This window comes from Stenotrophomonas sp. TWI809 (assembly GCF_039673205.1).
Taxonomy (GTDB): Bacteria; Pseudomonadota; Gammaproteobacteria; order Xanthomonadales; family Xanthomonadaceae; genus Stenotrophomonas.
Map to the genome: position 1 here is coordinate 1 of NZ_JBDJLE010000018.1, position 57,671 is coordinate 57,671.

The following is a 57,671-nucleotide window of genomic DNA, read 5'->3' on the forward strand; positions in this document are numbered from 1 at the left end:
GAATTCCATGGCACGTTTCTTCATTGATCGCCCCATCTTCGCGTGGGTGATTGCGATCATCATCATGCTCGCCGGTGGCCTGGCGGTGCTCAAGCTGCCGGTGTCGATGTACCCGGAAGTGGCACCGCCCACGCTGACGATCACGGCGATCTACCCGGGCGCGTCAGCCACGGTCATCGAGGAAACGGTCACCAAGGTTATCGAGCAGCACCTGACCGGCCTGGAGGGGATGTTGTACTTTTCGTCCCAGAGCTACTCCTACGGGGGCTACGCCACCATCAGCATCGTATTCGAGCCCGGCACGGACCTCGAGGCGATCCAGCCACACGTTCAGAATCGCGTACAGCGAGCGATGCCATCGCTGCCCGAGCAGGTGCAGAGACGCGGTGTCAACGTCTCCAAGTCCGGGGGGGACGTGCTGCAGATTCTGGGCTTCGTGTCCGAAGATGGCAGCATGGAGGCAGTCGATGTGGCCGATTACGTAGGCTCCTCCGTGGTGGATGTGATCAGCCGGGTGGAGGGCGTTGGCTTTGTGCACGAGTATGGCAGCAAGTATGCGATGCGGATCTGGCTGGATCCCGATCGCCTCCACGCCTATCGTTTGACGATCGACGAGATAGCGCAATCCATTCGCGCGCACAACGCGCAGATTGCGCTGGGCGAGATGGGCGGCGCGCCCGGCGTGGAGGCGCAGGCGATGACGGCATTCGTTGATGCGGGATCGCGTTTGTCCAGTGCTGCGCAATTCCGGGCGGTCATCCTGAGGGGGAATCCCGATGGAAGCCAGTTGCGGCTCGGTGATGTGGCCCGTGTTGAGCTCGGCGCGGAAAGTTACGATTTCGGCAACCGACTCAATGCTCGGCCTGCTGCAGCCATCGGAATCTACCTGGCTCCGGGGGCCAACGCACTGCGCACACGCAAGGCGGTAGACAAGGCGCTGGAAAGCATGGCCCCGGACATGCCAGCCGGGCTGAGCGTCGTGGTGCCTTATGACTCCGTGCCCTTCGTCAACGCCTCCATCCGCAGCGTCATCTCCACGTTGCTGGAGGCGATCGTGCTGGTGTTCCTGGTGATCTACCTGTTCCTTCAGAACTTCCGCGCGACCCTGATCCCGACGATCGCGGTGCCGGTGGTGCTGCTGGGCACGTTCGGCATCCTGGCCGCGCTGGGCTTCTCGGTGAACATGCTGACCATGTTCGCGATGGTGCTGGCGATCGGCCTGCTGGTCGATGACGCGATCGTGGTGGTGGAGAATGTCGAGCGGATCATGTCCGAGGAAGGCCTCTCGCCGCTGGAAGCCACGCGCAAATCGATGAGCCAGATCACCGGCGCGCTGGTCGGTATCGGGCTGGTGCTGTCGGCGGTGTTCGTGCCGATGGCCTTCATGAGTGGCGCCACCGGCGTCATCTACCGCCAGTTCTCGGTCACGATCGTCTCGGCCATGGCGCTGTCGGTGCTGGTCGCGATCGTGATCACCCCAGCGCTCTGCGCAACGCTGCTCAAGCCGATCAGGAAAGGTGGGCATTGTTCACCACCGGCAGGCGCGCTGGCCCGCGCATTCGGCAGGTTCAACAGGGGCTTTGAACGCACCAGCGCCACCTATCAGCGCGGGGTCGCCGGTCTATTGGCCCGCCCGTGGCGGAGCATGGCGTTGTTCGCACTGTTGTCCGGCGGGATGATCGTGCTTTTCATGCGGCTTCCCTCTTCGTTTCTGCCGACCGAAGACCAGGGAAGGCTGGTGGTACTTGTGCAGGGCCCGGCCGGTTCGACACTTACCCATACCGTGGCAGCGTTGAAAGCGGTGGAAAAGCACTTCCTGGAGGATGATCCGGTGGCCGAGGCCCTTCTCACCGTGGTCGGCTACAGCTACTCGGGGATGGGGCAGAACAACGGGCAGGCTTTCATACGCTTGAAGGACTGGTCCATGAGAGGGGGCGATGATGAGGCGGACAAGGTGGCGGAGCGGGCAAGGTCTGCGCTTGCCTCATACCCGGGGGCAACCTTCCATGTCCTGACGCCTGCCGCCATCCCTGCGTTGGGAACGGCCGCGGGATTCAGCTTCTTCCTGAGGGATGGCATTGGCCAGGGCCATGCCGCGCTGTTGGAGGCGCAGGACAGGCTGCTGGCACTGGCGCAGGCAAGTCCGACTCTTGCTGGCATGCGCGCCAATGGGTTGAGCGACATGCCTTCGCTGCAGGTGAACGTGGATGCCGAACGGGTTGCGGCGCTGGGGTTGTCGATCGATGAGGTCAACAGCACCCTGGCCACCGCTTGGGGGAGCCGTTATGTAGACGACTTCAACGACCGCGGTCGGCTCAAGCGCGTATACCTCCAAGCCGATGCGTCGTTCAGGACGAGCCCGGATGACTTCGCACTCTGGTCAGTGAGGAATGCTGCGGGGGAGATGGTGCCCTTCAGCTCGTTTGCTTCGATCGAATGGAGGCATTCCTCACCGAGACTGGAGCGCATCAACGGGATGCCCGCCAGAGAGATTCTGGGGGCAGCGGCCCCAGGGACAGGCTCCGGACGCGCGATCGCCGAGATCGAACGTCTTGCCCAGCAGCTACCACCGGGCTTCGGCATCGAATGGACCGGTACGGCACTGCAGGAAAACGGTGCGACGTTGCAGACTCCGCTGCTGTATACGCTGTCGCTGCTGATCGTGTTCCTGTGCCTGGCCGCCCTGTACGAAAGCTGGACCGTGCCGACCTCGGTGTTGCTGGTGGCGCCGCTGGGCATCCTCGGCGCGGTGCTGGCCAACACCTTCCGTGGCATGGAGCGCGACATCTACTTCCAGGTGGCGATGCTGACCACGGTGGGCCTGACTAGCAAGAACGCGATCCTGATCGTGGAGTTCGCCAAGGAAAACCTGGAGAAGGGCGCCGGCCTGATCGAAGCGACGATGCATGCCGTGCGCGACCGTCTGCGCCCGATCATCATGACCTCGCTGGCCTTCGGCCTGGGCGTGCTGCCGCTGGCGCTCGCCTCGGGTGCCGGTTCCGGCGCTCAGCGGGCGATTGGGACTGGCGTACTCGGCGGCATGATCGTGGGCACGCTGCTGGGTGTGTTCTTCGTCCCGCTGTTCTTCGTCATCGTGCAGCGGGGATTCAACCGAACGCCTTGATGCCATCTGCAGTCGATGCCGATGGAGGTGTCATCCATTGCGCTGCACCCGCGTTCGGTACGCCGCCACATTGTCACCGCGGATACGCCGTTCCTGCGTGCCCGTCACCGTATCGACCTTGCGGTCTGAACCGGTGACGGGCTTGGCCTCGATCGCGGTATCACGCTCGAACGCATGCGATTTGTCGGTATTGCGGTAGTACCGGTACAACGCCCAGTACAACGCCGTCGCGCCGGCGGGGCCGGCGGCAAGCAGCCAGAGTCCACTGTCATCGCTCATGAGGCAGCTACCAGGAAGAAGAGAACGAGGGCTTCAATGATCGTGCCGGTGGTGAGCGCGGCCAGCAGCAGCTTCCACTGCTGCACCGGCACGCTGCCCATGGTTTCACCGGTGCGGCCATTCACCGCGATGTAGTGCAGCATGCCGCCATTGCGGCCCGGCTGGTGGTACGAGTACAGCCAGACGGGCAGGTACATCGATACCCAGCGCGTCCCGTGCACATCCACGCGCTCGCGTTCCCAGCGCACGCCACGATCGTAGCGGCGTACCGAGCCCTCCACCTGGGCGCGGGCGATCGACAGCAGCTGGTCTTCCAGCCGTGGGCGCAGCTTTTCCACGTCGAGGTTGCGCTTTTCCGAGGTGAAGCCGGCCAGATAGGAGGCGTTCCACTTCAGGGCGTTCTTGGTATCGAACGGCAGGATCGCGTTGATGATGTTGTTGGTGTTGGTCTGCGTATCGAGGTTGCCACGCTCGGCCGAGGATTCCAGGGTGAGATCGTCCACGGTGAAATCCACCTGGCGATCCACCTGGTACACGTCGGCGTCGTAATACGTCTTCTTGTTCTTCTCGGTGCCGCGGGTGTACTGCCGCGTCTGGATCTCGCCCTTGCCGGAGACGCTGGCGCTGACATTGCTGTCCACCACCATGTAGGGCAGGTAGACGCCGGAGACATTCTCGGGCGTGAACTGATCCTTGAACGCCTTGAGCGCGAACAGGCGGCGCTTGTCCACGAACTGGCGGATCCGCGCGACCGCATCGTCCTTGCTGATATGGAACGGCAGTACCGCATCGGGCACCGCGCCGTTGGAGATCTGCTCGTTGACCCCGAACACATGCCGGCACCAGTGGCAGCGGGCGGTCATCGTGCTTTCGGTATTGATCGTGACTTCGGCGCCGCAACCGGTGCACTTGAAGCTCATCAGGCTGGCGGTATCGGCGGCGATGTCACGCGCGCCCGAGGCGATGACGGTGCCGCGCAGCTGGTCGATGCCTTCACCAAAGCCGAAGGCCTCCTCAACGCGCTCGCCGTGCCATTCGTGACGGCAGAACTGGCAGACCAGCACATCGGTGCCCAGCTTGAGCCGGATATCGCTGGAGCCGCACTTCGGGCAGCGGTTGAGGCCGTCCTTGAGTTCGGCCGCGGCGGTGTCCAGCGCGACCGGATCCGGGGCCTGCACCTCATCGCGGATGGGCTGGGGCAGGGTGGCCGGATCCACCGGGAAACTGCCCGGCAACGGCGGGACCTCCCGGGGCGAGCCCGGGCCGGAGACCGGCGCCGCCGGAGAGGGCGGCAACGGTGGCGGAGCCGCCGGGATCGGCGGTGGCATCTTGGGGTCGGACATGGTGTCGATGCGCTCGGTGTCTTACAGCCCCAGCGCCTTGGCCTTGAGCTTGTCGTAGTCGTCCTGGGTGATCAGGCCGAGGTCGAGCATCTCCTTGGCCTTCTTCAGCTTGGCGACCGGATCATCCGCCGCCGGAGCAACCGGCTGCTGCATGCCGCCGACCCCGAGCATGCCCGAGGCCATGCCCACGCCGACCAGGCCGGCAGCACCGCCGTTCTCGCCCGCCGACTGGATGCCCTGGGCAACACTGGCCTGCAGGTTGGAATTGCCACGCGAGCCGGCCAGCGCATCGGCGCGCTGCACGGTCTTGAGCAGCTCGCGGGTGTTGGCGTCGTACTCGATCGAGACAATGGCGGTCTTGACGATGGCCAGGCCACGGTCGGACTTCCACTGGTAGCCCTGCTCGACGGCAGCGGACAGGCTCTGTGCAAAGCCGAGCGAATCCTGCTGCAGCTTGGTGATGCGGTTGCCCTTGCCCGGGTCGTTCGTATACAGGCTGAAGGCTGGCGCGAGCGAGCCCACCACTTCATTGAACAGCTGGCTGGCGGCCGCGTTGTCCAGATCGGTGAAGTCGAACACCTGGCCCGGCTGCAGGTAGCTGGCGGGTACGAAATTCTTCACGAACAGGATCGGATCGACGATCTTCAGGGTGTACGAGCCGCGCGTGACCGCGCCGACCTGCGTGCCGAGGAAACCATCGTCCCAGTAGATTTCGGACTGCGTGCCGAAGCGGTTGTCCGGCAGTTCCTTCAGCGAGACGAAGAACGCCGCCTGCTGCGACCCCGGCTGGCCACCAAACTTGAAGCGTTCCCAGCTCTGCTTGATCAGCGGGCTGACGAAACCGTCGCCGGCGAAGATCGACTGCGAGTTCAGGTCATCCGAGCGCCATTCATAGCCACCCGGTTCGGCGACAAAGCCGGTGATGGCGCCGTCCTGGAACAGCAGCAGGCCGTACCCTTCGGGCACGACGATCTTCGAGCCGTTGGTGATGATGTTGGAGGAGGCGCTGGTGTTGGAGCCACGACCGGCATTGGTGCCGCGCGGCACCGCCGCAAACAGCGCTGCCGTGGAGGGCAGGCCCGTCGGCACGGTGTAGAAATCCTTCCACTGGTCGGCCAGAACGCCACCGACTGCCCCTGCCACTGCCTGACGAAGACCCATGACCCACTCCCTGCGATTCGTGGACGGGCACCGTGCCCGCCATGCTCGGCTGACTATATCAGCAGCCGGTGTATCGACAGTGGCGCCTCTGGCCCGGCCGCGGTGCCGGGTCCGGTAGCGGCTGCATCCAAACCGCGCGGCCGTCCGTACACACGTCCATGAAGCCCATGTCCCCGATCTGCCGGAACTCGCCTACGATGGACACTGACCCGTCCACCGCCAGGATGACGCCCTTCGAGGCAGCCCGGATGATTGCCGTTCCCGCTCAACCCGGCCCGGAGCTGAAAACCTGGGCGGCCGACATGGCCGGCGTCGCCACGTCGCGCGATCGGGAGTGCTTCATGCGCATCTACGATCATTTCATGCCGCGCCTGTGCCGCTACCTGAGTGGGCTGGGGGCGCCCGATGGCGTGGCCGAGGATCTGGCCCAGGAAGTGCTGCTGAAACTGTGGAACCGGGCCGAGCTCTATGATCCGGCGCGCAGCAGCCTGGGCACGTGGCTCTACCGGGTGGCGCGCAATCTGCATATCGACCGGGTACGTCGCGAACATATCTGGGTGCATGCCCATGAGGTGGTCGAGCAGGCGGCGGAGGAAGAGGATGGCGGTGGCTCTCTGGCCGAACGGCATACCGAGCACGTCAGGCTCAAGCAGCGGCTGGACGAACTCTCCGCAACGCAGGCCCGATTGATCCGGATGTCCTACTTCGAAGCAAAAACCCACGCCGAGATCGCCAACGAGCTGCATATGCCACTGGGCACTGTGAAATCCCATATCCGACGCGCGTTTCTTCAGCTGCAGTCCTTGATGGGAGAGCGGCAGTGAACCCTCGTCACCATCTGGACCCGACCACCGTCCTGGGCTTTGCCACCGGCACCTTGGCGCCGGAAATGTCCGTGGTCGCCGCCGCGCACCTGGAAGCCTGCGCCCACTGCCGGCAGCACCTGCGCTCGGCCGAACGGGTGGGCGGACTGCTGCTGGAGCAGCAGTTGTCGCCGCCTTCGGCAGAGGATCGCCAGGCCGCACTGCGGCAGACCATGCTGGAGCGCCTGGATACTGCCGCGCCTGCGGGTGGCGTGCAGGACCAAACGGTGGCCCGCAGCGCCGCTGGTTACGATCCGGATCAACTGCCGGCCGCGCTGGCACCGCATTTCGGGACGTCCTACCGCTCGCTGAAATGGCGGTGGATGGCCCCGGGTGTCCACTGCATCCGTGCACCGGCGCACCCCTCGTTGATCATGCTCAAGATCGCCCCCGGCAAATGCCTGCCCATGCACAGCCATGGCAACAGCGAGCTGACCCAGATTCTCCGCGGCGCCTATGACGATTCCCTGGGGCATTTCGCCCCCGGCGATGTGGCCGATCTGGACAGCGACGTCGAGCATCAGCCCGTGACCACCCCCGGTGTGGCGTGCATCTGTGTGTCAGCGCTGGATGCGCCGCTGGTCTTCAGCGGGTGGTTCGCGCGCAAGCTGCAGCAGGTGTTCAAACTCTGACGGGGCGCGGTGTGATCGCGGCCTGTTCGAACACCTGCATCACCGCGGCCGGCGCCATGGGCCGGGCAAGCAGGTAGCCCTGAACTTCGTCGATCCCCATGTTTGCCAGCACGTCCATCTGCGCCTCCTGCTCAACTCCTTCGGCCACGGTCAGATAGCCCAGCTCGTGCGCAAGATGATGGATGGCCGAAACTTTGGCGCGGGCGCGCGAGCTGCTGGCGATGCCATCGACCAGTGACTTGTCCAGCTTGACGGTGTGGATGGGAAGGTCGGACAGGTAGCTGAAATTGCTGTAGCCACTGCCGAAGTCATCGATCGCCACCGTGATGCCGGCCTGTGCCATCGCCGCGATGTGGCCGATGGCCGGCGACCCCGGACGCAGCCATTCGCCTTCGGTGATCTCCAGTTCGATCATCGAAAACGGCAGCGCCCTGTGCTCAAGCTTGCTGCGGATGTCCTGCCAGGCCGAGGCATTGGACAGATAGCTGCTGGACAGGTTGATCGAGACCGGAATGTCCTGCCCTTGGGCGCGCCACGCCCGGACCTGATCCAGCGCCGTGCCCAGTACCCAGTTGGTCACCTCATCCATCAGTGCGGTCCGCTCGAAAACCGGAATGAACTCGCCCGGGCTGATCGGCCCCAGGGTGGGGTGGTTCCACCGGATCAACGCTTCGGCCGAGACCGGGCGCCGACCGTCAAGGGTGAAGCGCGGCTGGTAGTCCAGATGGAAGTCGCCGTTCTGCAGGCCGCGTTCGGCATCCGAGGCCAGACGGTAGGCGCGGTGCATCTTCTCGTCGCGCTGTGCGGAATACCAGCAGAATGGCTGCCGCGCATCGAACGCGCCCTGCATGCTCACCAGCAGCCGCCGCAGCAGGTCATGGCTGTCCTGCTCATCCGTATCGACCGCACAGATACCCGCATGGAAGCGGGGGGACATCGGGACGGCGGCGGCCATCAACGGACGCAACATGCGCGTCCTCAGCTCCAGGACCAGGCTCTCGACGTGGCCTGCCGTCGGCATCTCGACCACGAAGGCAAACCGGGTCACTCCGACGTGGTACACGGTCGCCACGTCCTCCAGCGCGGTGCGCAGCCGGACGCCGGCACGCCGGATCAGTGCTTCCAACGGGCGCAGGCCCAACACCTGGCCGACCTGGCTGGCACGCGGAATATCCAGCACGTCCACCGCGACGGCGTAAGCCGTTCCTTCCGCGCAGCGCGAAAGAACGCCTGGCAGATCCGTATGAAACTGGTGCCGGCTGGGCAGGCCACTGACCGGGTCGAGGTTGCCGGAGAGGTTGCGTAGTTCCAGTTGCGCGATCACCAGCTCGCCCAGAGTGGCCAACTGCTCCTGATCCCGCTCGTCAAAGGTGCGCGGGCGGGTGTCCATGACGCACAGCGCACCGATGGCCACGCCATTTTTGGCCACCAGCGGCGCGCCCGCATAGAAACGCAGGTGGGGACTGTGCGTCACCAGCGGGTTGTCGCGGAAACGCGGATCCTGCTCGAGGTCCGGGACGACCAGGACGCCGCCGGAGGTGACGGCGTGGGCGCAGATCGACGAGCGGATGTCGGTCTGCGCCATGGGCAGACCGATCCGGGAAATGAAGCGCTGCTTTACATCCCCCAGGACCGAGACGAAGGCCACCGGCGCGTTGAACGTGTAGCCGGCAAGCGCGGTGATCCGGTCCAGCGCGGGCAACGACGCCACGCCGTCGACCTGCATGGCGCAAAGCACCGCGCGTCTTTCATCCAGGGGGGAGGGTGGGGGGCTCATTTCGTATCGACTGGGGGCCGGGCGCAAGCGGCCCGCTGTCCACTCTATACGCACCGAACGCGGTTCCGGATGCAGTTACCAGTCCGTGGGCGCGTAGTCCTTCAGGAACTGGCCCCAGACGTGTTCGCCGGTGTTGAACCCGTGGATGATCGGATCGACGATGCGCGCGGCGCCGTCGACGATATCCAGCGGCGGGTGGAAGCGTTCTTCCTTCACCTTCTTGGCCGCGATGTCCGCCGGATCCTCGTCGGTCACCCAACCGGTGTCGACGCTGTTCATGTGGATGCCGTCGTTCTGGTAATCGGCCGCCGAGGTGCGCGTCATCATGTTCAGCGCGGCCTTGGCCATGTTGGTATGCGGGTGGCGGGTGGTCTTGAAGTTGCGGTAGAACTGCCCCTCCATCGCCGAGACGTTCACGATGTGCTTGTCACGCTCGGGCGTGCGCAGCATCAGCGGCTTCAGGCGCGCATTGATGATGAACGGCGCGATGGCGTTGACCAGCTGGGTTTCCAGCAGCTCGACCGACGGCACTTCGGCCATCAGCATGCGCCAGGAGTTGCGACCGCGCAGATCCACCTGCTGCAGGTCCTGATCCAGCCGGCCATCCGGGAACAGGTGCTGCTGGGCGACCAGCTCGTCCTCCAGCAGCGGCACCTGCGACAGCTCGGCGGCACGGGTCAGGCCATTGGCGGCGTTGAAATCGCGCCCCTGGACCACCGGCAGCGCGGCCGAGGCGGTGGTGCCGAGCAGTTCGGCACTGCGCAGCCCCTCGTAATCGCCGATCAGCTTGCGCAGCGTCTCGGGTACCTCATGCAGCGCGGCGGTTTCGCCGGCCATCATGTGCGCATAGAACTGCGGCGGTCGGCGCACGGTCTGGCAGGCGTTGTTGATGATGAAATCCAGGCGCGAACGGGTGGCCAGCAGCTCGTTGCAGAAGGCCTCCACGCTCGGGGTATGGCGCAGGTCCAGGCCGTACACCTGCAGGCGGTGGCCCCACACGCCGAAGTCCGGCTCTTCGGCGTAACGCGCGGCCGAATCCCGCGGGAAGCGCGTGGTCACGATCAGTTCGGCACCGGCCCGCAGCAGCTTCAGGCCTGCCTGGTAGCCGATCTTGACCCGGCCGCCGGTCAGCAACGCGACGCGACCGGTCAGGTCCGCCGTCTCGGTGCGCTTGACGAAGTTCAGCTCGGCGCAGGCCGGGCACATCTGGTCATAGAAGTGGTGCAGCTGGGTAAACTTCTGCTTGCACACGTAGCAGTGGCGCAGTTCCGGGGAATGCACCGGTTCCGGCGTGGCTGCCGCATTCTCGCCGTTGGAGGCGTCATGCAGACCGGCCGCGTGCGGCGGGAAGTAGTTCGGGGTGCTGAATACCGGCTTGCGGCGCAGGGCGCGGATACCGGTCTGCGCCAGCAGCGCCTCGGATTTGGCCACCTTTTCCTGATGCCGCGCCTTGGCCTGCTGCTTCAGCTTGGCCCGGCGGGCCTTGGGCTCGGGGTGATACACCTTGGCCACCACCTGGTGCAGGCGGACGCGATCAGCCTCGGGCAGCGTATCGAGCACGCTGCGGTCGGCTTCGATGGCCTCCAGCAGGTCCAGCGCGGTGCGCAGGCGGTCGGTCAGGGGCAGGTCGTCGTCGGCAAGGGGCAGGGCGGTGGTATTCAATTCAGATCCGGGAAAAGCGGCAGGATGACGGGCATGGGGCGCCGCGCGACGGCCCCTGAGGGGGCATCCGCCAGCAGCCCGGGGCATACGGTGGGAGGCTATTGTCCCTGATCCTGGGATTTGGTGCTGATCAGGCGGCACCCATGCAGCCTGATGTGCAGATGGCCGTGGGGGTCATTGCAGCTGGTTGCCTCCGGCCTGGGGGCTTCAGCGCACCTGGAGCGAAGCCTGCAGCGCCGTCGCCAGCGCCGCGTCACCATTCACCAGCTCGGTCCACTTCAACGTGAGGCCGTTCCGTTTGCCCTTGGACACCAGCTTCATCCCGTCTGGATCGATGGTCAGCGTATAGGTCTCGTCGCCGATCTGGACTTCCCGGCGCAGTGGTTTATCGAGTGGCGTCATGACGTGCTACGGCTTCGGCGGCGCTGCGTGTTTCGGCTCCGCGGAGCTCTCGGTGCCATGGCCGGAGTCCTGCTCCTCGGAGGCCGCCGTGCCACTGCCACCCCCGGGCACGTTACGCGCGGCCTCACCACCCGCAGGCGCCGTCGCGGCGGCAGGCTGCTCGATCGCATCGGCATGCTGGCCTTGCTCGTTACGCTCATCCTGGCTGCAGGCCGACAGCGCGAGGGTCGCGAGGGCACTCAACAACACGATTCGCATGGCGATTCTCCTGCAGTGATGACGAATCCGGTTTGTAGCGCCGACGCCGTTGGCGATGCGTGATCACCCCGTTGATCACTCTTTGACGACAACCGCATGGAGTACCCTTGCCGCCGTAGATGCTTAGCCGTTCCGTGGTCTACGGGCGGGGAGCCGGCGTGTTACGGAGCAGAGTTCACATCATGAGTATTCCCGAGGGATTGGACGGGCATCGTCGGGGGCAGGGCCTCACACGACGAGGCTTCCTTCTTGCGGTCGGTTCGGTGTCGCTGCTCGCGGCCTGCCGTGACAAAGCGCCTGCGGTGGCAGCGCCGGCTGCCACATTGCCTGCGGCAAAGACCGACACCGCCTTCCTCGACCTCTCTCATGCCCTGACCGGCAAGACCGATCTGGACCCGGCCACGGCCGACCGGATCGAACAGGCGTTTGCCACCCTTCAGCCAGCGCTGCATGCGCAGTTCCCCGCCTTGGTCACCCTGGCAGGACAGGTCAGTGGCGCGCAGGCGCTGATCGCGGCCGCTGGCGATGCCAAGCCCGCGGCCTTGGCCATCATCACCGCGTGGTACACGGGCACCGTTGGCAAAGGCGTGCATGCCGTGACCGTGTCCTACCGCGATGCGCTGATGCAGCGCTGCGTGGATGACGGTCTTTCACCGCCGACCTACGCCCAAGGTGGCCCCGCCTGGTGGACCGCTGAGCCGCCGGCCCCGATTCGCGCCCACGCCTGAGCCTGCGCGGTCCTTTTTTCCCTGTTATCGATCTGGAACCCCTCCCATGAAAGCTCCGGTTTTCCGTGATGGCGACGCCGATGCCGACGTCGTGATCGTCGGTTCGGGCGTTGTCGGTGCATTGATCGCCCACCAATTGGTGCGCGCCGGCAAATCGGTCCTGGTCCTTGAGGCCGGCCCCCGTCTGAACCGTTCCGACGTGGTCGAGAACTGGCGCAACGTCAGCTTCGAACGGCGCATCGGCAGCGATTTCCAAGGGCCGTTCCCGCAATCGAAATTCGCCACGGCGCCACTGTACTTCCCCGCCAACGACTACGTCGGCCTGACCGGCCCCGATGCCAGCAGCTTCCATCAGGGCTTCATCAAGGCGGTCGGTGGCACCACCTGGCATTGGGCTGCCTCCTGCTGGCGCCATCTGCCGGTCGATTTCAAGATGCAGTCCGCCTACGGGGTCGGCCGCGATTGGCCGATCAGCTACGAGGACATCGAGCCGTACTACTGCCGCGCTGAAGAGGCCATGGGCGTCTCCGGGCCGAACGACCCCGCGCAGCAGAGCCCCTCGGAGCGCTCCAGGCCGTACCTGGCCGACATGATTCCGTGGGGCAACGGCGACAAGGTGTTTGCCGAGGTAGTCAATCCGCACGGCTACAACCTGGTGCCGATTCCGCAGGGGCGCATGATCAAGCCCTGGAATGATCGCCCCGCGTGCTGTGGCAACAACAACTGCCAGCCGATCTGCCCGATCGGGGCCATGTACAACGGCGTCCACACCGTGCAGGCCGCCGAAGCGCTGGGCGCCAAGGTGCTGGCCGAAGCGGTGGCGTACAAAATCGACACCGATGCGCAGAACCGGGTCACCGCCATCCACTGGTATGACAGCGACAAGGTCAGCCACAAGGCTACCGGCCGCAGTTTCGTGATCGCCTGCAACGCGCTGGAAACGCCACGCCTGCTGCTGCTCGCTGCCAACGAACAGAACCCGAACGGCATCGCCAATTCGTCCGACCAGGTCGGGCGCAACATGCTGGACCACTCCGGCTTCCACTGCTCCTTCATTGCGGACCGCCCGATCTGGCTGGGGCGTGGCCCGGCGCAGTCCAGCTGCATGGTCGGGCCACGCGATGGCGCGTTCCGGTCGGAGTATTCGGCGACCAAGATCATCCTCAACAACATCAGCCGGGTGGCGATCGCCACCGACCAGGCGTTGAAGATGGGGCTGGCCGGTGAGGCGCTGGACGCGGAAATCCGACGGCGCGCGATCTACGGCGTGGACCTGTCGATCAGCCTGGAGCCGCTGCCCGACCCGACCAACCGCCTGACGCTGTCCACGACCCGCGTCGATGGCCACGGCCTGGCGTGCCCGGACATCCATTACTCGCTGGGCGACTACGCGCGCAAGGGCTACGACAAATCCTGCGAGCAGCTGCGGCACATCGGCAAGCTGTTCAACGCCGAAGAATTCGTGATCACCACGGCGCTCAATGCCAACAACCACATCATGGGCTCGACCATCATGGGCGCGGACCCGCGCGATTCCGTGGTGGATGGCGATTGCCGCGCGCATGATCACCCGAACCTCTGGCTCCCAGGTGGCAGCGCGATGGTCTCGGCCAGCGTCGTCAACAGCACCTTGACCATGGCCGCGCTGGCCCTGCGCGCGGCCGATGCCATCGAGCGTGCGGCATGAAGACCTTCCTGCTCATCGCATTGGGCCTGCTGGCCGGCGTCAGCCACACCGCGCGCGCCGACGACGCCGTCGAACGTGGGCGCTACCTGTCCGTGGCGGCGGACTGCGTGGCGTGCCACACCAGCCCGAAGCAGGGCAAGCCCTACGCCGGCGGCTACGCGATCGCCTCGCCGCTGGGTGAGATCTGGGCGAGCAACATCACCCCGTCCGCGTCCCACGGCATTGGCAACTACACGGAGGCCGATTTCGCCAAGGCGGTCCGCGAGGGCGTGCGCAAGGATGGTGCCCGTCTGTATCCGGCGATGCCGTACACCTCGTACGCCAAGCTGACCGACGAGGACATCCACGCGCTGTACGTCTACTTCATGCAGGCGGTCGCCCCGGTCGATGAGGAGGCACGTACCACCGAACTGCCATTCCCCTTCAGCGTGCGCTCGTCCATGGCGGTGTGGAATCTGCTGTTCCTCGACAAGACCCCCTTCAAACCTGATCCGGCGCAGAGTGCCCAGTGGAATCGGGGTGCCTACCTGGTGGAAGGGTTGGCGCACTGCTCCAGCTGCCACAGTCCACGCGGCCTGATGATGCAGGAAGTGGGCGGCAAGGCCTTTGCCGGTGGTTCGCTGGGCGATTGGTACGCGCCCAACATCACCTCGCATCCGATCAGCGGGATCGGCGGGTGGACCGATGACGAACTGGCCCAGTACCTGAAGACCGGCCGAGCTGAAGGCAAGGGGCAGGCCGGTGGCGGCATGGCCGAGGCGGTGACGAACAGCCTTTCCAAACTGCGCGACGAAGACATCAGCGCGATCGTGACCTATCTGCGGACGGTGCCGGCGGTGGCCGACAAGGACGCCACCCGCGCGGCCTTTGCCTGGGGCGATGCCGCCACGGCGCCGGGCGAGCCCGCGATTCGCGGCACGGACGCGCCCATCGCCTCGGGTGCGGTGCTGTATTCCGGCCTCTGCGCCAGCTGCCATGGCTCGCGTGGCGAGGGCAGCAACGACGGCTACTACCCGTCGCTGGTGCACAACAGCACCGTGGGCATGGTCCGGCCACAGAATCTGGTCGCCACCATCATCGGCGGCATCGACCGCGAAGTGGATGGCGAACATGTACTGATGCCGCATTTCTCCGAGGGCTCGTACGTGCAGGCGCTGAGTGACGCGGACATCGCGGCCGTCGCCACGTACGTGCGGACCACCTTCGGCCCGGGTGACCAGGTCACCGAAGCGCAGGTCGCGTTGATCCGCGACGGCGGTGAGAAGCCGCTGCTGGCCAAGATCGCGCGCCTGTGGCTACCGTTGCTCATCCTGGGGCTTGCGGCTTTCGTGGTGGTGATCCTGCTGGTGCGACGCGCGTGGACCAGGCGCAAGCAGCGGAGGGCTTCGGCATGAAGCGCCCCTCCTTCGTTGTAAGCCTCGGGCTGATGGCCTCCGCGGCCGTCTTGCCGGCATGGGCAGCTGAACCAGAGGTCCCCAAACCCAAGGCCGTGGACACCATTGCCCAGACACCGCTCAGTGCGGACTGGGCGGCCCGCATCTGGCTGCAGGACCGTGGCGTGACCCCGAGCGCCCGCATCGTGATCGCCACGGGCGTCAACAGCGATGGCTACAAGGGTACCGGCTGGTCCACGGCCGAGCACGTTGATTTCGGTGCCATGATCGATACCGGCAAGGCCTTCGGTTTCGACGGCACGATGCGGGTGGTGTTCTCCGACCGCTTCGGCAATGCGGTCAATGACCGCTCGACCGGTTCCTACGTGCAGAACCAGGCGTTCTATGGCCAAGGGCAGAACCTGCGCTTCAACGAGCTCTCCTACGAGCGCTGGCTGCTGGACAAGCGGTTGAGCCTGAAGGGCGGCTTCTACTCGATGGGCAACGACTTCGGCGGCTTGCCGTACACCTGCAATTTCAACAACAACGGCCAGTGTGGTCATCCGCTGGGCCCGATCTACAGCTCCGGTTGGCTGGACAATCCGACCGGCCAGTGGGGCCTGCGGGTGAAGTGGGCTGATCCCTCGGGCTGGTACGCACAGACCGGCATTTACGATGTCGTGCCGATGCGCAAGCAGGAGGGCAGTGGCTTCCGCGTGTCCGACCGTGGCAAGACCGGCCTGTTCCTGCCCGTGGAAGTGGGCTACAGCCACGGCAACACCGGCGAGCATTACGGTGGCACCTACAAGGTCGGCTATTACCTTGACACGTCCAACGCGGACGACATCGGCAATCCGGCCGCACCGCGCGCGTCGCATCGCAGCGGTTCGTACATCCAGCTGGCGCAGCGAGTGCTGAAGCCCGAAGGCGACACCGTGCGGGGTCTGTCGGTATTCGGCGTGGCCACGCGTGCGGATGCCAGGACCGGCCTCATGCGGTACTCGTGGGAAGCCGGCCTGAGCTGGCGCGGTGTGGTGGCATCCCGCGAGGATGATGTGCTGAGCCTGGCGTGGACCCGGCTGGACATCTCCGACCGCCTTGCCCAGTACCAGCGCATCACCGGCAAGGACGTGCAGAGCAACGAGCAGTTCGTGGAGCTCAATTACGGTGTGCAGGTCACTCCGTGGCTGATCCTGCGGCCTGCGGTGCAGTATGTAGCCCGTCCCGGGGCGTATGAGAGCCGCCCGGACAGCTGGGTGTTCACGCTGCAGGCGCAGGCCACCCTGTGATCACGGCACGGTCGTCCAGTGCACGCACGCTCCACAGCGGGCTCACTAAAGTGGGTGCCACTTCATCGAGGCTGGCACGCGTGAACCTGCAGACGACCGTTTCCCTTCCGTTCCCCCGTCGCGCGATGCCCGACAGCTGCCACTTCGACCTGCTGGATGTGAGCGCGCTGCAGGACCCCTGCAGCGGCCGCATCGTCCACCTGTATTCGATGGTGGCGCGCTGCCTGTCATGTGAGGTGATCTTCAAGGCGCAGGAAGGCGCTGGCTTTGTCAGTACCTCGGCCGCGCGGGTACTGCGTTGCCCGACCGGCTGCGGCCAGCAGTCACTGAAAGCCGCCACGCTGCGCCAGTGGACCCCGAACGCCGCCTGACCCGGGTTGGGGCGTCATGGCAGCGCCACGACGCCATCGCATCGCTACAGCAGCAGCAACGCCGCGATGAGCGCTGGCGGCATCACCAGTAGTCCCAGCTTGAAGAACTGCAGGGCGCTGACGTTCTCGCCCTCCCGACGGAGCGCGACCAGCCACAGCATCGTCGCCAGCGATCCCGTCACCGACAGGTTCGGACCCAGATCGACACCGATGAGCAGCGCCGCGCGGCTCTGCGCCGGCAGCTCCGCCATCTGCCCCAGCGAGCCGGCCACCAGCCCGATGGGCAGGTTGTTGGCCAGATTGCTCGCCACCGCTGCCGCGATCCCTGCCACCCAGCTGGCTTCCGAAGGCGAGGTCCGTGCCAGCGCATCCAATGCGTGCGCCGCCGTGCGGATCACCCCGGTCTGGGCAACGGCTTCGACCAGCACGAACAGGCCAGCCACCAGGGGCAGCACCCCCCAGGCGACGTGACGCAGTATCGGCAGCGGGCTGCGACGCTGGCGCAGGCGAACCGCCGCCAAGGTGAGCGCACCTGCGCAGAAGGTCGTCACGCCGAGCGGGCCGTTCATCGCCGAGGTCACCAGCAGCACGATGCCGGTGAGCCCGACACCGATGGCACACAGGCGACCGCCCTCGGACAGGGCGCGGTGCTCGATCCGCTCCGCCAGCGGGTGCGCGATCTCACGGCGCTGAGCCAGGCGCAGCACCAGATACGTCATGGTGATCGCCGCCAGCGACGGCAGGCTGAACTGCCGCAGCCACTCCGGCAGCGAGGGCATGTGGCTGCCGAACACGACCAGGTTGGCGGGGTTGGAGATCGGCAGCACGAAGCTGGCTGCGTTGGCAATGAACGCGCAGACGAACAGGTAGGGCAGGGGATTGGCACGGGCCGCTTTGCAGGCCGCGTAAACCGCCGGTGTCAGCACCACGGCGGTGGCGTCGTTGGACAGGAAAATGGTCACCAGCGTGCCAACCAGGAAGACCAGATCAAACAGGCGCCGCCCGGATCCCTTGGCGTGCTGGACGGCATACATGGCCAGCCAGTCGAACAGGCCTTCGTGACGCGCCAGCTCGGCCAGCACCATCATGCCGATCAGGAACAGGTAGACGTCGCCGCCTTCGGCCACCGCCCCGATGGCAGTGGGGATGGGCACCAGACCTGTCGCCACCAGCACCACGGCAGCGCCCAGTGCCCAGACATACTCGGGGATCCGCCAAGGACGAAAGATGACACCGCTGGTGGCAACGGCGGTCACCATCCAGATGATCAGGGAGGTTGTGGGGACGTGCATGCATGGCTCAGGAATAACGCAGTGGCTGGCGTCAGGTCGCGTCCGTCGGTGCTGCCACCGTGGAAGCGCGGCCTGTGTGAGGTCGGGTCTCCGGCATGGCCATTGCCAGCACGAAGGCCAGGGCTGCAATCGCCGCCAGGGTCAGGAACGCGACATCATACCCAGCGAACTGCACGATCACCCCGGCCAAGCCCGGACTGAGCGCAGCACCCAGCCCGAAGACCGTCGAGACTGCACCGAGCGTGACGTTGAATCGGCCGGTTCCCTGGGTCAGATCACTGACCATGACGGGGAGCAGCGCCCCGAAGATACCCGCACCGATGCCATCCAGCAGTTGCACGCCCAGCAGCCATGCCGGCGCATCGGACAGTGGGTAAAGCACGCCACGGATCGGCAGGATCAGAAAGCCGGCCAACAGCAGTGGCTTGCGTCCCCACACATCGGCCCGTGTTCCGACCAGCATCGCGGCCGGCACCATGACCAGTTGTGCCGCGACGATGCACGCCGCCGTCAAGGTGGTGGCCAACGCAGGGTTGGTATGGGAGAGTTTCTGACCGACCAGGGGCAGCATCGCCGCGTTGGCCAGGTGGAACAGCGCACAGCACGCTGCCAGCATGAGCAGGGTACGGTCGCGCAGGAGCATGCCAAAGGAGGATGGCCCCGGCTGTCGCTCCGGTGCGGCCGGCGATCCGCGCGCCTGCGCATGGTCAATGGCTTTGGCCGGCACCATCAGCACCGCGGCCACGCTGGCCAGGGTGAGTGCGGCCATCAGGTAGAACACCACGACCGGGCCTCCGATGTACGCCAGCCCCCCGGCCAGGACCGCCGCAACGGCGTTCCCTGCGTGATTGAACGTCTCATTGCGACCCATGCGCCGCGCGAACGCCCGTGGCCCGACGATGCCCAGCGAGATGGCCGCGATCGCCGGGGCAAAGACGGTACCCGCGACGGCGCTGACAGCCTGGGTCGCGGCCACGAGCGTGAACGAGGTGATCCACGGCAGCACGACGCAACTGCCGGTGACCAGAAGGGCAGCGATGACGACCGTGGCCCGCTTGGCGTTGACCCGATCCATCAGCGCGCCTGCCGGCGTCTGCGCCAGCAGGGCAGCGAGTCCCGCCACCGTCATCACCAGGCCGATGCTGGCTGGGTCCCATTTGTGCACGGCCAACAGGTAGATCGCAAGATACGGCCCCAATCCATCGCGGACATCGGCCAGGAAAAAGTTCACGGCGTCGAGCGCGCGATCAGCCGCGCGCACGGGCAAGGGGGCAGGGGGAGGTGGGTTCACGTGCGTTGGCTCGATGCTCGCTGGGTCAGCCCCGATGCCGGTGGGGCGCGCATGTTATGCGCGTCCGCCTGTGATGGTCGTGTGGCGCCACACGCAGAAGAGCCCCGGAATCTCCAGGGCTCTGGGTACCATGTGCTTCAGACCGACCGGGTTTTACAGCCCCCACTTCTCCGGGTCGGCGTGCTTCTCTTTGTAGATCACACCCGAGAAGTCCACATGGAGCTCGGTCCACTCGCCACCCTTACGGCGTGCGAGTACTTCGAAGTGCTTGGGCTTGCGCGCGGGTTCGCCGGTTGGCGTCCAGCCATCCTTCTTCACTGCGGCCACGGCGACACGAGGGTCCGCCGGCCCCTCCGGGTGACGATGCTTGGGGCCGTGATGCGGCTTCTTGTGCTCCACCTCTACAAAGCTGCCGCCCTTCCTGGCGATACGGGCCACTTTGATTTCCGACGGACGCTGTTCCCCTTCCAGCCTGACGGCAACGCCTTCCTTGAGCGCAAACGCCTCTGCCCCTTTGGGGCCGAGGTCTGCCAGATACGCCTGATCGTTGCAGATCAGGGTGAAGCGGTGCGCGAACACGTGTTCGATGACGCCGGCGAGGGCGACCTTTTCATGGTGCGGCATGCATTTCTCCTGAGAGCGCCCAACCGCGGGCGCTCTGGATCAATGCGTCTGTCCGCCACAGATTCAAGCGGCGCGTCCGCGGCGTTCAGGTGGCCGCAAGCCGGCCCACCGACCCTGTCGGCGTGAACACTGCGCCAACGCGTTAAAATGGCACACCGCCGACGCCGTTCCAGGGCCCATCGCAATGCCATACACCACCCGCGACGCGATCCAGCGGCTGCGCGAGCAGATCCCGACCTTCCGCTGCATCGTGGGGTGTACGGACTGTTGTGGCCCGGTCACCGCCTCAAGTGAGGAAGTGGCGCGGCTGCCGGTCAAGAGCGATGCCGAGCACGCTGCCGCGCTGGCGGACCTGAGCTGTCCCTATCTCGGCAAGCAGGGCTGTGAGGTGTACGAAGAACGCCCCTTGATCTGCCGCATGTTCGGGACGACCCCCAGCCTGCGCTGCCCCAACGGCCAGCGGCCGGTCTACATGCTGGATGAATCGGTGGAGAAGGAGATCCATCAGTTTCTTCGCAGCACCCGGCAGGTGCTCATCTAGCAGCGCTGGGCCACCAGCGAGGCTCAAGGTCAGTTCGGCCTGCGTGCGCCCAGCCGCCATATCGCCAGACCACCGTAAAGCGCCAGCAGCGCGAGCAGGGTCCAGAGCTCGTGGCTGACTTCGCCCAGGCTGGCATCCATCTGATTCAACCGCACCATCAGGTTGATGCCGGGCGTGGTCGGCAGCAGGTGGGCCAGGGCCACCAGCACGGGCGGGGAGGTGACCGCCGGCCAGGACAGGTTGGCCAGGAAGAACAGCGGGATGGAGCAGGCGACGACCACCTGGAAGGCACGTTCTCGGGTCGCGAAAAAGCTGCCGATGAACAGCCCGAACGCCACCGTGGCGGCGATGAACAACGTGCCGCCCAGCAACTGCCCGAGTGGATTGCCACCACGCGGGTAGTCCTGCACCCACGCGGTGAAACCGGCGTAATACAGCAGCCCGAGCAGGCCGATGGCACCGAAGCCAATCGCCATGCCGGCCAGTGTCGGCATGTCAAAGCGCAGGCGCCGGCCCAACGCCAACCGTCGCGCGCCGAGCAGTACGCCGATGCCCATGAGCAGCGTCTGATGCACGATCAGCTCGGCCACGCCGGGCACGATGGCGCTGCCGTACCCTTCCTGCGTATTGAACAGCGGGCGCTGCACCAACGTGATCGGCGGTGCCTGCGGCGCCCCCATGAACGCCGCTTGGGACACGGCCGCCTCGCGCGCGAAGGCGGTCAGGGCCTCGGCCACGCCGCCGAGCACCCAACTGGCGCGGCCGAGGTAGGCACCGTTGCCCATCAACACCAGATAGCCGTGGCTGCCGCGCAGAATGTCGCGTTCAAGGTTGGCCGGGATCAGCAGAATGCCTTCGGCCTTGCCGGTTTCCAGCACATGGCGTGCCTGGTCGATGCTGGCCGGCTGATCGACGATGCGGACCGTGTGCAGCGCGTCCACCCGCCGCAGCAATTCTCGACTGGTGGCACTCTGGTCGTGGTCAACCACCACGATGGGCAGGTTGCTGGCTACCTGATGGCGGTAGGCCGCCGGGTAGAAGAACGAGTACAGCACCACCGCGCCGACCATCAACACGACGGCATAGCGGTCGGTGAGCACCGTGCGCAGGGTCAGGCGCAGGCTGTCGACGAAGCGGCTCATGCACCGGCCTCGCGCGGTGCGCCCGGCAATGCTGGATCGGCGCTGCGCGCGGCAGCAATCAGCCGCCAGCCACCGATGCCACCGGCCACCACCCCCATCAGCAGCAGCGTGCCCAGCGGCCACAGCGAGACACTCCAAGGCGCGCCGACGAACTGCTGCTGGGTCTGCAGTTTCACGTAGGCGGTCAGTGGCAGCAGGAGATTCCAGACCCGGGTGAACAGCGGCGCATCGACCACCGGGAAGGTGGCGCCGGAAAATGCCAGCGCGGTGCCGATGCTCAAGCCGATCGCGGAAAGCGATGTGCCCATGTCCCGGGTGAGCCCGACAAACAGCAGGGCTACCGCCGCACAGGCCAGGTAGAACACCGGTTGCCCCAGCATCAGCAACAGCGCACTGCCGGCGATGCCATCGCCACGGAGCAGGGCAAGGTAGAGCACCCCAAGTGCACCGTACATCGAGAACAGCAGCACGTATGGCACGACCTTGCCGGCGATCGCCGACCACGGGGTGTCGCCCAGCCAATCGCGCAGGTGCCCATCACGGACCTCACGGCCCAGGCTGGCTGCCACGGCCAGTGCCAGCCCCAGCGACAGGATCGCCGGGAACAGCAGTGGCAGCAGGAACAGCTCATAGCTGCGTGCCGGGTTGTGCAGGATGTCTGACTGCACGGCGATCGGCGGGGCGCGCAGCGTGGCCGGGCCGACCTGCTTGCCGATGCGCTCGCCCAGCAGCCGCGCATTCCAGGCGCTGACGGCTTCGACGATATCGCGCACGGCGGATTGGCCGGTGGTGAGGTAGGTGGCGTTGTAGTACGCGAACACCGTGCCCTGTTCACCACGCAGCGCCTGCCGGGTGGCATCGCGCGGCACCAGCACCACCGCGAACACCTCCAGCCGGCGCAGCTGCGATTGCGCTTCGGCCAGGGTGGACGGCTGGCTGGCAATGGTCACGCCGGGGCTGGCATCCAGCATGCGGGCCAGTTGTCTGCTTTCCGCGCTGCGGTCGAGGTCGACCATGGCGATGGGGATATCGCGCATCACCGAGGCGGCAAACAGCCATGCCATCAACCCCAGCATCACGGCCGGCAGCAGCGTGACCAGCAGCAGATCGGCACGATCGCGGCGCAGGTGCTCAAGCTCGCGCTGGAACGAGGCTCTGGCACTCGCCCACACCGACCGGCTCATCCCTGCGGCCACCCGAACAGCACACTCATGCCGGGGCGGAAGCCTTCCACCGGGGCGACCGGGCGCAGCCGGATCTCGAAGCTGCGCACGTCATAGCCGGACGACTGCCGGGTGGCACGCCACGTGGCGTAGTCACCGGCAGGATTGATGAAATACACCTCGAACTCGGCATCACGATCCAGCGCGGGTACGTTGCCGCGCAGGCGGGTACCCACCTTCAGGCCCCGCATCTGCGATTCGCGCAGGTTCACCGACACCCACATGCGGTCGATGTCGACCAGGGTGAAGACCGGGTAGCCGGCCGGGACCAGCTCGCCGATATCCGACATGCGCTTGTTGATCTCACCGGCCATGGGCGCGCGGCCGTTGATCTCGTCGCGGGCCGCATCCACCTCGGCCACGGCGCCCTGCGCCTGGCGAACCTGGCCCTGCGCGGCGCGCTTGTCCTGGTCGCGCGCGCCGGCCAGCGCCTGGTCGTACTGCGCCCGCGCGGCATTGGACAGCTCGCGCGAACTGCGCGCCTGGGCCAAGGCCTCGTCACGTTTCTGCCGCGTCATCACGCCTTCGTTGTACAGGTTCTGCACGCGCTGATAGGTGGCATCGGCAAGGGTGGCACCCGCCTCGGCGCGTTTCCAGTTGGCCTGCGCAGCACGGATGTCCTCGCTGCGTGCCCCTTGGTCGGCCTTGTCGGCCACCGCACGCGCCGCTTCCAGCGCGCCCTGGGCCTGCTGCTCCTTGGCTGCCACTTCGGGGCTGTCCAGCACGAACAGCACCTGGCCGGCGGTGACCCGGTCGCCCTCGCGCACCTTCAGCTCGGCCAGCCGCGCGGTGATCTTCGCCGCCACGTTGACGGTGTCGGCATCGGCCATGCCCTGCAGCTGTTCGGCCGGCGTGCGCCAGGCCAGCCACAGCCCGACCACGACGACGATCGCCAGTACCAGCGCGATGAGGATGCCGGCCTTGCGTTTCTTCGGCGGCGGCGCGTCGGCCGGCGCCTGCAATGTGTCATTCATGCGCGATCACCTCGTCGCCCCGGCGGCGGAATTCTTCATATCGGTCCATCTGTCCACTGATCTCCAGCAGCTGTGCCAGCGCCACGTCGTACTGATACGCGGCCTGCGCGCGTTCCACCTGTGCGCCGCCCAGCCCCAGGCGCGCATCGATCACATCCAGCGAGGTGGCCTGGCCCTCGCGGAAGGCCAGCTCCTGCAGCCGCAGGTTCTCGCGGTTCTGTTCGATGCTGCTGTCCAGCAGCAGGAACTGTTGGCGGGCGGTATCCAGTTCGTACCAGGCCTTGCGCACGCCCAGCGTCACCTGGTTCTCGGCTTCGCGCAGGCCGGCTTCGGCCTGATCCTGCTGCGCGCGGGCGGCGCTGATCTGGGCAGGACGCGAGGTGGGCGACAGGAAGGTGTACTTCAGGCCGATGCCGAACGCCCAGTCCGGGTCGGTCAACATTTCGTCGCGGCGGCGGAAATCGTACTGGCCGAACAGGAACACGGTGGGCTTGAGCTTGGCCTGCTGCACGCGCACGCCTTGCTCGGCCTGGGCCACCAGGGCCCGCAGGCGGGCAATCTGCGGTTGCCGGGCCTGTGCATCGCGTTCGAAGGTAGGCAGCGCACCGATCGGCGCGCGATGCACAAACAAGGGCGACAGCGGGCGGACGTCGCCACCGCTGCGCAGCAGGGTGGCCAATGCGGCCTTCAGCGTCTGCAGATCATTCAGCGATTTCTGGTACTCGCGCTCGGCCTTGTCGCGGGCCACATTGGCCTGCAGGCGCTGCGCGCGGGTGGCAAAGCCTTCGCGTTCCAGCTTCAGGGCATCATCGAGGTGACGCTGCAGCCCATCGCGCACCTTGCGGCGCACGTCCACCGCCTGCTCGGCGAGGCGCTGGCCGAAATAGGCCTGGACCAGTTGCACGCTCAGTGACTGGCGCTGCGATTCGCGCTCGGCGCTGGCCTGATCGGTCGCGCCGGCAGCGGCCTGTTGGGCGGCCGGGATCAAGCCACCGGTGTACAACGGCAGTACCGCAGTGACCACCGGGCGGGTGCGCCAGTCGCGCTCGGTGAACTGCAACGGCGAGTCGATGCCGAAGGCCTCAGCGACCGGCGCCAAGGACCCCAGCGGCAGGGTGAGCGTCTTCTGGAACTGCAACCGGCGCACTTCACCGGTGATTTCGGGCAGGCGCAGCAGGCGCGTGGCGTCCTGCAGGTCCTGCTTGTTGCGCACCGACGCATCCGCCGCGGCCAGGGCATCGGACACCTGTTCCAGCCGCTGCTGGGACTGCTGCCAATCCAAGGCGGGGACCGTAGCGCTGTCCGGTACGGGCTGGGCGATGGCAGCGCCACTCATGCAAAGCAGGGAGAGACAGGTAAGTCCTTTTAATGCGCGCGTTGGCGGCCAATGCCGGCTCACGAGGGGGCAGCTCCATGGGGTGTGACGGCAAGAGGGTAGTGTGCGCCGCGTGAAGTGCGGGTCTTCACGTCCGTCGCCAGCCACGGGTGGCGAGGTGGTCCAGCAGCCCCACGACCAACAGCGACAGGCCCACCAGCGGGAACACCACGCCGCCGATGCACAGCAGCACGAAGACACCCGCCACGCTTCGCCCTTGCTTCGGCAGTGGCGGCACGCCGATCCCGCCGATGGGCCGCCGCTTCCACCACATCACCGCACCGCTGAGGCAGAGCAGGAGGATCGCTGCGCACGCGATGATCAGCACCACACGGTTGACCGTGCCGTACTCGTTGCCGAGATGGACATTGATGCCCCATTCCAGTCCTCGCCCAAGCGCACCGTAATCGGCGTAGCCCATGTCCAGCAGAACCCGGCCGCTGTACTGGTCCAGATGCACCACCCGCTGGCGCGACAGATCCTCCGGATAGACCGAGGCGGTGTAGACCCCCATGGGCCCACGCGGCAGCGCGATGCTGTAACCCGGTGCCAGCCCCAGTGCGCTGAACCGGCGCATGGCCGCGTCGATGCCGAGCGCACCGGGCTGCGGCGACAGATCCCCGAGTGGACCGCCGCCATGTGCGGCATGCCCGTCATCGACAGCGGCGTGCTGGGCATGCGGCACCGCTGAGACCGGTAGCTGTGCCTGCGCCATCGACCAGGCTGGCGTGGTGGTGTCGGCAAGCCGATGCGCGGACATCGGCACGCTCACCCGCACCCCGGTCGGGTAACCATAGTCGTGACCGTTCGCCCAGGCATTGACCTGATGGCCCCAGACCACCGACCAGGGCATGCCGGTCACGGCCAGGAACACGAGCACACCGCCGACCCAGACGCCGGTCACCGCATGCAGATCGCGCCAGAACAGCCGCTGTCGCGGCTGCCCGCGAACCGTGGTGATCCCACCGTTCTGCCCGCGCGGCCACCACAGGTACACGCCGGTCGCCACCAGCAGGATGGTCCAGCCAGCGGCGATCTCGATCAGGGCACTGGCGTAATCGCCGAGCAGATCGAGGCTGTGGAGCTGCCGCACCACGCCCGAGAACGTGCCTTTGTCGGGCAGGTGCCCCAGCACCTGCGCGGTGCCCGGGTCGACGTAGTAGACCTGCCGTCGACCGTCGGCCTCCTGGACGCCGATCTCGATGGTGCCGTCGGCGTAGTCCGGCGTGGTGTAACGGAAGATCTCCCCGTGACTGACGGCATTGACGGCCGCCAGCTGGGCGCTGGCAGGCGAGGGTGGCAGCGCTGCGGTCTCCACGACCTTCAGATCGTGATGGATCCAGCGATCGATCGGCTTCTGGTAGACGTACACGGCCCCGGTCAACGCCAGCCAGGCGATGAAGGGCAGCACGAACAGGCCGGCATAGAAGTGCCACCGCCACACCGCGCGGTAGAAACGCCAGCGATCCGATGCACGCGGGGTAGCGGGGGTTGGCATGTCAGAGCTCCCGGGTCCAGCTCAGGTACAGCGCCCGGCCATCACCGGGTGAGTAGCCCGAGGAACCGCTGTCGTACCAGGCATACACGTAGAAACGATCTGTCGCGTTCTTCAACTGCAGGGCCAGGCTGTTGCGCGCGTCCAGGCGGTACGTGGCGCTCAGGTTCAACAGTGCATAGCCGCCGTAGCGTCCCAGCGTGTTGGTTCGCTCCACGAAGTAGTCGCCCTGGCCATTGCCCCAGGCGCTGAAGGCCCAGTCGGCCGTCGGGGCGTAGTCCACCCCCGCGCTGGCCAGCCAGTTCGGCACGTTCTCGATCTGCCGCCCGCGGGTCTGCGGCGCACTGGGGTCGGGCACCTCGATCACCGCCTTCTGCCGCGAGTACGCGGCCCAGGCGCGCCACTGGGCGCTGGCCTGCCATGTCAGCTGGGCGTCCCAACCGCGGCGCAGCGTCTGGCCCACGTTGCCGACCTCATTGGCCCCGACCACGCCATTGACGCCCAGGACGGTGGCGACCTCATCGCTGGCCCGCTGCTCCCAGTACGCGATCCGGGTCTGCAGCCCCTGCACGGGCGCCCATTTCATACCGGCCTCCCAGCCCTCGTTGAGGGAGGGAGCAAGATCGTTCACCTGCGTGCGATACGCGCCATTGCCGCTGCCGATCTGGAACGTTCGCCCCCAGTTGGCGTACACGACCGTGGTCGGGCTGAGATCGTAGGACACACTCAGCTTGGGTTGTTTGATCAGGCCGTAGTCGTAGACCGGTGCGCGCAGGCCGGTCGCCCCATTGTGGAAGTCGCCATACACGCGATCGACCCGGTAGGCGGGTACGATCTTCAGCGCGTCCATCGGCCGGATTACCGCCTGCACGTAGGCACCCCGGGTATCGAGGGTGTAGTCCCAATCGCGCAGGGTCGCCTGGCGCTCGCGCGCGACGGTCCTGTAGCGGCGGGCCGTGTTGTCCTGCCACTGCCCATCCACGCCGGCATCGAGGACGAACTCGGCCAGCCGCGAGTCCGGGCGCCAGGTGGTGTTCAAGATCACGCCGCGATGGGTCTCATCATTGAAACGTTCCTGTTGAGCGCCTCCCGCGGTGAACGTCACCCAGCGCTGGTTGCGATAGTCGTTCTGGTAGGCCTTGGCGTTCCAGCTCCAGTCGCTGCCCAGTGCGCCATCGATGTGCATGGCGGTCTGGACCGTCTCGCGCTCACTGCGGTCATCGCGTGCGTAGGCCGGCGATTGCGTCGGATTGGCCTGCACCTCCGGATAGCTGAGGTAGCCGGCTTCCAGTGCGGCGTTCTTGTAGTAGCGGCTGGTCAGCCCTGCGCGCCACCGGCCGTCAGGGTCGGTGTAGAACCACTTGCCGACGAAGCTGCGCTGGGTGCCATCGGCATGGTCGCGCTCGCCGTCGGACGTGCGCCAGCCGACGAAATAGTTCTGTGACCAGGGGCCGCGCTCGAACCCTTTGGCCAACTGCACATCCTGCGTGCCAAAGCTGCCAGCGGTGATGCTCAGCTGGCCGTCAGTGCCGCCCTGGCGGGTCAACACATTCACGTCACCGGCAATCGCATGCAGCCCGTAGCGGGCATCGTTGGTGCCGCGCACGATCTCGAGCGCGGCGATGTCCAGCGGAAACGCCGCATCCAGGTAGGGCATGCCGCCCGAATTGTCATTGCTCGGAATGCCGTCGATCAGCAGCTTGACCGCGTTGATGCGGCCCTCGCCATTGAAACCCCGGAACGAAAAACGGCCGGCGTCGGTGCCCATCTTGAACTGGGTGACCTGCACGCCCGGGGCATTCATCAGCAGCTCCCAGCTATGGTCGACCTTCTGCGGTTGAAGGACATCGCCGCCGATGAGATCCACCGAGGTGAAGACCGAACGGGCCGACAGCTCGCGCTCGGCGGCCGAACGCGCCTGCACGGTGCCCAGGGTCAGCACGGTACCGTTCTGGGCGGCGACGGTGGCGGGAAGGAGAAGGGCAGCGGCAAGCACGGCCGTGATGGCCTTGGCCAACGGTCGATACGAAAAAGAAGTTGTCATGGTCCACAGCATCGGTCGCCACGGTCAGATCGACCGGGGCAGGAACAAGGTCCGGCAGAGACGCCGGATGGCGCGGGGCATCGGTTCCAATCCGGCATCGCCTGGCCCCACCGGACACGATGGATCAGCAGACAGGGCAGGGGGCAGCAGCGCTGCACCTGGTCAGGACCGGATCAGCAGGCCGGCAGCGGCGGGCCGCGAGCTCCCAGCGTTCCCCGTGCGGGGGCGCGGCGACAGTCGACCAGACCCGACAGCGATCGAAACACGGCCGGCCATTGCGTCAGCAGCAGGAGCAGCGCCACGAGCAGGCTGATGAGACGGGCCGCAATCAGGCAGTACTCGCAGTCCACGCCCATCTCATGGCTGGCATGCGGATCGGCAGGCGCTTCGGCAGCGGGGCTGGCCTTTCCCTGATCCCTATCGTGATGCGCGTGATGGCCCGCATGCGCGTCGGCATCCGTCATGGCGTGATGCGCCGCATGCGGATCGGGTGCCGGCGAGGCCTCCATGACGGGCGCGTTCACCGGCGCCAATGCCCGGCTGACCATGGGCGCCACGATCACCAGCGCAATCGCCAGCAAGGCCCATGCATGAAGCCAGCGGTGGAGGAGGGACGCACGCACCGGCCCGATGGTAAGGCATGTCTGTCGGGATTCCCGGCGAAAATGCCCGGTTCGTGCTCGATTGCGACGGTTTGTCGCAGTCTGGCGCTGGGTAGCGTGGCCTCCGGAGTGGCCCATGGGCTGGCCCCGCGCCCCGCACTGCACATTGACAATTCTCCAAATAGGACGCTTATATCCTATATGGGCCTACACCTGTCCCCGGTCGTTTGCGTTGGCCGGGCAGGCAGGTCAGAGGATTCTCAACCGCCTGCGGCGCAACGCAGGCTTCAGCACGCCATTCAAGAGAGCACGACATGACAGCAGTGAAGGGTTGGCGGCGGTTTCGTCGGTGGGTGAAGTGGATCGCGCTGGGTCTGCTGGCGGTCGTGATCCTGATCACCCTCATCGGGGTGGTCTACGAGGCCTTGGCACGCCGGAGCGCGGCGACCGATCATCCACTGCGCGGCCAGATGGTCGATGTCGGCGGACGCCAGATGCATATCGAGTGTCGCGGCAGTGGCACCCCGACCGTGATCTTCGAGTCCGGTCTCGGCACGGGCGGCACGATGGACTGGACCCGGGTGCACGACCGGATCGCCCGCTTCACCCGCGCCTGTGCCTACGACCGCGCCGGCATCATGCGCAGCGATGCGAAGGACACCCCGCAGCGTGCGTCGGCCGTGGCCGATGACCTGCACGCCCTGTTGAAAGGCGCGGGCATCACCGATCCGCTGGTGCTGGTCGGCCATTCCATCGGCGGGCCGTACATCCGGACCTATGTGGGGCGCTACGGCGATCAGGTCGCCGGGCTGGTGATGGTCGACCCCTCGCACCCGGATCAGATCGCCCGGCTCGGCAGCGTGGTGAGCATCGATGTCCACCCGAAGAAGGTGTCGCTGTTGATGCATACCGCCACGGCACTGTCACGGACCGGCCTGGTGCGCTTCCTGTTCTCGCGCGCCGATCATGGTCCACGCCCGAAGGATGAGGCCGCGGAGATCACCGCCTTCTCCAGTGCCTCGGTCACAGGCGCGACCGCAGAACTCGACGGCTTCGACAGCACCATGGACGATGCCCGCGCGGTTACGTCGTTTGGCGACCGCCCGGTGATCGTGCTGACCGCGTTGAAGCCGTTCAAGCCCGACGAGCTGAAGAAGATGGGCCTGACGGCGGAGGAGGGCGCCCGGTTCAAGCAGGAATGGCGCACCTTGCATGCCGAGCAGGCCGCCCTGTCCAGCCGCGGGCAGCAACAGATCGTGAGCGATTCCGGCCACTACATCCAGATCGATCAGCCTGATCGCGTGGTGGATGCGGTTCGCGAGGTCGTGGATGACGTGCGTGCGCAGGCGCGCACCAACAAGGAGATGCAATGATGAAGCGCACCCTGCTCTGGGCGGGCGTATCGATGCTGTTCGCCGCCAACGCGGCCGCGGCCGACTATGACCTGGTGATCCGCGGTGGACGCGTGCTCGACGGTGCCGGCAATCCGTGGGTCCGTGCCGATGTGGCGGTCAAGGAGGGGCGGGTGGTCCAGGTCGGCCAGGTCCCCGGCAAGGGCACCCGCGAGATCGACGCAACGGGGCGCTATGTGTCGCCGGGCTTCATCGACATGATGGATCAGTCCGGCGCGGCGCTGCTCAAGGACGGCGCGGCCGAGAACAAGTTGCGGATGGGCGTGACCACGCTGATCGGCGGCGAGGGCGGACCGCCGGTGCCTGCGGCGGGGATGCCGGGCTACTTCAAGCAGCTCGAAACGCAGGGTATCGCGGTCAACTTCGGCACGTACTACTCCTCCACCCAGGCCCGCGTGCACGTCATGGGCGATGCCGCTGGTGCGCCGACCAGGAAGCAGCTCGATGCCATGGGCGAGCAGGTGAAGATTGCGATGGAGGCCGGTGCGTTCGGTATCTCCAGCGCCTTGATCTATGCACCCAGCAGCTTCCAGAGCACCTCCGATCTGGTCTCGCTGGCCAAGGTGGCCGCGCAATGCGACGGCTTCTACGCCACGCATATGCGTGACGAGAGCGAGGGCGTGGTCAAGGCCATTGAAGAGGCCATCGAGATCGGCGAGAAGGGCGGCGTCAAGGTGGAGATCTTCCACTTGAAGGCTGCCTATGCGCCGGAGTGGGGCAAGCTGATGCCCCAGGCACTGGCGACGATCAATGCAGCGCGGGACCGCGGCGTCGATGTTGCCGCCGATCTCTATCCCTACACCGCCGGCGGCACCGGGCTGGAGATCATCGCGCCGAGCTGGGTCTGGGCCGACGGGCTTGAGAAAGGTATCGAGCGCGTGCGCGATCCGAAGGTGCGCGAGCGCATGAAAAAGGAGGTCGCCGCCGGTTCGATGCCGGGCTGGTCCAACCTGGTGCATGCGTCGGGAGGCTTCCAGAACGTGCGCCTGGCCAACAGCTTCAGTGAGAAGTACCGGCGCTTCCATGGCAAGACGCTGGCCGAGATCGGTGCCGAACTGAATCTGGACCCGGCGGATGCGGCCTGGGACATCGCGCTTGAAGGGTTGCCCAATCGGGCGGTCGCGCTGTATTTCATGATCAGCGAAGAGGATGTGCAGCTCGCGCTGCGCCAGCCCTGGGTGAGTATTGGCAGTGACGCGGCCGCCGCGGTGAACTACGGCAGCGACGGCGCCATCGGCCTGCCACACCCGCGCGCGTATGGCACCTTCCCGCGGATCCTCGCCGAGTATGTGAAGCGGCGTCATGTGCTGACGCTGGAAGACGCGGTCCGCAAGATGACCAGCTGGCCCGCACAGCGGATGGGGTTGAGCGATCGCGGGCTGATCCGCGAGGGGATGCGCGCCGATATCGTGCTGTTCGATCTGGACACGCTGGACGATGTGGCGAGCTGGGACGCGCCCGCCGGCGCGCCGACCGGCATCGAAACCGTGATCGTCAACGGTGTGGTGAGTTTCGAGGGTGGCAAACACACCGGCGCCCGGGCGGGCTCGGCGCTGCGCCACCCATGCCGCACGCGCTGATCCACGTGCGCGCTCCAACAAACACAGGACACACCTCATGATCCGACACGCCTCCGGCTGGAGTCTTCTCTCTCTGGCGCTCGCCGCCTCCGCGCCAGCACTGGCCGCCGCACCACCGATCACCAGCGCGGAGGATCTGGGCACCGCGGTCTCGGCACAGATCGCCTGCGCCGGCATCTTCGTGGCCAACCGCGCCGAGGCCGACGTGCTGCGCGACGACATCCACGCACTGGCGCCATTCACCAGGACGGTGGCGCTGGCGGTCGATCGCAAGGCAGGGACGGTCACCGCCTCCGCGCCTGGGACGGCCAGCCGGACCGCGTTGCATCGCCCGGCGGTCGGCTGCACGCTGACCACGGGCGACGTGCCGCTCGCGGCGCTCAAGGCCCAGGCGGCCCAGCTCACGCCACTATCGCCACTGGCGGCGCGCCCCTGGCCACAGGGTGACCGGCCTGTGCCGGCGCTGCAGGCCGCCGCAGAAGCGAAGCTCGACCGTGCCGCACTGGACGCGGCCGTGAGTGCGGCCTTCGATGAGCAGAACGTGGGCGGTTACCCGGACACCCGTGCGATCGTGGTGGTGCAGGGTGGGGCGATCGTTGCCGAGCGTTACGCGCCTGGCTTCAACCAGAACACCCGCATGTTGGGCTGGTCGGCCACCAAAAGCATCATGGGCACGCTGGTTGGCCTGCTGGTGGATGACGGCGTGCTCAAGCTGGATGACCCCGCGCCGGTGCCGGAATGGAAGGGCGAAGGCGATCCGCGCGGCGCGATCTCGCTGCGCCAGTTGCTGACGATGTCGAGCGGGTTGGCCTTCGTGGAGAGCTACAAGCCCGGTAACGAATCGATCAAGATGCTGTTCGAGGCCGGTGACATGGGCGCGCTGGCGGCCGCGATGCCGCTTGAACATGCGCCAGGCACGCACTGGAGCTATTCCTCGGGTACGACCAACATCCTGTCGCGGATCGTCTTCGAGGCCACCGGCGGCACCCTGGAAGGCATGACCCGCTTTGCACAGACCCGGTTGTTCGAGCCGGCCGGCATGCGCAGCGCGCTGATCGAGCCGGACGAGTCCGGTGTCCTGGTCGGCAGTTCCTACGGGTATGCAACGGCACGGGATTGGGCGCGCTATGGGCTGCTGCATCTGAACCACGGCGAGGCCGATGGCAAGCGGCTGCTGTCGCCGGAATGGCTCCAGTTCGCGGTGACGCCCACGCCAGCATCACCGCGCCCCTCATACGGCGCGCAGCTGTGGTTGAACCGGGCCGCGGCTGCAGAAGAAGGTCGGAAGGTGCTGCAGGACGTGCCTCCCGATGCCTTCATGGCGATGGGCCACAACCATCAGATCATGGCGGTGATTCCCTCGCAGGATGCGGTGATCGTGCGTCTGGGCTGGACACCGGAAGGGCAGAAGTTCGACTGGAACAAGTATCTGTCGCAGATCGCGGCCGCACTGGCACCGGCCCCGGCCCCGGTAGCTGCGAAGTAATCCGTAACGCGGCACGAGGGAGGGGCGCCGGACACGGCGCCCATTGACAGTTCTCCGCGCGGAGAACTAATGTCTCGATGTGAGAATTACTCACCTTGAGGCAGGGAAAGCAGATGTGCTCGATCAAGCTGTTGGCAACGCCCGCTGTGGCGCGTGACGTGGCCGCATCCGGAGTGAACGCCTGATGGCCCGCCTCACCCTCGGCATCGCCGTCGACGCGCTGCGTCTGGCCGCACCGTTCCGCATCGCCAGCCACGTCTTCGACAGCCGGCTGGCCTGCCTTGTCACCCTGGATGACGGCACGCACGTCGGCCGCGGTGAGGCGACCGGCGTCTATTACCTGGGCGAAGACATCGAGACCATGCGCCTCCAGCTCGAAGCGGTGCGTGATGCCATCGAGGCACACCCCACGCGCGAGGAACTGCGCGCGATCCTGCCAGCCGGTGGCGCTCGCAACGCGGTTGATGCTGCCCTCTGGGAGCTGGAATCGAAGCAGGCAGGCAAGCCCGTATGGGCGCTTGCAGGGCTGCCGCCGCCGCGGCCGCTCCCCACGACCTTCACGGTCGGCGCCGACGAGCCGACGGCGATGGCGGCCGCCGCGGTCGCGTATCGCCAGGCGCGTTCGATCAAGGTCAAATTGACCGGTGACCTCGACCTGGACATCGCGCGCGTCGCGGCGATCCGTCAGGCGCGGCCCGAGGTATGGCTGGGGGTCGATGCCAATCAGGGTTACCAGGTCGGCGATCTCGAGCGGCTGGTGGCAGCCATGGTGGACGCCGATGTAGCGCTGATCGAACAGCCGCTGGCCCGGGGGCGCGAAGCCGATCTGGACGGATTCGTGTCGCCGATTCCTCTGGCCGCCGATGAAAGCGCGCTCACCCTGGCCGATGTCGACGGCCTGAAGGGTCGCTTCAACGTATTCAACATCAAGCTCGACAAATGCGGCGGCCTGACCGAGGCGCTGCTGATCGCCGCCGCGGCGCGCGAGGCCGGGCTGGGCGTCATGGTGGGGTGCATGGTCTGCAGCAGCCTGGGCGCTGCGCCGGGCTTCGTGGTCGGGCAGTTGTGTGATCTCGTCGACCTGGACGGGCCCACCTTCCTCAAGCAGGACCGCACGCCCGGGGTGCTCTATCGCGACGGCACGATCTGGTGTGACGAAGCGGTCTGGGGCGCCGGACGCTGAGGTCCGGGGCGGGCCTGGCGCATGAATTCATGTCAATGCTGCGACGCAGGATTGACAGTTCTCTGAACAGGACTATTGTGTCCTACATGGGCTTACGCATAGCCATTCATCCCAGGAGCGTCACTGCCAGGCCGGCCCCCACCCCAGCACGACGGGGTGCCCTGACTGCCGCATTCCGTGCCCATTGCCGTGGGCGTCCAGCTTCGCTACCGAGGTCTCATCACATGAGTCACTGTTCGCTCCGAATGAACGCGTTGTCGCTGGCCTGCACTGCAGGCATCCTGGCCCTGGGCTGCAGCGCCACGGCACTGGCACAGGTCGCCGCCGAGAACCCCAACCGCGACGACGTACATACGTTGGGCACTGTGACCGCGACCGCGCAGAAACGCGTGGAAGTGGTCACCGATATCCCGATGTCCATCAGCGTCATCAGCGAAGAGCAGCTCGACCGCCTCCAGGTCAACAACATGAATGACCTGGCCGGGCTGGTTCCCGGCCTGCAGATCACCAGCCTCGGTGCGCCGGGCCGCTCGACGATCTCGATCCGCGGCATCACCCCGATGGGCAATACCGCCTCGACCTCGATCTACGTTGACGACGTGCCGCTCACCGCCAATGGCTCACTGTCCGGTGCGACCTCCGGCATGTTCGACCTGCTGCCGTACGACGTGCAGAACGTGGAAGTGCTGCGCGGCCCGCAGGGCACGCTGTACGGTGCCAGTGCGCTGGGCGGCGTGGTCAAGTACGTCACCAAACGGCCGGACCTGGAGTACTTCTCGGGCCGCGCCGGCGCCACGATGCGCGTTGTCGACGATGGCGGCCGGGTGGGCCATTCCGAGCGCGCCGCCGTCAATGTGCCACTGGTGAAGGGTCAGTTGGCCCTGCGCGCCAGCTACGCCGAGCAGACCAGTCCGGGCTGGATCGACAACAGCGTCCTGCATCGCCGCGACACCAACGATGTGTACCAGAACGCCGGCCGCCTTTCGCTGCTGTGGAAGGCCTCCGATACGGTGGACGTGCTGCTCACCGCGATGCGCCAGGAAAACAAGGGCGACAATTTCGCGACGGTCGCGCTCGACCCGGCCACCTTCAAGCCGAAGCTGCCCGGCTACTCAAACGAGTATCTGTTCCTGCAGCCGAGCACGATCAAGTACGACGTGTACGGCCTGACGGTGGACTGGGATCTGGGCTGGGCCGACTTCACCTCCGCCAGCAGCTGGATGAAATCCAATTCATGGCGCCTGCAGGACCAGTCGGTGGAGTACATCCCCTTGCTGGGGCAGAAGCCCGGCGTGGGCCCGGTGATGGCGTACGCCGGCCTGGACACGGATATCGAGCTGAAGAAGTGGACCCAGGAATTCCGCCTGACCTCCAAGGGCGACAGTCGCCTGCAATGGCAGCTCGGCGCGTTCTATACCGATGAAGATGCCGCCTACATCGAGCGCGGCAGTGCACTGAGCCCGGCATTCAACCCGGTGCTTGATCTGTTCACCGCCTCGGTGCTGACCACGTATAAAGAGAAGGCCCTGTTCGGCAATGCCACCTGGAAGTTCACCGACCGCTTCGATCTGGCCCTGGGCGTGCGCCATGCGCGCAACGACCAGGAATTCCGCCAGACACTCGGCGGTCCGTTGGGCGGCGATGGCGTGCAGCGCATCACCGACTCCTCGGAAAGCGTGACCACCTGGAGCGCCAGCCCGCGCTTGTTCCTGGGCGAAGACACCATGGCCTACGTGCGGGTCGCCACCGGCTACCGCGCCGGCAGCCCCAATCCCATCCTGCCGGCCGCCCCGGAGGTGCCCGCGCAGGTCAAGTCGGATACGTTGATCAACTACGAAGCCGGCCTGAAGAGCCACTTCTGGGATCGTCGTGCGCTGGTGGAAGTGGCGGCATTCCGGATCGACTGGGACGACATCCGCTTGAACCTGCTCACGGCGCAGGGCATCTCCTATGGTGTCAATGGGGGCGAAGCACGCAGCCAGGGCGTTGAATTCACCGGCGCGCTGATGCCCGTCGACGGCCTGCGCCTGAGCGGCAGCCTGACCTACACCGACGCCACGTTGACGGCTCCGATTCCCCCGGCCCGTCCGGGCGGCCCGAACCAGGCCGAATCCGGCGCCCAGCTGCCGCAGGTGCCCGAATGGGCCGGCAGCCTGCAGGCCGACTACCAGTTCCCGACGAGCGGCGAATGGGGCTGGAGCGTCGGTGGCGCGCTGCGCTATTACGGCGAGCGTGCGGCATCGGTGGCCTCAACGCAGTCCTTCGACCTGCCCAGCTACACCACCGTTGACCTGACTGCCGAAGTGAGCAGCCAGAACACCACCGTGCGCTTCTTCATCACCAACCTCACCAACAAGGACATCTACGTCGCCGCTGGCAGGACGATTCCTGCCGCGGGCGCGCAGCAGTACCGGCGCTGGAATGCGGTGATGATGCAGCCGCGTACCGTGGGTGTTTCGTTGGATTACAGCTTCTGATCCAGCGGGGCAGGGCAGTGCGGCCCCTTTGGGGCCGTGCTGCCCGGTAACCGTGGCCGAAGCGGATATGCTTGCACGGATCCCATCCCGACCCGCAGGCAGCAGCGCGATGCACGCCAGAACATGTTCCGTCCTGCTTTCTGCTGCGCTGCTGCTGTGTGCAGCGCTGCTCACCACTGGATGTGCACGCACCCAGCGGGAGACCGTGTTTTCGTCAGACACGCTGAAGGTCGTGGCCGTGACGGAAAGCAGGCTGGATATCAACAGCAGCAAGTACCAGCACCACACCACGTACGCCGTTTACGAGAATGGCAGTGCGCTGTCAGATAAGGACTTCGCGACGCTGCTGCAGGATCATGCCGCCACAGACGCCCCGTTTGTGCATACCGATGCGGTGGTACTGGACGAAGACGCAGTTCTGATGGCATCGCACAATCGTGACAGCTCACGCTGCTGGACAACGCGGCTTTCCGCGAGCCGCGGCAGGGCGACGCTGGAGAAGATCACGGCAGGGACCGTCGACTGCGGCATCCGTCCGGCACCGCCGGGCTGGCGGGCGCTCTACACAGACCGCAGTGATCTCATCCTGGTCCGTGAACACCCGTTCCAGGTCCATCCCATCGCTGGGTACGCGTACGTCCTGTGGATCGATGGCGACATCGCCGCCCTGTATCACAAAGACCGGGACCATGAGCGAATGGTCGTCAGGCTGGCGAGGATTTCGTCCGACACGCCCCTCGCCGAGCAGGCACTGCCGATGCGGACCTATGCGGAGCCGGACCTTCTGTATGCCTCGCCTGAGCTGCGCCGCCAATGGCTGTTCGATAACTTCACGGTGGCCATGGGGGCGTCCCCCTCGATCCAGCTGCGCCCCGATCATCGACTGGAGACGATCACGCCCGAGGTGTGGGCGCAGTACCAGGAAAACGACCGGCAGAACAAGGAACTCGATGCCCAGGCACGTGCCGCCGGGGACGCCTGGATCGAGGCCCAGCGCCGGGAGCTGATGGAAGCGGACGCGACAGCGCGCGACGCCACGAAGTAACGCTGTCCGGCCCCTCGTCGAGCATCGCTGACGAGCAGCAGCATCATGACCAGTCCCTCCAGCAGGCGCCTGCTGGCGCGCTCTGGACAACGTAGAGATTTGGTATGTTGAACACCCTCAATTCCGGCATTCCAGAGGTCTGGTGTTTCAGTGATAGAGACCCGTCTGCTCCAACAGTTCATTGCCGTGGCCGAGGAGCTGCACTTCAATCGCGCCGCCGAGCGGCTGCACATGGCGCAGCCGCCGCTGAGCCAGGCCATCCGCAAGCTGGAGGGCGCCGTCGGAGCCCCGTTGTTCGAGCGCACCCCTCGCAGCGTCGCGTTGACACCGGCGGGGGCAGCCTTCCTTGAGACCGCGCGCCGTACCGTGCAGTCGCTGGAGGAGGGCGTCGCCCAGACGCGCCGCGTGGCCCAGGGCATGGAGGGCCACCTGACCCTGACCTTCATCAACATCGCCCCCTATGCCTCGTTGCTGCAGGCGTTGCGCCACTTTCGCGAGCTCAACCCGGGCATCGCCTTCACGATGCGGGAGGCCAGCACCCAGGAGCAGGTCAACGCCCTGGAGCAGGGAGAGGCGGATATCGGCTTCATGCGGACACCGGGCACCACGACGCCGCACCTGCGCATGGAAAGGCTGCTGAGCGAACGGATCTGCGTCGCGCTGCCGGCCGGTCATCCGCTGGCGGCGAAGGCGGGCATCGACCTGGCATTGCTCAGGGACGAAGCATTCGTCGCCTCGCCCCGGACTCTCGGCAAAGGATTTCATGACCAGCTGATCGGCCTGTGCCAGACAGCCGGGTTCGTGCCCGACATCGTGCAGCACGGCCGGCAGATGCAGACCTTGATTGCCTTGGTGGCTGCGGGGTTCGGTATCGCGCTGCTGCCCGCTTCGCTGGCGACGGAAACGCGCGAGGACGTTGTGTTCCGTCCGCTCCAGGTGGAAGCGGCGGAGGAAGTGTCACGGCTGGAGCTGTTCATGGCGTGGAACGAGACCCGGACCTCAGCGATCCGCGACCGGTTGATACAGGCGATTCTGCAGACCCGTTCTCTGCCCTGAGGTGACAAGACGCGCGGCGTCTTGCTGCAGTATGTAAACCGTCCTTCACCCGCACATGGCCAGGCACTAGGCTTCCGCAGCTCTGCTGGATAGGACCTGCGATGCCTGCTGCCATTTATGTGTTTTCCCTGTGCGCGTTCGCGTTCGGGCTCTCCGAGTTTGTGGTCGCGGGATTGTTGACCACCATTGCCGATGACCTCGGGGCGCGGATATCCCTCGTCGGCACGGCCATTGCCGCCTATGCACTGGGCGCGGCCATCGGCGCACCGTTCATCACCGCGCTGGTCGCGCACTGGCGGGACCGGCAGATCCTGCTGCTGGCCACGGCGTTGCTCGGACTGGGCAGCCTGCTGATGAGCGCCTCGCCCAATCTGGTCACACTGCTGGCCATCCGCTTCGTGGTCGGCCTCGGCCACGGCGTCTTCATGGCGGTCGCCTCCGACGCGGCGACCCGGCTCGTGGACCCGCAGCGATCCGGCCGGGCGCTGTCGGTCGTGTGGATCGGGTTGACCCTCGCGCTGGCGCTCGGCGTTCCGATCGGCACGTACCTGGGCAGTCTCTGGTCGTGGCGCGTGGTCTTCCTGTCCATCGGCGTCCTCAGCGTGGTCGGCATGCTGGGTCTGGCGCTGTGCATGCCGAGGGGAGCTGCCGGTTCGGCCCCGTCCCGCGGCGGCGCATGGAAGGGCATCCAGGCCATCATCCATCCCCAGCTCCTGACGACGGCCGGCATCGGCGCGCTGGTGAGCGTCGCGACGTTTTCGTTCTTCACCTTCGTCTCGCCGTATCTGCAGCAGGTCACTGGTGTGGACGTGCAGTGGCTGAGCCTGGGCATGCTGTTGTTCGGCGTCTGTGCGATCGCAGGCAACCTGCTCGGGGGAGCGCTGGGCGACGCGATGGACGGGGACCGCAGCCTTCAGTTGGCACTGTGCGCGTTGGCGTTGAATCTGCTCGGGCTCTACGTGTTCGCCAGCATGCCGGCCATGATGATGCTGCTGATCGGCACGCTGGGCATCTGTTTCTTCTGCATCGTGACGCTGCTGACGCTGCGTCTGCTCAAGCAGGCGCAGCGCTTGATTCCCGCCTACAGCCCGGTCGCGGCCGGGTTGAACATCGCCTCCTTCAACCTGGGCACCGCGCTCGGGGGCGCCATGGGCAGCCTCACGATCAGCTATGCAACGCTGGCATCGGTACCGCTGACAGGGGCCGTGGCCGCGGTACTGGCTGGCACCGTGTCGTATCGCCTTGCTCGCCGCAGGCACGGATCGCCTGTTTGAAGTGGTGGATCACGTCCGCTGCCGTTCAATACCCGCGAGATGCTCTGGAGCAGTCACTTCACTTGAAGCCGGCTGCCTTGCAGGCATCGACGAACGTCGCGCCTTGTTTATCCATGGCCGTTCTCACGCGCTTGCTGGCGTTCACAAGCGCCCCGCTGGGGGTGGCCCATTGCGCTTCCGGCAATGCCTGGGACCAGGCTTCCACCACGGCCGGCAGCGAAGGACGGCCGCGGCGATGGACCCATTCGGCGAGCATCCTCACGCTCGATCTCAAAGGTGTGCATGCCCTCATACGGCTTCAGTCGATCCTTGGTCGGGACCAACCCCAATGCCTGGAACCATGGGTTGGGTGCATTGAACAACTGCCCGTCCTCCATGTAGTTCCGGATCGACGCCCACAGGCCCAGTGAGTGCGAATCACTGGGTTGTGGCAGCAGGACAAACTGCAAGGTGTCGCGCTCTTCATCCTCCAGGCCCATGCCGAAGGTGTACTGGCGCGTTGTGCCATACGGGGTGATGCCTTGTGAATTGGACACCCAGGCAACGATGCTCTCCCAGGGCACGATCAGGGCACGGCCGCTCTCGCGGTCGATGTAGCACACCTCGCGACGCTGACGGTTGAAGCGCACCGGATAGGGCTTTGCGCGTTTGAACTCATCCGAGAACATCCCGTAGGCGAATGCCCCCAAGGGGAGGATGCCGAGAAGCGCGCCGGCAGAAAACACTTGAATGAACATCTTCAAATCCGCCCATGGCGTCGGGAAGTTCTCCGGGTAGGCGAGCACCAGGTAGAGCATGATGAGCGCGGGCACGATGAACGCGAGCACGAACAGGCCGACGATTCCGCCGGCAAGCATTTTGCCGCCCTCTACGGTTCCCCAGTTGCTCCCTCCCAGGTCCAGGAACACATCATTGATGTCCGAAAAATGGCGACGGGAGGATTGCACCTGCCCGGTGTACACCGGCAAGGGAGACAGGAACAGCGTCTCGGTCGCGCCTTCAACCCGGATCTCGCCCGCTGAAGGGCGTTGACTGCGGACGTCGAGCGCAGCGGTCGCTGCCACAGTCGTGCGGCTCTTCCTGAAGAATCGTTGAAACATGCAAGCTCGCCGGGCGGACAACCGCGCATGATTTCACAGGCACTATCGGCTGTCACCATCCCCTGGAATCACAGCGTCTACCAGTTCCACCGCATGCCCAGCTTGCCGTTCCACGCGTTCTCGTCGCCATTGAAGCTCCAGCTGTAATCGAGATCGGCAAACAGGTAGCCGGTATGGGTGACCTGCCAGGTTCCGCCGATGCCCACTTCGCCCCATGAGCCGCCCATATCCACGGCGAACGGCACGTAGCCGCTGTTGGTGGCGAACGCGGCGCGGGGCGTGCCGCGGAACTCGTGCCACACGTTGGCGCGCAGCCAGGCATTGCTGCTGCGGGCCTCACCCTGCGCGGTCTCGTGCTGGCCGGTGCGATTCAATCGCGCGCCGATGCGCCCGACCAGCGAGTCACCGTCGCTGAAGTGCACCTGCGCGGTGTGATCATCGAGGTCGTCGACGTCGATCTGCTGCCAGATCACCTGCGCCTGCGGCTCCAGACGCCAACGCCCGTCCTCGCCGGAGGACCCGTCGCCCTCGTTGAGGATGAACGGCCAGCCGCCTTCCAGCGACAGCGCCAGCCCATCGGCATCGACAAAACTGTCGGACGTGCGCGGGGACTGCAGGCGCATGTCATACCAGGTGTACTGGGCCACGGCGTCGATATAGGCGCCTTTGGCGGAGAACGCTGTCCAGTAGCCGCCGACTGAGCCGGCCTTGAACCGGTCAGTGCCAGCATGGAAGCGGTAATCCAGGAGGTTGTGCCGCACCTCGCCCTTGCCTTTGCCATACGCGAGGTAGACACCGGCGTGACGGCGGCGCAGGTCATCGGCATCCACGCGCCGGTAGAGGTCGGTACCGATCTGCAATGCATCGAAACGGTAGTCGAAGTCGGGCCCGCGATCGCCATAGATGCCGCGCCGGCCACCATCATGTTCGCCGTCGTGGCCGAGATAGCGCATCCAGGCGCCATTGAATCCGCTACGTTCGGTATCCAGGTCGCCGCGCTGATGCAGCAGCTGCTCATCGCCGACCCGTTCGTGCAGGGTATCGATCAGGGTGCGGCCGTACACCTGGGCCATCGCCGGTACGGCCGCGATCAGCGACACCTCCTGGCGATAGGCCGGGGGCGGCGAGGGGCTGGGCGGTTCAGGGGGCACGGGATCCGGCGGAGCAGGATCCGGTGGCGGCGGGAGAGGAGGGGCGGGGCAGGGCGGTACCGGCGCGCCCGGGCTGGCGCAGTCGATCACCGAGCGCAGGTACCAGCTGTTCTCCACATCCGCGCCGGAGACCGTGGCCGCGCCACCGCGGAACAGGAAGTACTCGTACGGACCCGCCACCACCGGTGCCGCCAGCGCGAAGTTGTCGGGCGTGCTGGTGGCGTTGCTTGCCTGCACCACGCGGATGCCATCGGCCAGCGTCCGGTCGCCACGTCCGCCGGTGTTGTGTATCTCCAGCACGCCCGGGCCACTGCTGCTGCCATCCACCACGACCAGCTGGTCCGAGGGCGAGGCATCGTCGCCCAGCCAGGTGTTCAGCGCGAGCGTGCCATTACCGCTGTAGCGCGACACGGTCAGGGTTCTGTAGCTGGCCACTTGGACGGGATCTCCGCCAGGCACCGCGAACGCGATCCGGCTGCGATCATTGAGCAGCGTGGTGAGCGTGGAGCTGCCGGTCAGGTTCCACAGCGTGTCATGCAGCGCCACATTGGAGAGGCTGCCGGGCAGGGTGATCGCGGCGCCGGTGAGCACGCTGCCGGTCGCGGTGATGCTGGCAAGGGTCGGGGTGTCGGCGGCCGGCAACACACCCTGCGGCGCCGGTAAGGCCATCGGCAGGGGCACTGGCGGATCATCGGGCGGAAGGTCCGGGGGAAGGAGCGGGACAGCGGCGTCCCGCGGTGCCACCGCTGGCGTTGAGCGTCATCCCGGGGCGGCCTGAGTTGATGATGGTCGTTCCAGCGCTGTCGATGGTGCCGCCGGTGGCGCTCAGCCCGATGCCACCCGCGCCACCGCCGCCGATGTAGAGATTGCGCGCGGTGATGCGGGTTGCCGCGCCATCGGCACGGATACCGCCCCCGCTTCCCGAGGTGGTCAGGATACTGTCGGTGACGCTGACCTGCGCGCCAGCCTGGCCATACACGCCGTTGGCATTGAGATCGGTGGTGCGCGTGTCCAGGCGCAGCAACGCCGCCTGTGGTCCGACCCCGCCGACGGCGCCCTGGACCAGCACGGCGTTGGCGTTCATCCCGTGCGTGGTGATCACCGTGTCTGCTGCCTGCAGCCGCGAGGTCGCGGAAGCCGCCTGGGCTACCAGCACGCCGGTGCTGTTGTTGCCGTAGGTCTCGATACGGGTCGTGGTGCCCAACGCTGAGCCATCGGCCGCCACGTCCAGCCGCAGCGTGCCACCCGTGGAGGACACCTGCGCGCCGTTCGCCCCGGTGGTGCCGGTGGCCACATACGCGGCAGGATCCGTGGTGGCATTGCCGCCGGCATCCACCGGCAGGCCATAGCTGGCGGCGGCAGGATCCGTGCCGAGCTGTACGCCGGTCAGCAGGGCATTGCCTTGGCTGACCACGGTACCGCCGCTGGCGGCCTGCAGGCCAACCGCCGCGTTGCCGCCGGCAATGCCGGAGGTGTAGATCGCACTGCCGCTCAGCGTGAGCGTGCCTGATGTCAGCGCATGGCCAGCGATGGCACCGTTGAGCAGCGTTGAGAGGCGCAGCCCGTTTGCCGTAAGCGCGCTGCCACCGCCTTCGGCGCGCAGCGCATTGCCGGTCTGTCCTGCAGCGATGACGACACCCGGCGCTCCTGCCAGTGTGACCGTGCTGCCGCTCCCGGCCAGCGCGCCGTGCGCATTCTGCCCGGCCACGCGGATGTCCAGCCCATCAACCTGCACCTGGGAGGTGCCGGTGGCCGACAGCCCGTGCGCGGTGATGCCGGTGGCGTTGATGGTCAGCCCGGACAAGGTGCCTTGCGCATCAGCGAACACCAGGCCGGTCGCGCCGGTGCCGGTGGTATCGATGGAAAGCTGGGATGCCTGGAGGCGCGAACCGGTGGCAAAGCGTCCACCACTGTTGTTGTTGCCGCGGGTGAGGATGTTCACCGCATGCACGTCGAACTGCGCGCCGCTGGCGCCGAGCAACCCGTGGCTGCCATTGGTTGCACCGGCGCCGGTGCCGAGGATATGGATCGATGTGGTGCCACCCGTGGGAACGCCGGCGCTGTCCACATTCAACCGGACGGTGCCGTCAATGGCACTGATGCCGTGGGCCGCCGTTGCGGCCTTGCCCACGTAGGCATCGGGATCGGTGACGAGATTGCCGCTGGCGTCCACCGGCAGACCGTAGGTGGCGGGATTGCCGGGTTGCGTCCCCAGCAATATCCCGGTGGCAATGACATCGCCGCTGCCGGTGAAGCGGCCGCCTGCGACCTGGATGCCTTCACTGTTGGCCAGGGACGTGTAGAAACGCGTGCCGTTGGAGGTCAGCGTGGTGCCTGCCTCCAGGCGGGCAGCAGGCCCCCCGGCGCCCAGCCGGCTGACGGTGGAGCCGGCCGCCAGGAAGTTGACCGCGCCCGCGTTGGTCGAGCAGACCGTGGCCGTGTTGGCGGCACTGGTGATCAACGCCACCGCGCCGGTAGCGTTGATCACGCCGGCATTGGCGGCATAGAAGGCCGGTGCACCGACGGTGGTCGGCGCGTAGGTGCCGCTTGCGACCGTCAGGACCGTGCCGTTCGCGCGGACCTGCTGGGCGGGTACGCTTGCCGGTACCGTGATACAGCTGGCCGCGTCCACGCTCTGCGCCAATGCGCACCAGAGCGCCGACGCAGCCAGCCCGACCACGAGCAGGCTGCCGCGGATCGATTGCGGTGACACGAACGTACCCGCACACGTCACGCCGGAGGCTGCTCGGCGACCAGATCGGGAAGTCTCCACGTTTTATCCATGATGTGCTGTGTTGATCTACATGCACGACGTCGCCACGCATGGCGGGCACCGGGTGTGACTCGAGTCTGGCCACAGCGCTCCACGTGCTCAACCGCAATACGTGCGGGGTGAGGTCAGTAAAACTACCGGCACCCGGGGCGCACAGCCTCCCGCAGACATCCGACGCAGCGCTGACATCGGCCCGGGTATAGTGATCCTGACTTCACCGTAAGGATCGAAGCTATGCAGAAGGGCTCGGATCTACTGGTCAAGGCGCTGGAGAACGAAGGCGTCGACCGCATCTTTGGTGTCCCGGGCGAGGAGAATCTGGACTTCCTTGAGTCGCTCCGGACCTCGCACATCGAGCTGGTGCTCACACGCCACGAGCAGGCGGCCGCGTTCATGGCCGCCACCCACGGCCGGCTCACCGGCAGGCCAGGTGTATGCCTGGCCACGCTCGGCCCGGGCGCGCTGAATTTCTCCACCGGCGCGGCCTATGCCCACCTCGGCGCGTGGCCGATGATTCTGATCACGGGGCAGAAGCCGGTGATGAGCGCCAAGCAGGCACGGTTCCAGATCGTGGATATCGTGGCCTCGATGAAGCCGCTCACGAAAATGACGCGTCAGATCGTCAGCCCGGCCGCGATTCCGGCCACGGTGCGCGATGCCTTCCGCGTGGCCATGGAAGAGCGCCCAGGGCCGGTGCATCTGGAGCTCCCGGAGGATGTCGCCGGCGAGGAGGTGGAGGATATCCCCGTCATCCCGGTTCATCCGCTGGAGCGTCCGATCGCACCGTCTGCCGCGCTCGACCGCGCAGAAGCGGCCATCCTGGCCGCCAAACGGCCGCTGGTGATGATCGGTGCGGCGGGAAGCCGCCCGTGGCTCGCCGAGGCGCTTTCCGCGTTCGTCACGCGGACCCGCCTGCCGTTTTTCAACACGCAGATGGGCAAGGGCGCCGTCACCGGCGGTTCCAACCTGTACATGGGAACGGCCGCGCTCTCCGAGGGCGACTATGTCCACGAAGCCGTTGCCCGTGCTGATCTGATCATCGCCATTGGCCATGACACGGTCGAAAAGCCGCCCTTCCTGATGAAGAGCGGCGGCGGCCCCAAGGTCGTCCATATCAGCTTCCAGTCCGCCACGGTGGAGCAGGTGTATCACCCCGATATCGAGGTGCTGGGCGACATCGGGGCTTCGGTGGATGCCCTGGCCGGGCGGCTGGAAGGCCGCTTGGCGACTGACGAAGGCATGATCGCGCTGCGCCAGAAGATCCTGGCCCGTCTCAACGACCGTGCCGAGGAGGACCGCTTCCCGGTCACGCCGCAACGGCTGGTACATGACGTGCGCCAGTCCATGCCGGACGACGGCATCGTCTGCCTTGACAACGGTATGTACAAGATCTGGTTCGCGCGCAACTACCGCACGCATGTCGCCAACACGTTGCTGGTCGACAATGCGCTGGCCACGATGGGGGCCGGCCTGCCGTCCGCCATGATGGCCGCGATGCTGTACCCGAAGCGGCGCGTCCTGGCCGTATGCGGTGACGGCGGCTTCATGATGAACTCGCAGGAGATGGAAACCGCCGTGCGCCTCGGACTCAACCTGGTGGTGGTGATCCTCAACGACAGCGCCTACGGCATGATCCGCTGGAAACAGGCGGTGGATGGCTTCGAGGATTTCGGGATGCGCTTTGGCAATCCGGATTTCGTGAAGTATGCCGAGGCCTACGGCGCCAAGGGGAGCCGGGTGACCGCAGTAGGCGACCTGGTGCCCATGATCGAAGCCGCCTTCGCAGGCGGCGGTGTCCACGTGCTGGATGTGCCGATCGACTATGCCGAGAACACCCGCGTGCTGGTGGACGAGCTGCGCAACCGCACGCCGGACGTGGGCTGCGCGTGATCGCCCTCGCTGACCCTTCCGCAAGGAGCTCAAGATGTTGACCGTCGTACAGGCTTTTGACCGCGCCCCTATCGCTGAGATCGGACTGGATACCGCCGCCGCGCTGGAGCGCAAGCTCAGTGCCGCCGAGCGGGTTTTCAAGAACCGCGACGGCTGGCTCGCCCCGCACCAGCGTATCGCCATCCTGCGCAAGCTTGCCGCCCTGATGGATGCCAAACGCGACCACCTCGCCCTGCAGATTGCACGCGAGGGCGGCAAACCGCTCCCGGATGCGATCATCGAGACCACACGTGCGATCGATGGCGTCCACAATGCGGCCGACGAGCTGCGCAACTTTGCCGGCCGCGAAATCCCGATGGGTCTTTCCGCAGCGTCCGAAGGCCGCTGGGCATTCACGACCCGGGAGCCCATCGGCATCGTGGCGGCCATCTCGGCGTTCAATCACCCGCTCAACCTGATCGTCCATCAGGTCGCGCCGGCCATCGCCGTGGGGTGCCCGGTCATCATCAAGCCGGCCTCGGCAACGCCACTGTCCTGCCTGGAATTCGTGGCGATGGTGCATGAGGCCGGGCTGCCCGAACCGTGGTGCCAGAGTTTCCTCCCCGAAGGCAACGACCTGGCCGAGGCGCTGGCCACCGACAGGCGCATTGCCTTTCTGAGCTTCATCGGTTCGGCGAGGGTAGGGTGGTCGCTGCACGCCAAGCTGGCACACGGCGCACGTTCGGCGCTGGAGCACGGCGGGGTTGCGCCCGCCCTCGTCGACCGCAGTGCTGACCTGGCCAGGATCATCGAGCCGATCGTCAAGGGCGGCTACTACCATGCCGGCCAGGTGTGCGTGTCCACACAGCGCATCTTCGTCCACAACGACATTGCAGACGCCTTCACCCAGGCCCTCGTCGCCCGGGTTGAACGGCTGCGTACCGGCGACCCGACCCTGAAGGACACCGAGGTGGGCCCGCTGATCCAGCCGCGCGAGGCCGACCGCGTGGCCGAGTGGATTGACGAAGCGGTGAGCGGCGGTGCGCAGCTTGCCACCGGCGGCAAGCGACTTTCCGAGACCACACTGCAGCCCACCGTGCTGCTCGATCCGGCCAGCGACGCGCGGGTGACCAAGCAGGAAGTCTTCGGCCCGGTGGTGGCCGTTTATCGCTACACCGACCTCGACGAGGCGATCGCGCGCGCCAACGCCCTGCCCACCGCCTTCCAGGCCAGCGTGTTCGCGCAGGATATCGACATCGCCATGCGCGCCGCCAACCGGCTGGATGCCTCGGCCGTGATGATCAATGATCCGACTGCGTTCCGCACGGACTGGATGCCTTTCGCCGGCCGCCGCGAATCGGGCTATGGCACGGGCGGGATTCCGTACACGATGCGGGACATGTCGCAGGAGAAGATGATTCTGATGCGGCGGAGTTGAACCTCATATGGTCAGGTCGGTATCTGCAGAAAAGCAGCGTGAGTACGACGAACTGAAGCGCTTCTTTGTTCACTGGGAGACACATCTCACGCCGCAACGGGTGTTGGGGCTCGAGCACCCGCACAATCCAATCAATGTGCTTGCGGTCTACGAGCGCCAGCTGGGTGTTTCACGTGTCCTGCCAGGCCTGAAACAAGCGGTCAATGACATCCTGGAGGACTTCGGGGATTTCTCGCCACAGCAGATCGCTGCAGCAGATGCCTCTCTAGCCGGGGCTGGTGCACCGACGATGAGTCAGCTCTGGCAGCGCCGCTCTCGTCACTACAAGGCCCTCCTGCGGCGTGGCCGGCTCCGCAATGACACCGAGTACTATCTGGCCTCGTCGATTGTGTGTGATACCGCCTCGCCAGTTCCTCCCAACGAACTGGACCTTCTGGACAGGATGGTGGCCAACTATGAGTTGCAGCGGACCTGACCCTCTACACGCGCCATGGCTCGACGCCAGGGAAATGATGGTCGTACTTACTGATGCCTGACACCTGTCACTTGTGATGGGTCGGTGCAAAGCGAGAATGGAGCCATTCCCGCGCGGCGTGCATCGCCGGCACCCGCCCACATCAAGGACTCCCCGTGATCATGCTGCAGCACCTCATCTCGAACACCCCTGTGTGGGTCTGGGCGCTCCTGGTCTTCCTGGTCAGCCGCGGCATCGCTGCCATGAGACCCGGTGAAACCTCGCTCACGAAACTGGCCATCGTGCCGGCTCTCTTCACCGCCTGGGGGGCCTGGTCGCTCGGCCACCGTTTCGGCAGTTCCTGGGAGGCGTGGGGGGAATGGGTGGTCGGCATCGGTGCGGGCATGGGCCTTGGGTGGATGCTGCTGCGACGGGCAACGCTCACCGTCAACATATCCACGGGGAGGTTGTGGCGCAGTGCGGACTACAGCCTGCTGCCGCTGCTGCTGCTCACGTTTGTGGTGAAGTACGGCTTCGAGGTAGCGCTTTCCGTCTCCCCTTCGCTCAACCTCGATGTCGGCTTCCGCGCCGCCTATCTGTTGTTGTCGGGCGGGTTCACCGGCGTCTTCATCGGAAAGTACCTGCGATACCTGCGCGCCTCGCGGCTTGCCATGCCGCGCTCGGCGCTGGAAGCGGCCGGCTGAGGCCACGTGGCGTTACACGCCCCGTCTCTGCGATGCCAACATCGATCTCGCGAGAGGCTTGGTGTCTACCACCGATGGCGGCACACTGCTGCTGGTTGTGGCGTAGCGCCACCAGGCAGGAGAGGTATGCGTGACTGATGCAGCAAAACAAACACTGACGATGCGCCGCGCCAGCGTGGCCGATGCGCCCGCTGTACTGCGGTTGTTCGACGAGGTGATTGCCTGGTTCGTGGCCATCGGCAACCCACAGCAGTGGGGTAGCGAAGCGTGGTCATCGATTCCACGCCGTATCACCCAGGTGACCGACGCCTGCGCGCTGCCGGGTGCGTGGGTAGCTGAGACCGCACAGGGCGAGGTGCGTGCGTTCCTGGCGTTGGGAGACGCCATGCCTTACGTGCCGGCAGCGGTCGAGCCAGAGCTCTACGTGCGTGTGCTGATTGCTTCGCGCGATCCGCGCGTGCGCGGTATCGGCCGCCGGCTGATGGCGTTCGCCGACGAGCAGGCACGTGCCGCGGGTGTCGCTTACGTGCGCGTGGATTGCTATGCCGGGGGCAGTGGCGACCTGGTGCGTTTCTACGAATCGTGCGGTTACGAACGGTTGTCGACCTTCAACATAGACGGTTGGCCGGGTCAGGTTCTTGACCGCCGTTTGTGAAGCAGTCGTCGGCTAAAGGGCCAGCAAAGGCCTCGAAACAGACGCCCGCGTGATCAACTGGTAGGGCAGCACATGGTTCACGGTGGCGCGCGCCGAGGACGCGGGATGCCGGATCGCGCGTAGCAGGATATCGATGGCGGTGTCCGCCATCGCGGCCACCGGCTGATGGATGGTCGTCAGTTCCGGCCACACCATCGTTGCCGCGGAGGTGTCGTCGAAGCCCACCACCGAAAGATCCCCTGGCACCTCCAACCCGCGGCGATGGGCGACGGACACCACGGCCGACGCCATGTCATCGTTGCTGGCGAAGATCGCGCTGGGCGGCTGGGGCAGCGTCAACAACCGTTCGGCCGCCTCCAGCCCGGAGCGGTACGTGAAATATCCCGGCTGGACGAGCGTGTCGTCGTAGCCGATGCCGGCGTCAGCCAAGGCATCCCGGTAGCCTTGCCAGCGGTGCGCGCTGGCGGTCTGATTTGGATCGCCGGTGATGTAGCCGATGCGGGCATGCCCGTAAGCGATCAGATGCGACACCATGTCGTGGCTTGCCTGGCGGTCATCAATGCGCACGCACGACAGCCGGTCGCTGAAATGGCTGGATGCGATGGAGACGACGGGAATGCCGGCGGTCACGAAGGTGTCGACGATGTCCTGTGATTCGCACAGGGGCGGCGGAAGAATCACGCCCGCCACGCTGTTGGACAATTGCCGTGCTGCCTCGCGACGTTGCTGGCTGCCCAGTTCATCCCAGGTGGCGATCACCAGCTGTGCCGCTGCCCGGGTGGAGCCACGCAGCGCGCCCACCAGCAGTTCGCGCAGGTAGCTGGAGCTCGGATTGGTGTAGATCAACGCGATGCAGGTGTGCTGCGCCGCGGCCAGTGCGCTCGCCGCAAGGTTGGGGCGGTAATCCAGTGTGAGCACGCTGCGCATGACACGCTCCCGGTTGCCGTCACGCACCCCCGCATGGCCGTTGATGACGCGCGACACCGTCATGGCGGACACGCCGGCGTGCGCCGCGACGTCGTCGATGGTGATGGCGCTGGCTTTCCGACGCACGGCTTTCGGGCTGTTTTTCAGGACACGCGCTCCTTTGTTGCGCTGCATGATGACAAGCGCGACCCCGGATGATTAGTCTGCGGCCGTGACGTGATGGTAGCGCTACCACTTGGCCGGGGTAAGGGCCAACGGGTACCCCCCCCTTTACCACGCGGCTGTTCTGGCAAGCCTGAAAGCGAGTGTAAGTCGCAGCACGCGCACAGCGCGCTGCGATGTTCGGTGTGGAAGACGGGCATCGCCCGTACGTGCCCCCAGGAGGGGCGGTGCATCCATTCGATCGTTATGTCAGAGGGGAGAGTCATGAGCGCTTCTACGTTCCGTCGTACCCAATGCCGGGGGGCTCGTTCATGAGCCGCACGCTGGCGAAGTTCACCTCCAGGGCCATGTTTACGTTTGTCGGTGGCGTCCTGGTCATCAATCCCGCGTTTGCACAGGACGCGCCAACGCCCGCGCCCGTCGCCCAGCCGCAGGCCCAGCCCAGCCCGACACAGCTGGATACCGTGCAGGTCACCGGCATCCGCAACAGCCTCAGCCAGGCGATGGACATCAAACGTGACTCGGCCGGCGTGGTGGATGCCATCAGTGCCGAGGATATCGGCAAGTTTCCGGACACCAACCTGGCCGAATCGCTGCAACGCATCACCGGCATCTCCATCGAACGTCGTGATGGTGAAGGCGCGCAGGTCACGGCACGCGGCTTTGGCCCCCAGTTCAACATGGTCACGCTCAACGGACGGCAGATGCCGGGCGCAGATGCGTTCGGTGCCTCTGGGCAGGTCGCCATCGGCGGCGTCGACGGGGGTACCCGTGCCTTCAACTTCGCCCAGCTGGCCGCCGAATCCATCAATGGCATCGAGGTCTACAAGACCAGCCAGGCCAATGTCCCCAGCGGCGGTATCGGCGCCACCATCAACATCCTGACCGGACGCCCGTTCGATCATGACGGCACCGTCGCCAGCGCCGGTGCCAAGGTCGTCTCCGACCAGAGCCAGCCATTCGACAGCGACCTGACGCCTGAACTGTCCGGCATCTTCAGTTACAGCAATCCGGACAAGACCTTCGGCGTTGGCGTGAGTGCGAGCTACCAGAAGCGCAAGGGTGGCTCGGTGCAGGCCACCAACAACTACTGGAACATCCAGCCGTGGACCGGCACGATGCCCGGCAACCCGACCGTGGTCAATGCACCGGCGGTGGGCGCGCTGTACGGTCGTCCGAACGACCTTCGCTATGCGTTCTCCGAGTTCGAGCGTGAGCGCATCAATGGCCAGGCGGTGCTGCAGTTCGCGCCGACCGACGCGGTGACCCTGACCCTGGACTACACCTATTCGACGAACGAGATCACCGAGAATCGTGGCGAACAGGGCATGTGGTTGCAGAACAGCAACTACACCGATGTCACGTTCGACACCAGCGGTGCGGTTGCGACGCCGGTCTATATCCGTGAAATCGCGGGCACCAAGGATTTCGGGCTTGAGCAGCAGCGCAGCATGCAGAAGTACAAGCTGGGGTCCCTCGGCTTCAATGCACTGTGGAACGTCACCGACCGGTTCAAGCTGACCTTCGACGCGCACAATTCAAAGAACGAGAGCCGACCGAACGACCCGCTCACCGGCGGCGGCTCCATCTTCAGCAGCATCGCCGGCACCAACAACTGCACTACCGGGCCGCATTGCGGTGGGTCGTGGGTACAGGAGATGAACTTCAACAACGGCTTGCCCGTGGGCACCCAGGTCTGGTACCCGAGCACGGCCGATGCCATCGCCAAGACCAACGGCGTGGTCAACCCGGGCTTCGTGCCGGGCGAAATTGGTTCGCAGGTGCTGCGCATCAATTCGCAGACCCAGGTCAGCGAGATCAAGCAGGGACGCGTCGACGGTGAATGGAGCTTCGACCGGGGGCGCTTCCAGTTTGGCGTGGACTCCAGCAAGCAGACCACCCACCGGATCCAGGCCGCGGAGAATTACAACACCCTGGGCGACTGGGGCGTGGCCAACGTTGACGGGGATGTGGCCAACGGGCTGATGGACCTGCTGCAGCCGGTCAACATCGTCGGGTTGTTCAACGACTTCAATGCCAACAGCTTCACCGCCTGGCGCGGCGATGCGGGCCGCCTGGCGCAATGGGCCGCGGACAACTATGGCGCCAGTCTTGGCGTGAGCCCGCAGCGCGCCGCCGACAACCTGGTGGAAGAGAAGACCAAGTCGGCCTATTTCCAGGTCGAGCTGGACGGCGAGCTGGGCGGCCTGCGCACCAATACCCGCCTGGGCGTGCGCTATGAGACCACCGATGTGGTGTCGACGTCGGTCATCGCCATCCCGGAAGCCATCGAATGGCAGTCCAACAACGACTTCCGCGTGGTGTTGTCCGATGAGCAGCAGCCGTTCACCGAGAAGAACAGCTACAGCTACATCCTGCCCAACCTCGATTTCAGCATCGACCTCATGGACGATCTGAAGGCACGCGTCTCGTTCGGCAAGAGTATCGCGCGCGCGCCGATCGGCAACCTCTACGCAGGCCCGACCGCACAGCAACCGTTTGGCTCGGTGCTGATCGATCCGTCTTCGCGGGCCAGCGGCACCGCACAGAACCCGCAGCTGAAGCCGCTGGAGTCGGACAACCTCGACCTGGCACTGGAGTGGTACTTCGCCGATGCGAGCTACGTGTCGTTGACGTACTGGAACAAGTCCGTCAACAACTTCATCGGCAACACCATCGTGCAGGAGAACCTGTATGGGCTGAGGGATCCTACCGCCGGCCCGGATGCGCAGGCCGCGTTGGCGTTCCTCAACAGCGGCGCCTGTATCACCCAGGTCGGCGCGGCCAATGCGGCGGCCTGCTCGGCCAACGATACGGCCCTGTTCACCGCGCTGGCCTTGCTGCGCAACAATCCGGCCGGACTGGGCGCCTACAACGGTACCGACGCGCAGGTCCTGGCCACCGAAGCGGCCTACGACCTGTACGGGGAGGGCGATGATCCGCTCTACCAGTTCAGCGTCAACCGTCCCATCAACCAGAACCAGGCAAAACTGCACGGTTGGGAGCTCGGGGGTCAGTACTTCTTCGGCGATACCGGCTTTGGCGTCCTCGCCAACTACACCCTGGTGGATGGCGATGTCGGCTACAACAACGGGGGCGACCCGGGCATCGACCAGTTCTCGTTGACCGGCCTCAGTGACACCGCAAACGCCGTGCTAATGTACGAAAAATATGGTTGGTCGGTGCGTTTGGCGTGGAACTGGCGTGACCAGTACCTGATCCTCGCCAACCAGGGGACCAGTCGCAATCCGTACTACGTGGAAGCGTACGAACAGTGGGATCTCAGTGTGAACTACACCCTGGATGATCACTGGTCGTTCGGTCTTGAGGCGATCAACCTGACCGGTGAGGACGTCCGTTGGCGCTCGCGCACCTCGCAGATGATCGTGAAGCTGGCTGACCAGAGCCCGCGTTACATGCTCGGCGTTCGTTACAGGTTCTGACGTGTGGGGGTGCCGCTGCCCTGGCAGCGGCACCCGTTCAAGGGTCCTGATGGGGTTGGAAGAACACCATGCCGCGTTACGAAATGCTCAACAACATCGCCCACCGCGATCTGCGCGTGGCCACCGATTTCGGGTCCGCGTTTGGCGATGCGGTCGGCATGGTGCCGGCCTACCCGAGCGAGTTCGCCGAACTGCAGCGCGAATACCCCATTTTCCTTCGCAGGGACGCCGCCACGGGTGAGTGGCAGTCCGTGGTCCTGCTTGGGTTTGAGCAGCACGAGAATCTTTACCTGCAGGACGGCCGCTGGAATGCGTCCTACCTGCCCGGGGCGGCGGCCAAGGGGCCGTTCCTGATCGGCTTCCAGGAAAACCGGATCGATGGCACGCTCACCCAGGAAGCGGTGCTGCACGTGGATCTGGATCACCCACGCGTGACGGCGATGCAGGGCGAGCCGGTATTCCTGCCGCAGGGGGGCAACACACCCTATCTGGACCACATCGCAGGCGTGCTGCGTGGTATCCACGAGGGACACGCCTTCGGGGCGGCGATGTTTGCCGAGCTGGATGCTAAAGGCCTCATTCACCCGATCACGCTCGACGTGCAGGTTGCCCAGGAGCATCGGGTCGGTGTCAACGGCCTGCACGCCATCGACCGTGACCGGCTTGCCCAGCTGGACGGTCCGGCGCTGGCCGAACTCAATCGCGCCGGCTACCTGGAAGGGGCGTACCTGATGCTGGCGTCGCTGCACAACATGCGTCGCCTGATCGCAGAGAAACAGAAACGTCTGCGTCTGCAGGATGCCACCGCTGCGGCGGGCAGGAACTGACCGGTGCTGGACGGCATTTCCATGCGGACACTGGAAGGCCTGGCGCCTGGCGCGCTTCCGCTGGAGGCACTGGTGGCCGCCGGCGAGCCGGTGGTACTGCGCGGCATCGCGCGCGACTGGGCGCTGGTGCAGGCCGGGTTACGCTCCACGCAGGCGGCACTGGGCTATCTGCGCGGCTTCGAGGCAGGTGTGCCGGTCCCGTACTCCTACGGCGGGCCTGAGATCGAGGGGCGCCCGTTCTATAACGAGGATTTCACCCGGTTGAACGTCGAGGTCCGGCGCGGATTGTTGACGCAGGTGCTGGACGAGATTGAAGCCACCCTCGAGGCGCCGCGGCCGCCCACCTACTATGTCGCGTCCTTGCTGATCGATCGGGCACTGCCCGGGTTCGCGCAGCACAACGATGCCGGCCTGGCCGGGCAGGGCATCGACGCTTCGGCAAGCATCTGGATCGGCAACCGCGTTACCGCCTCCTGCCATTTCGACACGCCCGACAACCTGGCGTGCTGCGCCGTAGGTCGGCGCCGGTTCACGCTGTTTCCGCCGGAGCAGATCGACAACCTGTATCCCGGGCCGCTGGAACCCACCCCGGGCGGACAGGTAGTGAGCGTGGTGGATTTCGACCGCCCGGACTTCTCGGTCCACCCGCGATTCCGTGATGCATTGGCAAGCGCACAGACCGCCGAGCTGGAACCCGGCGATGCGATCTTCATTCCCAGCCTGTGGTGGCACCACGTGCGCAGCCTCGCGCCTTTCAATGTGCTGGTGAACTACTGGTGGCGCAGCTCGCCGGCCTTCCTGTCCTCGCCGCTACCGGCACTCCACCACGCGATGTGGGCCGTGCGCGACCTGCCGGCGCGCGAGAAGCAGGCCTGGGTAACGATCTTCGAGTACTACGTCTTCGGCCCGGGTGAGCGTGCAGGACACCACCTGCCCGACGCCGCCCGGGGCGACCTGGCACCGTTCGACGAGCCGCAGGCGCGCCGCATGCGCGCCCAGCTGCTGGCTCGACTCAACCGCTGATGGGAGCACCGCATTGAACGTGGCGAACACAACGCAAGGGCGCATCCGCAAGGTCGTCATCGCCGGTGGCGGCACGGCCG

General features: G+C 66.0%; 47 protein-coding genes (1 of these 47 running past the window's edge). 26 read left to right on the forward strand and 21 right to left on the reverse strand.

All coding sequences use genetic code 11. The features are described 5' to 3' along the window. Nucleotides 1–7 precede the first annotated feature (7 nt). Nucleotides 8–3,124: an efflux RND transporter permease subunit gene (locus ABE472_RS13500; protein ID WP_346466468.1), complete on the forward strand. Its 3,117-nt coding sequence runs from the start codon at nt 8–10 to the stop codon at nt 3,122–3,124. A 30-nt stretch (nt 3,125–3,154) separates the two neighbouring features. Here ABE472_RS13500 and ABE472_RS13505 read toward each other — a convergent pair whose 3' ends face one another. The 3 genes from ABE472_RS13505 to ABE472_RS13515 are packed head-to-tail and all read right to left on the reverse strand — an operon-like array spanning nt 3,155 to nt 5,907. Continuing rightward, entirely contained in the window at nt 3,155–3,403 is a 249-nt protein-coding gene (locus tag ABE472_RS13505; protein ID WP_346466434.1) for a hypothetical protein, read from the reverse strand. Then, complete coding sequence (locus ABE472_RS13510; protein WP_313218460.1) at nt 3,400–4,746, reverse strand: TFIIB-type zinc ribbon-containing protein; 1,347 nt, start codon at nt 4,744–4,746, stop codon at nt 3,400–3,402. Before ABE472_RS13510 ends, ABE472_RS13505 begins: the two co-directional genes overlap by 4 nt. Before the next feature lie 21 nt (nt 4,747–4,767). Continuing rightward, nucleotides 4,768–5,907 carry an SPFH domain-containing protein gene (locus ABE472_RS13515; RefSeq protein ID WP_123729339.1) on the reverse strand — a complete coding sequence of 380 codons (1,140 nt, stop codon included), beginning with the start codon at nt 5,905–5,907 and terminating at the stop codon, nt 4,768–4,770. Between the two features lie 197 nt (nt 5,908–6,104). On the opposite strand from ABE472_RS13515, the gene ABE472_RS13520 reads away from it, so the two are divergent. Further along, the gene (locus ABE472_RS13520; RefSeq protein ID WP_123729332.1) at nt 6,105–6,731 is read left to right on the forward strand and encodes a sigma-70 family RNA polymerase sigma factor; all 627 of its coding nucleotides are present in this window, start codon (nt 6,105–6,107) and stop codon (nt 6,729–6,731) included. Further along, nucleotides 6,728–7,402 (forward strand): ChrR family anti-sigma-E factor, encoded by a 675-nt coding sequence (locus ABE472_RS13525; protein ID WP_313218456.1) that lies wholly within the window; start codon nt 6,728–6,730, stop codon nt 7,400–7,402. The genes ABE472_RS13520 and ABE472_RS13525 overlap by 4 nt, the downstream gene beginning before the upstream one ends. On the opposite strand, the gene ABE472_RS13530 is transcribed toward ABE472_RS13525, so the two are convergent. From ABE472_RS13530 to ABE472_RS13545, 4 genes are all read right to left on the reverse strand, one after another. Then, nucleotides 7,392–9,128: a sensor domain-containing phosphodiesterase gene (locus ABE472_RS13530; RefSeq protein WP_346466435.1), complete on the reverse strand. Its 1,737-nt coding sequence runs from the start codon at nt 9,126–9,128 to the stop codon at nt 7,392–7,394. The two genes, ABE472_RS13525 and ABE472_RS13530, sit on opposite strands and share 11 nt — an antisense overlap. Before the next feature lie 126 nt (nt 9,129–9,254). Further along, nucleotides 9,255–10,841: an SDR family oxidoreductase gene (locus ABE472_RS13535; RefSeq protein ID WP_121041068.1), complete on the reverse strand. Its 1,587-nt coding sequence runs from the start codon at nt 10,839–10,841 to the stop codon at nt 9,255–9,257. A gap of 207 nt (nt 10,842–11,048) precedes the next feature. Continuing rightward, complete coding sequence (locus ABE472_RS13540) at nt 11,049–11,243, reverse strand: hypothetical protein (RefSeq protein WP_313209863.1); 195 nt, start codon at nt 11,241–11,243, stop codon at nt 11,049–11,051. Between the two features lie 6 nt (nt 11,244–11,249). Next, the gene (locus tag ABE472_RS13545) at nt 11,250–11,501 is read right to left on the reverse strand and encodes a hypothetical protein (protein ID WP_313209861.1); all 252 of its coding nucleotides are present in this window, start codon (nt 11,499–11,501) and stop codon (nt 11,250–11,252) included. 182 nt (nt 11,502–11,683) lie between these two features. Between ABE472_RS13545 and ABE472_RS13550 the strand changes: the two genes are divergently transcribed. The 5 genes from ABE472_RS13550 to ABE472_RS13570 all read left to right on the forward strand — a co-directional run bounded on the left by ABE472_RS13550 (nt 11,684) and on the right by ABE472_RS13570 (nt 16,949). Next, nucleotides 11,684–12,229 carry a sugar dehydrogenase complex small subunit gene (locus ABE472_RS13550; RefSeq protein WP_346466436.1) on the forward strand — a complete coding sequence of 182 codons (546 nt, stop codon included), beginning with the start codon at nt 11,684–11,686 and terminating at the stop codon, nt 12,227–12,229. 46 nt (nt 12,230–12,275) lie between these two features. Continuing rightward, nucleotides 12,276–13,916 (forward strand): GMC family oxidoreductase, encoded by a 1,641-nt coding sequence (locus ABE472_RS13555; protein ID WP_346462414.1) that lies wholly within the window; start codon nt 12,276–12,278, stop codon nt 13,914–13,916. After that, a complete protein-coding gene (locus tag ABE472_RS13560) occupies nt 13,913–15,310 on the forward strand; it encodes a cytochrome c (protein ID WP_346466437.1) in 1,398 nt (465 codons plus the stop codon). The genes ABE472_RS13555 and ABE472_RS13560 overlap by 4 nt, the downstream gene beginning before the upstream one ends. Next, a complete protein-coding gene (locus ABE472_RS13565) occupies nt 15,307–16,578 on the forward strand; it encodes a carbohydrate porin (protein WP_346466438.1) in 1,272 nt (423 codons plus the stop codon). The genes ABE472_RS13560 and ABE472_RS13565 overlap by 4 nt, the downstream gene beginning before the upstream one ends. Before the next feature lie 80 nt (nt 16,579–16,658). After that, nucleotides 16,659–16,949 (forward strand): hypothetical protein, encoded by a 291-nt coding sequence (locus tag ABE472_RS13570; protein WP_313218445.1) that lies wholly within the window; start codon nt 16,659–16,661, stop codon nt 16,947–16,949. A gap of 44 nt (nt 16,950–16,993) precedes the next feature. Here ABE472_RS13570 and ABE472_RS13575 read toward each other — a convergent pair whose 3' ends face one another. From ABE472_RS13575 to ABE472_RS13585, 3 genes are all read right to left on the reverse strand, one after another. Continuing rightward, complete coding sequence (locus ABE472_RS13575; RefSeq protein ID WP_346466439.1) at nt 16,994–18,241, reverse strand: arsenic transporter; 1,248 nt, start codon at nt 18,239–18,241, stop codon at nt 16,994–16,996. Between the two features lie 31 nt (nt 18,242–18,272). Further along, entirely contained in the window at nt 18,273–19,502 is a 1,230-nt protein-coding gene (locus tag ABE472_RS13580) for an MFS transporter (RefSeq protein ID WP_346466440.1), read from the reverse strand. 183 nt (nt 19,503–19,685) lie between these two features. Further along, nucleotides 19,686–20,156 carry a hypothetical protein gene (locus ABE472_RS13585; RefSeq protein WP_265308006.1) on the reverse strand — a complete coding sequence of 157 codons (471 nt, stop codon included), beginning with the start codon at nt 20,154–20,156 and terminating at the stop codon, nt 19,686–19,688. Between the two features lie 184 nt (nt 20,157–20,340). Here ABE472_RS13585 and ABE472_RS13590 point away from each other — a divergent pair, with 184 nt between their 5' ends. Next, nucleotides 20,341–20,697, forward strand: a complete 357-nt coding sequence (locus ABE472_RS13590) for a YkgJ family cysteine cluster protein (RefSeq protein ID WP_123729320.1) — start codon at nt 20,341–20,343, stop codon at nt 20,695–20,697. A gap of 29 nt (nt 20,698–20,726) precedes the next feature. Here the strand turns inward: ABE472_RS13590 and ABE472_RS13595 are convergent, their stop codons facing one another. From ABE472_RS13595 to ABE472_RS13625, 7 genes are all read right to left on the reverse strand, one after another. Next, nucleotides 20,727–21,839 (reverse strand): ABC transporter permease, encoded by a 1,113-nt coding sequence (locus ABE472_RS13595; protein ID WP_313209839.1) that lies wholly within the window; start codon nt 21,837–21,839, stop codon nt 20,727–20,729. Beyond that, nucleotides 21,836–23,023: an ABC transporter permease gene (locus tag ABE472_RS13600; protein ID WP_313218438.1), complete on the reverse strand. Its 1,188-nt coding sequence runs from the start codon at nt 23,021–23,023 to the stop codon at nt 21,836–21,838. Before ABE472_RS13600 ends, ABE472_RS13595 begins: the two co-directional genes overlap by 4 nt. After that, nucleotides 23,020–24,036 (reverse strand): efflux RND transporter periplasmic adaptor subunit, encoded by a 1,017-nt coding sequence (locus ABE472_RS13605; RefSeq protein ID WP_346462400.1) that lies wholly within the window; start codon nt 24,034–24,036, stop codon nt 23,020–23,022. Before ABE472_RS13605 ends, ABE472_RS13600 begins: the two co-directional genes overlap by 4 nt. Then, the gene (locus tag ABE472_RS13610) at nt 24,029–25,372 is read right to left on the reverse strand and encodes a TolC family protein (RefSeq protein ID WP_346466441.1); all 1,344 of its coding nucleotides are present in this window, start codon (nt 25,370–25,372) and stop codon (nt 24,029–24,031) included. Before ABE472_RS13610 ends, ABE472_RS13605 begins: the two co-directional genes overlap by 8 nt. A 127-nt stretch (nt 25,373–25,499) precedes the next feature. Beyond that, nucleotides 25,500–26,909 carry a PepSY domain-containing protein gene (locus ABE472_RS13615; protein ID WP_346466442.1) on the reverse strand — a complete coding sequence of 470 codons (1,410 nt, stop codon included), beginning with the start codon at nt 26,907–26,909 and terminating at the stop codon, nt 25,500–25,502. A 1-nt stretch (nt 26,910) separates the two neighbouring features. Then, nucleotides 26,911–28,950, reverse strand: coding sequence for a TonB-dependent receptor (locus tag ABE472_RS13620; protein WP_346466443.1), 2,040 nt, complete (start codon nt 28,948–28,950; stop codon nt 26,911–26,913). Nucleotides 28,951–29,123: 173 nt separating this feature from the next. Beyond that, nucleotides 29,124–29,522 carry a hypothetical protein gene (locus ABE472_RS13625; RefSeq protein WP_346466469.1) on the reverse strand — a complete coding sequence of 133 codons (399 nt, stop codon included), beginning with the start codon at nt 29,520–29,522 and terminating at the stop codon, nt 29,124–29,126. Between the two features lie 344 nt (nt 29,523–29,866). Between ABE472_RS13625 and ABE472_RS13630 the strand changes: the two genes are divergently transcribed. The 8 genes from ABE472_RS13630 (at nt 29,867) to ABE472_RS13665 (ending at nt 41,065) form a co-directional block, all read left to right on the forward strand. Beyond that, on the forward strand, nt 29,867–30,925 hold the full coding sequence (locus ABE472_RS13630; protein WP_313218430.1) for an alpha/beta hydrolase: 1,059 nt from the start codon (nt 29,867–29,869) through the stop codon (nt 30,923–30,925). Further along, nucleotides 30,925–32,544 (forward strand): D-aminoacylase, encoded by a 1,620-nt coding sequence (locus ABE472_RS13635; protein ID WP_313209820.1) that lies wholly within the window; start codon nt 30,925–30,927, stop codon nt 32,542–32,544. The genes ABE472_RS13630 and ABE472_RS13635 overlap by 1 nt, the downstream gene beginning before the upstream one ends. 37 nt (nt 32,545–32,581) lie before the next feature. Further along, nucleotides 32,582–34,030, forward strand: a complete 1,449-nt coding sequence (locus tag ABE472_RS13640) for a serine hydrolase (protein ID WP_346466444.1) — start codon at nt 32,582–32,584, stop codon at nt 34,028–34,030. Nucleotides 34,031–34,214: 184 nt separating this feature from the next. Next, entirely contained in the window at nt 34,215–35,213 is a 999-nt protein-coding gene (locus ABE472_RS13645; protein ID WP_313218426.1) for a dipeptide epimerase, read from the forward strand. 245 nt (nt 35,214–35,458) lie between these two features. Continuing rightward, nucleotides 35,459–37,690: a TonB-dependent receptor gene (locus ABE472_RS13650; RefSeq protein WP_313209804.1), complete on the forward strand. Its 2,232-nt coding sequence runs from the start codon at nt 35,459–35,461 to the stop codon at nt 37,688–37,690. A gap of 52 nt (nt 37,691–37,742) precedes the next feature. Next, complete coding sequence (locus ABE472_RS13655; RefSeq protein WP_346466445.1) at nt 37,743–38,735, forward strand: hypothetical protein; 993 nt, start codon at nt 37,743–37,745, stop codon at nt 38,733–38,735. Nucleotides 38,736–38,885: 150 nt separating this feature from the next. Beyond that, complete coding sequence (locus ABE472_RS13660; protein ID WP_346466446.1) at nt 38,886–39,791, forward strand: LysR substrate-binding domain-containing protein; 906 nt, start codon at nt 38,886–38,888, stop codon at nt 39,789–39,791. Between the two features lie 101 nt (nt 39,792–39,892). Next, nucleotides 39,893–41,065, forward strand: coding sequence for an MFS transporter (locus ABE472_RS13665; protein WP_346466447.1), 1,173 nt, complete (start codon nt 39,893–39,895; stop codon nt 41,063–41,065). Between the two features lie 107 nt (nt 41,066–41,172). Here the strand turns inward: ABE472_RS13665 and ABE472_RS13670 are convergent, their stop codons facing one another. The 3 genes from ABE472_RS13670 to ABE472_RS13680 all read right to left on the reverse strand — a co-directional run bounded on the left by ABE472_RS13670 (nt 41,173) and on the right by ABE472_RS13680 (nt 46,029). Continuing rightward, the gene (locus tag ABE472_RS13670) at nt 41,173–42,165 is read right to left on the reverse strand and encodes a hypothetical protein (protein ID WP_346466448.1); all 993 of its coding nucleotides are present in this window, start codon (nt 42,163–42,165) and stop codon (nt 41,173–41,175) included. 77 nt (nt 42,166–42,242) lie between these two features. After that, nucleotides 42,243–43,997 carry an autotransporter outer membrane beta-barrel domain-containing protein gene (locus ABE472_RS13675; RefSeq protein WP_346466449.1) on the reverse strand — a complete coding sequence of 585 codons (1,755 nt, stop codon included), beginning with the start codon at nt 43,995–43,997 and terminating at the stop codon, nt 42,243–42,245. A 7-nt stretch (nt 43,998–44,004) separates the two neighbouring features. After that, nucleotides 44,005–46,029 (reverse strand): hypothetical protein, encoded by a 2,025-nt coding sequence (locus ABE472_RS13680; protein ID WP_346466450.1) that lies wholly within the window; start codon nt 46,027–46,029, stop codon nt 44,005–44,007. Nucleotides 46,030–46,323: 294 nt separating this feature from the next. On the opposite strand from ABE472_RS13680, the gene ABE472_RS13685 reads away from it, so the two are divergent. The 5 genes from ABE472_RS13685 (at nt 46,324) to ABE472_RS13705 (ending at nt 51,209) form a co-directional block, all read left to right on the forward strand. After that, nucleotides 46,324–47,979, forward strand: a complete 1,656-nt coding sequence (locus tag ABE472_RS13685; protein ID WP_346462379.1) for an acetolactate synthase large subunit — start codon at nt 46,324–46,326, stop codon at nt 47,977–47,979. Between the two features lie 34 nt (nt 47,980–48,013). Next, nucleotides 48,014–49,396, forward strand: coding sequence for an aldehyde dehydrogenase family protein (locus ABE472_RS13690; protein WP_346466451.1), 1,383 nt, complete (start codon nt 48,014–48,016; stop codon nt 49,394–49,396). 7 nt (nt 49,397–49,403) lie between these two features. Next, entirely contained in the window at nt 49,404–49,871 is a 468-nt protein-coding gene (locus tag ABE472_RS13695; protein WP_313209785.1) for a hypothetical protein, read from the forward strand. Nucleotides 49,872–50,026: 155 nt separating this feature from the next. Next, on the forward strand, nt 50,027–50,554 hold the full coding sequence (locus ABE472_RS13700; RefSeq protein WP_313209782.1) for a DUF6622 family protein: 528 nt from the start codon (nt 50,027–50,029) through the stop codon (nt 50,552–50,554). A gap of 130 nt (nt 50,555–50,684) precedes the next feature. Continuing rightward, nucleotides 50,685–51,209 carry a GNAT family N-acetyltransferase gene (locus tag ABE472_RS13705; protein ID WP_313218412.1) on the forward strand — a complete coding sequence of 175 codons (525 nt, stop codon included), beginning with the start codon at nt 50,685–50,687 and terminating at the stop codon, nt 51,207–51,209. Nucleotides 51,210–51,221: 12 nt separating this feature from the next. On the opposite strand, the gene ABE472_RS13710 is transcribed toward ABE472_RS13705, so the two are convergent. Further along, nucleotides 51,222–52,310, reverse strand: a complete 1,089-nt coding sequence (locus ABE472_RS13710; RefSeq protein WP_346466452.1) for a LacI family DNA-binding transcriptional regulator — start codon at nt 52,308–52,310, stop codon at nt 51,222–51,224. A 299-nt stretch (nt 52,311–52,609) separates the two neighbouring features. On the opposite strand from ABE472_RS13710, the gene ABE472_RS13715 reads away from it, so the two are divergent. The 4 genes from ABE472_RS13715 to ABE472_RS13730 all read left to right on the forward strand — a co-directional run. Continuing rightward, nucleotides 52,610–55,741 carry a TonB-dependent receptor gene (locus tag ABE472_RS13715; protein ID WP_313209776.1) on the forward strand — a complete coding sequence of 1,044 codons (3,132 nt, stop codon included), beginning with the start codon at nt 52,610–52,612 and terminating at the stop codon, nt 55,739–55,741. 68 nt (nt 55,742–55,809) lie between these two features. Beyond that, nucleotides 55,810–56,568, forward strand: coding sequence for a SapC family protein (locus ABE472_RS13720; protein ID WP_346466453.1), 759 nt, complete (start codon nt 55,810–55,812; stop codon nt 56,566–56,568). Between the two features lie 3 nt (nt 56,569–56,571). Then, on the forward strand, nt 56,572–57,591 hold the full coding sequence (locus tag ABE472_RS13725) for a cupin-like domain-containing protein (protein WP_346466454.1): 1,020 nt from the start codon (nt 56,572–56,574) through the stop codon (nt 57,589–57,591). Nucleotides 57,592–57,604: 13 nt separating this feature from the next. Further along, nucleotides 57,605–57,671, forward strand: partial view of a tryptophan halogenase family protein gene (locus tag ABE472_RS13730; RefSeq protein ID WP_313218406.1) — the 5' portion only. It continues 1,463 nt past the right edge of the window; 67 of the gene's 1,530 nt are visible here — the first part of the coding sequence; it begins with the start codon at nt 57,605–57,607; its stop codon lies beyond the right edge, outside the window.

Bases quoted from the DNA above. Each gene is read 5' to 3' on its own strand.
- ABE472_RS13555 (WP_346462414.1), top strand. From the start codon at position 12,276: ATGAAAGCTCCGGTTTTCCGTGATGGCGACGCCGATGCCGACGTCGTG.
- ABE472_RS13590 (WP_123729320.1), top strand. From the start codon at position 20,341: ATGCCATACACCACCCGCGACGCGATCCAGCGGCTGCGCGAGCAGATC.
- ABE472_RS13685 (WP_346462379.1), top strand. From the start codon at position 46,324: ATGCAGAAGGGCTCGGATCTACTGGTCAAGGCGCTGGAGAACGAAGGC.
- ABE472_RS13540 (WP_313209863.1), bottom strand. From the start codon at position 11,243: ATGACGCCACTCGATAAACCACTGCGCCGGGAAGTCCAGATCGGCGAC.
- ABE472_RS13620 (WP_346466443.1), bottom strand. From the start codon at position 28,950: ATGACAACTTCTTTTTCGTATCGACCGTTGGCCAAGGCCATCACGGCC.
- ABE472_RS13630 (WP_313218430.1), top strand. From the start codon at position 29,867: ATGACAGCAGTGAAGGGTTGGCGGCGGTTTCGTCGGTGGGTGAAGTGG.
- ABE472_RS13530 (WP_346466435.1), bottom strand. From the start codon at position 9,128: ATGCAGGTCGACGGCGTGGCGTCGTTGCCCGCGCTGGACCGGATCACC.
- ABE472_RS13640 (WP_346466444.1), top strand. From the start codon at position 32,582: ATGATCCGACACGCCTCCGGCTGGAGTCTTCTCTCTCTGGCGCTCGCC.
- ABE472_RS13715 (WP_313209776.1), top strand. From the start codon at position 52,610: ATGAGCCGCACGCTGGCGAAGTTCACCTCCAGGGCCATGTTTACGTTT.
- ABE472_RS13720 (WP_346466453.1), top strand. From the start codon at position 55,810: ATGCCGCGTTACGAAATGCTCAACAACATCGCCCACCGCGATCTGCGC.
- ABE472_RS13550 (WP_346466436.1), top strand. From the start codon at position 11,684: ATGAGTATTCCCGAGGGATTGGACGGGCATCGTCGGGGGCAGGGCCTC.
- ABE472_RS13650 (WP_313209804.1), top strand. From the start codon at position 35,459: ATGAACGCGTTGTCGCTGGCCTGCACTGCAGGCATCCTGGCCCTGGGC.
- ABE472_RS13605 (WP_346462400.1), bottom strand. From the start codon at position 24,036: ATGAATGACACATTGCAGGCGCCGGCCGACGCGCCGCCGCCGAAGAAA.
- ABE472_RS13615 (WP_346466442.1), bottom strand. From the start codon at position 26,909: ATGCCAACCCCCGCTACCCCGCGTGCATCGGATCGCTGGCGTTTCTAC.
- ABE472_RS13575 (WP_346466439.1), bottom strand. From the start codon at position 18,241: ATGCACGTCCCCACAACCTCCCTGATCATCTGGATGGTGACCGCCGTT.
- ABE472_RS13510 (WP_313218460.1), bottom strand. From the start codon at position 4,746: ATGTCCGACCCCAAGATGCCACCGCCGATCCCGGCGGCTCCGCCACCG.
- ABE472_RS13595 (WP_313209839.1), bottom strand. From the start codon at position 21,839: ATGAGCCGCTTCGTCGACAGCCTGCGCCTGACCCTGCGCACGGTGCTC.
- ABE472_RS13560 (WP_346466437.1), top strand. From the start codon at position 13,913: ATGAAGACCTTCCTGCTCATCGCATTGGGCCTGCTGGCCGGCGTCAGC.
- ABE472_RS13515 (WP_123729339.1), bottom strand. From the start codon at position 5,907: ATGGGTCTTCGTCAGGCAGTGGCAGGGGCAGTCGGTGGCGTTCTGGCC.
- ABE472_RS13520 (WP_123729332.1), top strand. From the start codon at position 6,105: ATGGACACTGACCCGTCCACCGCCAGGATGACGCCCTTCGAGGCAGCC.
- ABE472_RS13635 (WP_313209820.1), top strand. From the start codon at position 30,925: ATGAAGCGCACCCTGCTCTGGGCGGGCGTATCGATGCTGTTCGCCGCC.
- ABE472_RS13645 (WP_313218426.1), top strand. From the start codon at position 34,215: ATGGCCCGCCTCACCCTCGGCATCGCCGTCGACGCGCTGCGTCTGGCC.
- ABE472_RS13500 (WP_346466468.1), top strand. From the start codon at position 8: ATGGCACGTTTCTTCATTGATCGCCCCATCTTCGCGTGGGTGATTGCG.
- ABE472_RS13600 (WP_313218438.1), bottom strand. From the start codon at position 23,023: ATGAGCCGGTCGGTGTGGGCGAGTGCCAGAGCCTCGTTCCAGCGCGAG.
- ABE472_RS13585 (WP_265308006.1), bottom strand. From the start codon at position 20,156: ATGCCGCACCATGAAAAGGTCGCCCTCGCCGGCGTCATCGAACACGTG.
- ABE472_RS13690 (WP_346466451.1), top strand. From the start codon at position 48,014: ATGTTGACCGTCGTACAGGCTTTTGACCGCGCCCCTATCGCTGAGATC.
- ABE472_RS13710 (WP_346466452.1), bottom strand. From the start codon at position 52,310: ATGCAGCGCAACAAAGGAGCGCGTGTCCTGAAAAACAGCCCGAAAGCC.
- ABE472_RS13610 (WP_346466441.1), bottom strand. From the start codon at position 25,372: ATGAGTGGCGCTGCCATCGCCCAGCCCGTACCGGACAGCGCTACGGTC.
- ABE472_RS13545 (WP_313209861.1), bottom strand. From the start codon at position 11,501: ATGCGAATCGTGTTGTTGAGTGCCCTCGCGACCCTCGCGCTGTCGGCC.
- ABE472_RS13565 (WP_346466438.1), top strand. From the start codon at position 15,307: ATGAAGCGCCCCTCCTTCGTTGTAAGCCTCGGGCTGATGGCCTCCGCG.
- ABE472_RS13665 (WP_346466447.1), top strand. From the start codon at position 39,893: ATGCCTGCTGCCATTTATGTGTTTTCCCTGTGCGCGTTCGCGTTCGGG.
- ABE472_RS13670 (WP_346466448.1), bottom strand. From the start codon at position 42,165: ATGTTTCAACGATTCTTCAGGAAGAGCCGCACGACTGTGGCAGCGACC.
- ABE472_RS13695 (WP_313209785.1), top strand. From the start codon at position 49,404: ATGGTCAGGTCGGTATCTGCAGAAAAGCAGCGTGAGTACGACGAACTG.
- ABE472_RS13505 (WP_346466434.1), bottom strand. From the start codon at position 3,403: ATGAGCGATGACAGTGGACTCTGGCTGCTTGCCGCCGGCCCCGCCGGC.